Genomic DNA, 54,512 nt, shown 5'->3' with positions numbered 1-54,512 from the left:
CAGCTCGGGCGATGGCTGCCGTTCCTATAGCGTTCCGGTCAGCCCGAAGTCCAGCGGAACCGCCCGGCGCAGCGGGATGGACGGAGGGCAGGCGAGAGCAGGTTCCGTGGGCCGAGCCCCACGGAGACACCCTAGCCGCGGTCGTCGAAGCCCTTGGGATGGGCGGAGTGCCAGGCCCAGGCGGTGCGGACGATGTCGTCCAGCGCGCCGAATTGCGGGTTCCAGCCGGTTTCCTCACGCAGCCGGGCGGAGGAGGCGACGAGCACCGCCGGGTCGCCCGCACGGCGCGGGCCGAAGCTGTGGGGCACCGGCTTGCCGCTGATGCGCTCGACCGAGTCCATCACCTGCTTCACCGAGTAGCCGGTGCCGTTGCCCACATTGAAGCGGCAGCTTCCCTGGTCCAGCCGCGTGAGCACGCGGAGATGGGCATCGGCCAGGTCCATGACATGGACATAGTCGCGGATGCAGGTGCCGTCGGGCGTCGGGTAGTCGGTGCCGAAGACCGTCAGCGGCGGGCGGGTGCCCATGGCGGCGCCGATGGCGAGCGGGATGAGGTGGCTCTCCGGCTCATGATCCTCGCCGATCCGCCCGGAGGGGTCGGCGCCGGCGGCATTGAAGTAGCGGAGCGAGGCCGAGCGGAGGCCATGGACCTTGTCGGCCCAGTCGAGGCCGCGCTCGACCATCAGCTTGCTCTCGCCATAGGCGGAGACGGGGGCGACCTCGGCCTGCTCGTCGATCGGAATCCGCTTGGGGAAGCCGAAGAGGGCCGCGGTGGAGGAGAGGACGAAGCGCAGGCAGCCGGCCTTCACCGCCGCATCCGCCACGATCAGGCTGTTGGAGAGGTTGTCGATGCAGTAGCGCAGCGGGTCCCGCATCGACTCGCCGACCAGGGAGAGGGCGGCGAAGTGGAGGACCGCGTCGAATTTCCAGGCGGCGAAGACCTCTGCCACCCGGCGCCGGTCGGCGATGTCGGCCACGACCAGCTCCGCCGTGGCGGGGACCGCGGCACGGTGGCCCTGGCGGAGGTCGTCGAGCACGACGACCTCGTCACCACGGTCCACCAGGGCCTTCACGATGTGGCTGCCGACATAGCCGGCGCCACCCGTGACCAGATACCGACCACCCATGCAGGGGCTACTCCCGGAAATATCCGCCGTAACGGGGGTGGTAGACCTCGGCATCCGCATAGCCGGAGCGGCCATGCACCTTGGCATCCACCTGCGTCAGTGCGGCGCCGATGACCCGGGCATGCGCTTCCTCGAGCAGGCCGAGGGAGTTGCGCACGACCGAGCGCGGTGTATCGCGCCACCTGACGCAGAGCAACGTGGCATCGGCGAGGCGGGCGACGACCCGGGCATCCGCCATCGCCAGCGCCGGCGGCGCGTCGAGGATGATGAGGTCGTAGTCCCGCCGCACCCGGTCGAGCAGCCCCGCCATCGCCTCCGACATGAACAGGCCGAGGGAGTGGATCTCGGCCGCGCCGGCCGGGATGTAGTCGAGCGAGGAGAGGTGGTCGCGGCGGATGATCCGCTCCAGCAGGGCCTGGCCGAGCAGGAGGTCGGTGACACCCGGCGCGCCCTCGCAGCGGAAGACCCGGCCGAGCGCCGGCTGGCGCACGTCGCAGTCGATCAGCAGCACGCGCTCGCCGTTCATGGCCGCCGAGCGGGCCAGGGCCACCGAGGTGGTGGTCTTGCCCTCGCCGGGGCGGGCGGCGGTGATGACCACCACCCGCGGCGGCTCGGAGCCCAGCCAGAGGGCGGCGCGCAGGGTGCGCATGCTCTCCGAGAAGGGGCTGAGCGGCTTGCGGACGACGTAGTCCTCCACCTTGTGGCGGCCGAGCAGGCCGCGCTTCAGCATCGGCACCAGGGCCAGGCAGGGGAGGCCGAGCGCCGCGCGCACCTCCTCGCCGGAGCGGATGGTGCTGTCCGCCTGTTCGAGGAACCAGATCACCAGCAGGCCGAAGAGCACGCCGAGGATGGTGGCGGCCGCGACGAAGAGCGGGATCTTCGGGAAGCTCGGCCGGCCGGGGATGGTGGCGGGCGAGAGGACCCGCGCATCCGGCTTCTCGATCGCGGTCTGGGATACGGTCTGCTGCGAGCGCTCGAGCACGGCGCGCAGCAGGCTGCGGGCGGCATCCGCGTCGCGCTCGAGGGCGCCGACCTGGATCTCGGCGCCGGAGCTCTGGTTCAGCAGGCTTTCCTGCGTCTTGAGCGCCTCCTCGAGGCTGGAGACGCGGGCGCGGGCGGCCCGGGCCTCGGCATCGAGGGCCTGGACCACGCGGCCGGTCTCGCCGCTGACGCTGCGCTCGGCCTCGGCCAGGCGGGAGCGGGCGGCGCGCACATCCGGGTGGTTGGAGCCGAGGGTCGCCTGCAGCCGCTCCACCTCGCGGCGCGCATCGTCGCGGGCGGCGCGGGCGCCGGTCAGGTTGGAGGCGCCGAGGGCGGTGAGGTCGGCGCCGCCGCCGCCGCGCCGGGCCGCGGCGAGCCGTGCCTCCGCCGTGGCGAGCAGGTTGCGGGACTCGATCAGGTCGGAGTTGAGCTTGCTGACCTGCTCGGTGCCGAGGCCGGCGCTCACGCCACGGGTCAGGCCCGAGCGGCTGCGCAGGTCGGCGATCCGGCTCTCGGTCGTCTGCAGCTCCTGCCGGAGCTGGGCGACGCGGCCGTCGAGCCACTCATTCGCGCGGCGCACCGCGTTGAACTTCGCCTCCAGCTGGTCCGAGATGTAGAGGTCGGCCGCCATGTTGGCGATGTCGGTCGAGAGCTGCGCGTCCTCGGTTGTGACCTGCACGGTCAGTACACGCGAGTTGCGCACGACGCTGACGAGGATCTTGTCGCGCAGCGCCTCGGCGGCGGAGATCTCGGCGCGCTCCCGGCCCGGCCGCGGCACCGGGGCTTCCGGCGCGATCAGGTCGGCGAGGTCGGTCGACAGCGTCGCGACGCGGCGCGCGATGCCGTCCTGCCAGCGGTAGAGCCATTGCTCCGGCCGCTTCGCCTCGCGCACCCACCAGGAGAATTCCTCGCGGTCCGTCAGGTCGTACTGACGCACGATGCGGCGGGCGATGGAGAGGCTGCGGATCACGTCCACCTGGCTGGCGAGCACGGCATCCGTCGTCGTCTCGTCGCGCAGGATGCTCTGCAGCTCGCGGGCCGAGTAGTCGGTCGGCTCGAACATCACCGTCGCGGTGGCGGTGTAGCGTGGCGTCAGCTGCTTCGCCGCGATGAAGGCGGCGATGGGAAACAGCAGGGCGCAGAGCACAAGGACGAGCCGGCGGCGCCGCAGCGCTGCGAGCAGCGCCGTGACGGTGAGGCCCTCCGGCTCGATCGGCGTGGCGACGGGCGCCGGCGTGCGGAGCTGCGGCTTCCGCTCGTTGGAGGGTGGCCGCGATTCAACCGGTCTGTCGAGCATGAGGGGGTCGTCTTCCCTTCGCGGCAATGGCTGCGGAGGCTTGGGCAATACGCGGTGGCACCAAACCGGGTCAATCAACGGGCGAGCGAACAACGCTACGTAGCGCAAACATCAGCGTGATGAACCATTAACGCAAGGAAACGCGAATGTGCCGCGGGCGCGCGGTCTGGCAGAGACAGGGACGACGATCGCGGATCGTTGCCGCATGCCGGCCATGATCGCATGCGTCCCTGACCCGGTCCACGAAAGGAAAGCCAGACGATGCCATTTCGCCGCCTGTTCTGCCTGCTGGCGCTCGGCGCCCTCGCCGCCTGCTCCTCACCCGGCGCCAACCTGCCGCCTCTGCCAGAGACCTCCATGTCCTCCTACCGCATCGGGCCGGAGGACCAGCTGCGCGTCACCGTCTTCAACGACCCGCGGCTGACCGGCGATTTCCGGGTGGGCGACACCGGGACGATCGCGCTGCCGCTGATCGGCACCGTGCGCGCCTCGGGCCTCACCACGGCCGAGGTCGAGCGCGCGGTGGAGAGGGAGATGCGCGAGAAGAACCTGTTCCGCGACCCATCGGCCGCCGTGCAGGTGCTGACCTACCGGCCGGTCTTCGTGCTCGGCATGGTGGAGCGTGGCGGGCAGTTCCCGTACCAGCCGGGGATGACCGCGCTCACCGCCGTCGCGGTCGCCGGCGGCTTCAACTACCGCGCCATCCAGGATTACGTCTCCGTCACCCGCATCGGGCCGGATGGCAAGGCGATGGAGTACCGGGCGAAGCGGGACAGCCTGGTGCAGCCGGGCGACACCATCACCGTCTTCGAGCGCCGCTTCTGATCGGCGCCTGATGCGGCGCCCCGCGGCCTGGCTGCGGGGCGCCGTCGCCCGTCCCCAAGCGCCACCGCTTCGGGCATGATGCCCCGGAGCGGGGGTTATCGGGGATGCGGTGGGTTCTCGTGATGTGTGCCTTCGGGCTGCTGGCCGGCCTCGCGCCGGCGGCGGCCCAGCGGGTCGAGCAGCCTGCCGCCTGGGCTGCGGTGAAGGCGCCGCTGGCGGGGCCGCCCCGCATCATCGGCGGAACCGGCCTTGGCTGCATCGCCGGCGCCGTGCCGCTGGCGGCCGACGGGCCCGGCTGGCAGGCGGTGCGGGTCTCGCGCAACCGCCACTGGGGGCACCCGGCCCTGACCCGCTTCGTCGAGCGCCTCACCGCCGAGGCGGGCGCGCAGGGTTTCCCGGCGCTCTGGATCGGCGATATGGGCCAGCCGCGGGGCGGCCCCCTGCCCTATGGCCATGCCAGCCACCAATCCGGGCTTGATGTCGACATCTGGCTGGAATTGTCGCCGAAGCCGCCGCTGCCGCCGGCGGCGCGGGAGGATATCCAGGTGCCCTCCCTCGTCCTGCCGGATGAGAGCGGCATCGACCCACGGGTCTGGCGGCCGCGCCATGCGGCGCTGATCCGGCTGGCGGCCGGGCAGCCCGGGGTCGACCGGGTGCTGGTGAACCATGCCATCAAGCGGGAGCTCTGCCGGACCGAGGCCGGGGCGCCCTGGCTGCAGCGGGTGCGGCCCTGGCGCGGGCATGACAGCCACATGCATGTGCGGCTGCGCTGCCCCGCGGGCCAGCCGGACTGTCGCGAGCAGGCGCCGCCGCCACCGGGCGATGGCTGCGATGCCTCGCTCGCCTGGTGGCTCACCCCCGAGGCACGGCGCCCGGCACCGCGCCCGCCAGGGCCGGCGCCGCAGATGCCGGCGGCCTGCGCGACGGTACTGGAGGGACGCTGAGGCGCCCTACCAGCGGCGGGAGGGGCCGCAATCGAGGTGGACGAAGCCGTCGCGCCGGTAGAGGCCGACACCGCCCATCTGCATCTCGGCGGCGAGGCGGGCCATGCCCATGCTCTCCCGCCCGACCAGCCGGACATCGGCCGCCATGCCCGACATATGCAGGCTGGCACGGGAGACGCGGCGGGATTCGCGGGCGCGGGCGGCATTGGTCTCCGGCGCGCGGTAGCCGCTGACGACCTGGTAGCCCTCGGTCGCGTCCATCTGCCGGGCGACCGCGGCCAGCAGGTCGAAGAGGCGCGGGTCCATCGGCGTCACCTCCTCGAGGGAGGGGTCGCGGAACACCCAGTCGAGCTGCTGCAAGGCCTCGCGGTCGTAGCGGCCGTCGCGCCAATAGGCGCCCTCGAAGCTCTCGCCGGTCTGGATGCGCTGGATGGCGAGGCTGCGCGGCCCGCCGCCGAGGACCTGCGCCGGGGCGGGGGCGATGCCGGTGCAGGCGAGGCCGAGGCCGAGGGCGCCACGCAGCAGGTTGCGGCGGCCGAAGCCGTCGCAGCAGGGGCAGCCCTGCATCACCGTGCCCCGGCGGCGCTGGCGAGGCGGGTACGGCTGCTGTCCATGGCGCGGGCATAGGCCTCGTCGAGCCCGTAGATGTCGGGCCGGAGGCGTACCTGGTTCCCCTCCACCCGGGCCGTCGTGTAGTGCAGCCGCACCGGGATGCCATGCGGCAGGGCGACGCTGGTGGTCACCCGGCTGGCCAGCACGCGGTCGGCCCGCGCCCGGTCCCAGCCCGGCACGCCCTGCAGCACCACGTCCAGCAGCTCCATCGGCTTCTCGAGCCGGATGCAGCCGGAGGAGAAGGCGCGGTCCGGTCGGCGGAACAGGTGCCGGTCGGGCGTGTCGTGCATGTAGATGTCCTCGGTATTCGGCATGATGAATTTGATGCGGCCGAGGGCGTTGGTGTCGCCCGCATCCTGCCGGACAACGTAAGGAAAGCGTTGCGGGTTCACGCTGGACCAGTCGATGGTGGTGGGGTCGACCTCGACCCGTTGCCCGTCGACAGTGCTGTAGACGCGGAAGCCCTTCTCCATCATGGCGCGCGGGTCGCGGCGGAAGCGCGGCAGCAGGTCCTCCCGCGCGTTGCGCTCGGGCACGCCCCATGGCGGGTTGAACTGCACGGCGTTGAGGCGGACGCGCAGCATGGGCGTGGCGCGGGCCGGCTTGCCGACGATGACGGCCATCTCCAGCAGGGTGCGGCCGGACGTGGCCAGGGTGAGCTGCTGGAAGGGGATGTTCACCTCGATATGCCGCTCGGCCGGGGGTGGCGCGGCGGCGCGGCGCATGTCGAGGGCGACGCGGAGCTGGCGGACCATGGTCTCGGCGGGCCGGTTCAGCGCGGCGATGGTGAGGCGGCCGATGCGGCCATCAGGCTCCAGCCCCTCGGCCGCCTGGAAGCGGCGCACCGCGGCCACCAGCGGCTCGTCATAGGCCTCGCCGCTGCCGGGCGTGGCGGCCAGCACCGGATCGGTGAGGATGAGGCGGGCGCGGAGCGGCGGGACGCGGAGCGGATCCTCGGCACCGGGCTCCAGCGTGTCGGGCCCCGTGGCCGGGACCGGGGGGAAGCCGCCGGCGGCGACGCGGGCGCGGGCGGCGGCGAGCGCCCGCTTCAGCACCGCCGCCCCGGATGGCAGCAGCGCGGCCCGGTCGATGACCGTGGCCGGCTCCGGCGCCGCCTGCAGCTCGGTGAGCCAGGGGCCGAGCGGCACCGCGGCGGTGTCGCGGCGGAGATCGGCGCGGTTCGGCAACTCGGCGACGCGGCCATGCAGCAGGTCGGTCAGCACCGCGAGCGAGGCGCGCAGCAGGGCGGCCTGGAAGGCGGCGGGGTCCGTGGCGGCGAGGGCATCGGCCGGGATGGCGTAGGCGCGCGGGTCGAGCCCGTCCTCCTCCAGCCGCCGCAGCCGGTCGGCCAGGCGGAGCAGGGCCGGGTTGACCGAAAGCTGGGCCAGGCGGGCGGGAGCCTCGGCCGATGGGGCGATCGGTGGGGCCGCCTGGGACGTCCCTTGGGCCGTCGCCATGGCGGGGGCCACCAGCGGCAGGGCGCCGAGGCAGGCCAGGAGGATGTTTGAGCGCACGCTGGATGAATACACGCCGGCCCGGCGCGGCGCCAAGGCTTCCCGCGCCACCCGCGGTTGACGCTGGCGGCGCCCGGCGCGAGTCTCCCTCCCCAGCCCTGCCGGGAGAGGCCGCGATGAGCCCGCTTGACCAAGTCCCCCTGCGCAACAGTGACCTCGAGGCCGCGCTGGCCGAGGCGCATGCCGCCTATGCCGCCGGGCGGCCGCGGAGCGCCGAGATCCATGCCCGCGCCCGCCGGCTGATGCCGGGCGGCAACACGCGGAGCGTGCTGTTCTACACCCCCTTCCCCACCGCCATGGTCCGCGGCGAGGGCTGCCGCCTCTGGGACGCCGACGGGCGGGAGTATCTCGACCTGCTCGGCGAGTATACCGCCGGGCTCTTCGGCCATTCGGAGCGGCGCATCATCGATGCGGTGAAGGACGCGCTCGACCGCGGCATCAACCTCGCCTCGGTGGGCGAGGCGGAGCAGGAACTCGCCGGGCTGATCGTCGGGCGCTTCCCCTCGATCGAGATGGTGCGCTTCACCAATAGCGGGACCGAGGCGAACCTGATGGCGCTGGCCGCGGCGCGGGGCTTCACCGGGCGGGTGAAGACCATGGTCATGCGCGGCGGCTACCATGGCGGGGTGCTGACCTTTGCCAGCGAGCGGAACGCGGTGAACGTGCCGATCCCGCTCGCCTTCACCGACTACAACGACCCCGAGGCGGCGATGCGCGACATCCTGGCCGAGGGCGACCAGCTCGCCGCGGTGCTGGTGGAGCCGATGCTGGGCTCGGGCGGCTGCATCCCGGCCAGCGCGGCCTTCCTCGGCGCGCTGCGCGAGGCGACGCAGCGCACGGGCGCGGTGCTGATCTTCGACGAGGTGATGACCAGCCGGCACGGGCGCGGCGGGCTGCAGGAGCGGATGGGGGTGACGCCCGACATGACGACCCTCGGCAAGTACATGGCCGGCGGGATGAGCTTCGGCGCCTTCGGCGGGCGGGCCGGGATCATGGAGGTGTTCGACGGCCACCGGCCGGGCACGCTGCCCCATGCCGGCACCTTCAACAACAATGTCTGGTCCATGGCCGCGGGCTGCGTCGCCATGGGGGAGATCTTCGACGGGGAGACGGCCGAGGCGCTCTATGCCCGGGGCGAGGCGTTGCGCGAGGCGCTGAACGCCGTCTGCGCCCGGGCGGGGGTGCCGATGCAGTTCACCGGGCGTGGCTCCATGCTGACCGTGCATTTCCGCGCCGGCGCAATCGAGCGGCCCTATGCCGCCCGCCCGGCCGAGGACCGGCTGCGGGAGCTGTTCTTCTTCGACATGCTGGCGGCCGGGATCTACCTGGCGCGGCGCGGCATGGCGGCGCTCAGCCTGCCGGTGACGGAGGCGGACTGCGCCCGTTACGTCGCGGTGGTCGAGGAGTTCGTCGCGGCGCGGCAACCCCTGCTGGCCGAAGCCGCTGGCCCGGCGTAGCCTGCGACGCCCGAGCCAAGGAGCGAGTACCCCCCCATGCCGATGCCAGCCCCCGTGTCCCGCCGCCAGGCCAACCAGGCCCGGCGCGTGATGCTGCTGACCGGCGCCTCGCGCGGGATCGGCCATGCGACGGTGAAGGTCTTCTCCGCCGCCGGCTGGCGGGTCATCACCGTCTCGCGCCAGCCCTTCCCCGAGGAATGCCCCTGGGAGATGGGGCCGGAGGATCATATCCAGGCCGATCTCTCGGATGCGGCCGACACGGTGCGAGCCATCGAGGAGATCCGCGAGCGGCTGATCCCCGATGAGGGGCGGCTGGATGCGCTGGTGAACAATGCCGGCATCTCGCCGAAGGGGCCGGACGGGGCGCGGCTCGGCACCATGGATACGATGATCGATGACTGGAAATGGGTGTTCCAGGTGAATTTCTTCGCCTCGATCATGCTCGCCCGCGGGCTGGTGGAGGAGCTGAAGCGGACCAAGGGGGCGGTGGTGAACGTCACCTCCATCGCCGGCAGCAAGGTGCATCCCTTCGCGGGCGCCGCCTATGCGACGTCGAAGGCGGCGCTGATGTCGCTGACGCGGGAGATGGCGCATGATTTCGGGCCGCTCGGCATCCGGGTGAATGCGATCTCGCCGGGGGAGATCGACACCTCGATCCTCTCGCCGGGGACCGAGAAGATCGTCGAGGAGCAGATCCCGATGCGGCGCCTCGGCAAGCCGGCGGAGGTGGCGAAGGCGATCTACTTCCTCTGCTCCGATGCCTCCTCCTATGTGAACGGCGCCGAGATCCACATCAATGGCGGCCAGCACGTGTGATGTTCCCCACGACGCCGCTGTGCGGCGCCGCGGGGGCCCCGATGGCCGCTCAATGCCCAAAGCCTTGCACCGCCTTCCACGGCAAAGCCGCGGAAGGACGCCGGGCAGAGGCCGGTTCGGGTAGTCAGGCGTGCTTGATGACCTGCCCGCCCTTGAGGATGAGGGGCATGTGGCGGCCCTGGCCGGTCAGCAGCGAGAGGTCGCGCAGCGGGTCGCCCTCGACGGCGATGAGGTCGGCATGGGCGCCGGGGGCGATGCAGCCGATCTGGCCCTCCATCCGCAGCAGCCGCGCCGCGATGTGGGTGGCAGAGGCGATGACCGCCTGGGCCGGCAGCACGCGGCCGCGGATGACGAATTCGTCCGACTGGTGCCGGTGCATGGGGCCGAGCAGGTCCGTGCCATAGGCCATGGGCAGGCCAGCCTCATGCATGATGGCGATCGACTCCATGCCGGAGAGGCGGACGTCGTCGATCTTGCCGATGGATTCTGCGCCGATGCCGAGCGCCTCGCCCTCCTCGGCGAGCTTGTCGTAGGTGACGAGGGTCGGCACGGCGACGGCGCCGCGGGAGGCGGCGAAGCGGGCGGTCTCGGCGGTGATCAGGTTGCAATGCTCGAGCGAATGGACGCCGCATTCCACGGCGCGGCGGATGCCGGCATCGGTGTAGAGATGCGCCGAGACATAGGTGCCGGCATTCTCCGCCTCCTCGACGGCGGCGCCTATCTCCTCGCGTGAGAAGCCCATGAAGTGGATCGGGTCGGTCGGCGAGGCGACGCCGCCATTGGCCATGATCTTGATGAAGCGCGCGCCGGCCTTGATCTCCTCCCGCGCCGCGCGGCGAACGGCCGGCACGCCGTCGCAGAGCCGGCCGAGCGCGCCGAGCCGCGCCTCGAAGCGTGGGGCGGAGGCGTCGAAGGGGCCGCGGAAGTCGCAATGCCCGCCGCTCTGGCTGAGCGCCTTGCCCGCGATGACGAGGCGCGGGGCGAGGATCGTGCCCTCCTCGATCGCCACCACCTGGCCGTGGTCGGCGCCGCCCACGTCGCGCAGCGTGGTGAAGCCGCGCATCAGCATCTCGCCCATCAGCCGGATCGAGCGGGCCATGACCAGGCTGTCCGGCAGGGTGGCGCAGCGGGCGAGGCTCGCCTCCACCGCGACGACATGGACATGGGCGTCGATCAGGCCCGGCATCAGGACCTTGCCGGCGAGGTCGATGGTGGTGGCGCCCGCCGGGGCGCGGGCGCCGGGCGAGACCTCGCGGATGCGCCCCCCCTCGATGACGACGCCCTGGGGCTCGGTCGGCTCGGGCGCCGTGCCATCGACGATGCGGGCCTGGGCGAGGAAGAGGCTGGACATGGCTGATCCCTGTGGTGGCCGGCGCCAGACAAGGGCGGACGGGCGGAACACTCAAGCGGGATTTTTGCGCTAGGCTGGCGCCACGACGGAGAAGCCTTGCCCATGCCGACCATGGCCCTCGCCACCCTGGTCCACCCGACCGGATCGCACCCCGCCTCCTGGCTGCACCCTTCGACGGCGGCCGGGGGCTCGACCGACATCGCGCATTACCGGGCGCTGGCGCAGCTCGCCGAGCGGGGGATGTTCGACTTGTTCTTCATCGCCGACACGCCGGCGGCGCGCACGACGAATCTCGAGGCCTATGCGCGCTTCCCGCTGTTCATGAACGTGTTCGAGCCGCTGACGCTGCTCTCGGCGCTGGCGGGGGCGACGACGCATATCGGGCTCGGCGGCACGGCGAGCACCAGCTTCTCCGAGCCCTACAACATCGCCCGGCAATTCGCTTCGCTCGACCATATCAGCGGCGGGCGCGCGGCCTGGAACGTCGTCACCTCGGCCAATGACTTCGCCGCGCGGAATTTCGGCCTGGACCGGCTGCCGCCGCATGGCGACCGCTACGAGCGGGCCCGTGAGTTCGTCGATGTGGTGAGGAAGCTCTGGGATACGTGGGAGGACGGCGCCTTCCTGCGCGACCGCGAAAGCGGGTTGTTCTTCGACCCCGCGAAGCAGCACCCGGTGGCGCATGAGGGGGCGCATTTCCGCGTCCATGGCGCGCTCAACATCGAGCGCGCGCCGCAGGGGCAGCCGGTCATCATCCAGGCCGGCGCCTCCGATACGGGGCGGGAATTCGCCGCCGAGACGGCGGAGCTGGTCTTCTCCTCCGACAGCACGGTGGAATCCGGGCGGCGCTTCTATGCCGACCTCAAGGGTCGCATGGCGCGCCACGGCCGCCCGCCCGAGGCGCTGAAGGTGCTGGCCGGGCTGCCGGCCATCGTCGCCGACAGCGAGCAGGAGGCGGAGGACATGTACCAGACGCTGCAGGCGCTGATTCACCCCGATGTCGGGCGCATGCGGCTGGGGATGGATCTCGAGGCCGACCTCTCCGGCCTGCCGCTCGACGAGCCGATCCCGCCCGAGCGGATCCCGGCCTCCGCCAACCTGCACCGGGCCTATTTCGAGCACATCCTCGGCCTGATCCGCGAGGGGCTGACGCTGCGGCAGCTCTACATGCGCTACGAACGGGGCAACAGGACGATCCGCGGCACGCCGCGGCAGGTGGCGGACCATATGGAGGAGTGGTTCACCACCGGCGCGGCGGATGGCTTCATGCTGACCTTCAGCGTGCTGCCGGCGGGGATGGAGGCCTTCATCGCCAAGGTGGTGCCGGAGCTGCAGCGGCGCGGGCTGGTCAAGCGCGAATGGGCCGGGCGGACGCTGCGCGAGAATGTCGGGCTGCGGCGGCCGCCGAACCGGCATGTGGCGGGGGGCTAGAGCGCGTTCCGTTCGACCTGGCTCACGGAACGCGCTCTAGCCTCTTGTTCAGGCGAGCAAATTACCCCGATCGGATGATCCCGTCCCATCGGGGTATGCTCTAGCGCTGCTGGAAGCCCAGGTCCTCCGGCATGTCGGCGAAGCCCTCCTCGATATGGTCCACCCTGGCGGCGATGGGGCCGCGCCGGCAGGCGGTCAGCAGGGCCTGCACGGCGGGTTCCGGCCCGGCGACGACGGCCTCGACGCTGCCATCGGCGCGGTTGCGGACCCAGCCCGAGAGGCCGAGGCGGCGCGCCTCCCGCACCATCCAGGCGCGGTAGCCGACATTCTGGACGCGGCCCTCGATGCGGAGGTGCCGGGCATTCATGCCGGCCTCGCCAGGGCGAGCAGCCGGGCGACCACGGCGATGTCCTCGGCGATGCGGGCGCGGCGCTCGGCCGCCTCGGCATCGAGCCCCCAGAATTCCTCCTGGTAGGTCTCGTCGAGGATGGCGAGGCGATGCGCCTCCGCCGCCTCCAGCCGTCCCTCGACCACGGCCAGGCCGAGCACCAGGCTGCCGAGCGCTGGCACCAGCACGCCGAGCGCGGCGAGTTCCAGCGCGTTGCGGGTGGCGATGGCGGCGCGGAGGGCGGCCACCGCCGTGCCCTCCTGCGGGATCGGCATGATGCCCTCCGTCACCCGCAGCGGCGCGTCATGCTGCAGCGCGGCCCAGTCGAGCAGCGGCTGCCACTCCAGCGCCTGGCGGGCGGCGAGCTGCGGGTCCTCGGCGCGGTAGCAGAGCAGGTCGCTCTCGGCATAACGGGCGAGGCCCTCGACCATGGCGGAGGGGTCGGGGGCGATGCGCTCCTGCGCGGTGCCGACGAGGCGGGTGAGCGGCATGTCGTTCATGCTCATCTCGCCGCCCTTGGCGCCGCCGCCGGCCGCCGACCATTCGCCGGCGATGGCCTCGGCGAGCGGCGCACGGTCCACCACCAGCGGCGCCCCGCCGGGCAGGCGCACCGGCCTGCCATCCAGCACCACGCCGAAGCCGCCAGGCTGCTCGCTGGTGGCGGCGCTGTTCCAGAAACGCTTCATCCTGTTACCACCCTATCTCCCGAAGAGGCCACGCAACAGCTCCTGCGCTGCCCCTGGCAACGCCGGGGCCGGGGCCCGGGTTGGGGCGGGCGGCGGACTCGCCGCCTGGGCTGCGGCGGGGGCCGGTCCGGGCCGGCCGCCCCGGGCGATGGCGAGCTGGGATTCGCAATCGGGCAACTCACCGCCCCCGCCGCCGAAGGCCCCGGCCAGCGCCTGCAGGCTGCGGTCCGGGCTGTTCTGCAGGGAGAGGAAGGCGCCGAGCCCGCCCGCGATGGCCGCCTCGGGCGAGACGCCGATGCGCGGCGCGTGCAGCGTGCCGGCGACATTCACCGGCGCCCGCAACTCGATGCCGGCCAGGCGGAGATCGGGCATCAGGCGGAAGGCCAGCGCCTCCGTCTTCAGGTTCAGCCCGCCCTCCCCGCCCATGCGGCCGAGCGCGGTGTCGAGCAGCAGGGCGCGGGACTGGGCCATGCCGTCCTCGACCTGGAAGCGGAGGGCGGCGCAGCGCAGCGGGATCTCCCGCCCCCCGGCGCCCGCGGGCAGCATGCGGCGCAGCTCGGCGGGCAACCTCTCCACGACGCTGCCGGCGAGGCTGCCACGTACCAGGGCCAGGCCGAGATGGCCATGCGCGCTGCCGGCCACGGCACGGAGGTCACTGCCCTGGCCGCGCAGATCGGCATCGAGGCCGAGATGGCCGGTGACCTGGGGCGGGTTCTGGCCGAAGGCGGTGAGCAGCGGCGCGAGGTCGAGGCCCGGCGACTGCGCCGCGACCTGCACGGTGGGCGGCGTGGTGGTGAGGTCGGCGGCGGCGCGGAGCGCAACCGGCCCGCCCGGCAGGGTGGCGGAGAGCGGGTCGAGCCGTGCCCTGCCGTCCTGCATGACGAGATGCAGCTGCATGCCCTGCAGGGTCAGGCCATGGGCGACGAGGCTGGCAACCTGCCAGCGCAGGTCGGTATCGATGATGCGCAGCGCCTCGAGCGGCAGCGGCAGGTTGGGGATCACCCGGCGGTCCGGCGCCGGTGGCGGGGCGGCCGGGGCAGCCGCAGCGGCGGGGGGCGCGGCGGGCGGGCGCAGCGCGTCGAGGTCGATCCGGTTGGAGGCGAGGCTGCCGGTGAAGCCCTGGCGCTGGCCGATGACGTAGACGAGGTCGCCCGCCGCATCGCCCGCCGAGGAGGCGATGCGGACCCCGCGCAGGATGGCGCCGCCGGCGAAGCCGGGGGTGCGCTCGGCGAGATGCGTGTCGATGGCGAGGTCCCGGACCGGCGGCAGCGGCGCCCCCGCCAGCGGCGCGAGCGCGGCGAGGTCGGGCGCGCGGAGGCCAAGGGCGAGATCGACCCCGGCGAGGCGGCGCGGATCGGCGATGCTGCCCCGGGCGGTGCCGGTGGCGCCGGCGAGGGTCACGGTGAGGTCGAGCGGCCAGGGCTGCGGCGCGGCGCCGGGCATGAGCAGGGTGGGGGAGCCGAGCGTGCCGGCGAGGCGCAGGGGCAGGTCGTTCAGCCTGGCCTCGGCGGCCAGGGCCAGCGGCGCATCCTGCCGGGGCAGCGTGGCGGTGAGGCTGGCGAGGTGCAGGCCGGGCAGCACCGCATCCAGCACCGCGGCGCCGAGGCTGAGGCGGAGGTCGCTGACCGTGGCCTCGGTGAGGTTGGCGGTCAGCGCCAGGTCGCGCAGCGGCGGCAGCGGCGCATCGGGCAGCAGCGGGGCGAGCTTCTGCAGTTCCGGCACCTGGGCCTCGACCGCCAGCTGCACGCCGCGGAATTGCCGGGGCTGGGCGATGCCGCCGCTGGCGGCGAGGCGGGCGCCGGCAGCCTCCAGGCCGAGCCGGATGGGCCAGGGGGTGGTGGCGGCCGGGTCGAGCAGCCGGTCGAGCGGGCCGGTCTCGCCGGTGAGGGCGATGGGGACGCCGTTGAGGGCAACCCCGCCAGTGAGGCGCAGGGCGCCGCTCGCCGGGTCGGCGCGGGTCTCGATCCGGGCGATGTCGAGGCTGCGGGTGGCGCCGGTGCGGCCATCGCGCCAGGCCAGCCTGCCCTCGGTGAGGTCCACCCGGTCGACGGCGATGCCGAGGCGGCGCCCGGCCTCCTGCGCGGCGGTCGCTGGGGCCTCTGTCGCCGGGGCAGTCGCTGGCCCCTCGGGCGCCGTGGCGGGCTCGGCCGGACGGGCGGCGGGGGTGAAGGCCCAATTCGGCCGGCCCTCGGCATCGGTCTCGAGCAGGATGTCGGGCCCGACCAGCACCAGCCGCCGCACCTCCACCCGGCGGGAGAGCAGGGGCAGCAGGGCGAGCTCCACCTCCACCCGGCGGATGCTGGCCATCTGCGGCCGGCTGCCGCCGGGGGCATTGGCCAGGCTGACATCCTGCAGGGTGAGGGTCGGGGCCAGGGCCAGCTTCAGCCCGATGGGGCCGAGCTCCAGCTGGCGGCCGGTCGCGGCCTGCACCGCGGCCTGGATGCGGGGCTTCTGGCTGTTCGGGTCGAAGGCGAGCAGCAGGGCGAGGATGGCGGTCGCCGGCAGCAGCACCAGCACCGCCAGCGCGATCAAGGCCGGGCGGCGCCAGCGGCGGGGGGCGGGGTCTGGCATGGGGCTCTCCCGGCGGGGTTGGGCGTCAGCGCCGGGCGGCCGGCGCCAGTCGCCGCGGCTTGGGTGTTCTCGGGGCCTCGAAGCCGAAATAGGCGAAGGTTTCCTTCATATGGGGCGGCAGGGCCGCCGCCGCCTCCAGCATGCCGCCATCGGGATGCGGCAGCAGGAGGGCCCGGGCATGGAGATGGAGCTCGCCCGGCAACCCGTCCAGATGCGCGGCGCCGCCGCCATACTTGCCGTCGCCGAGGATCGGGGTGCCGAGCCCCTCGGCGCAATGGACGCGGAGCTGGTGGGTGCGGCCGGTGAGCGGCTTCAGCTCCAGCCAGGCGGCGCGGCCGCGGACGGCATCGAGGGTGCGGAAATCGGTGACGGCGCGGGCGCCCTCATCCGGATCCTCCACCGCCTGCATGCGCTCGCCGCGCGGGCCGTCGAGCTTGGCCAGCGGGATGTCGATGCGGCCATCCTCGAGCTGCGGCGGCGGGGTGACGATGGCCCAATAGGTCTTCTCGACGCCGCGGCCGCGGAACTCCTTGGCGAGGAAGGCGGCCGAGGCCGGGGTACGGGCCAGCAGCAGCAGGCCCGACGTGTCGCGGTCGAGGCGGTGGACGAGGCGGGGGCGTTCCTGCGAGCCGAAGCGCAGCGCATCGAGCATGCCATCGAGGTGCCGGGTGATGCCGGGGCCACCCTGGACCGGCAGGCCGTGCGGCTTGTCGAGGACGATGACGCTCTCGTCCCTGTGAAGGACGAGGCGTTGCAGCATCTCGGCATCCTCGGGTGAAACCGGGGGTTGATCGCGCTCCGGCGGCGGCCCGTCGGGCAGCGGCGGGATGCGGACCTCCTGGCCCGCGGCAAGGCGCGTATTGGCCTCGGCGCGGCGGCCATCGACGCGAATCTGGCCGGTGCGCAGCATTTTCTGCAGGGCGCCCTGGGTGAGCTGGGGGAAGTGGCGGCGAAACCAACGGTCGAGGCGGGTATCCGCCTCGGCCTCGGCCACGATCCGGGTCTGGATGGTCATGCGTTCCGTGTAGCCCAGCGTCGCTCGCGATGCGAACAGGGGTGGGTTGAACTTTCGGGCCGCCCAGGCGTAACGGAGGGCATGACACGGATAGCAGCGATGGTCGCAGGCGCGGCCCTCATGGTCCTGGGTGTCGGCACCCCGGATCATGTCCTCTCCGCTCAGGCCGCCGAAAAGGCACGAGCCCCTCATCACAACGCCCCGGCCCAGACACGGCAACAACGGGGTACGGCCAGCTACTACGCGCAGAAATTCAATGGCCGGCGGATGGCGAATGGCCGGCGCTTCGATACCCGTTCGAATTCGGCGGCGCACCGCACGCTGCCGCTCGGCACGACGGCACGCGTGACCAACCTGGAGAATGGCCGGACGGCCGAGGTGAAGGTCGAGGATCGCGGCCCCTATGCACGGAACCGGGTGATCGATGTGAGCCCGAAGACTGCCCAGGATCTCGGCATGCGCGAGCAGGGCACGGCGCCGGTCGTGGTGACGCCGGTGCAGGTGCCGGACCGCGACGAGCGCTTCGCGCAGCGGTAGTGTCCGAAGGCGGCGATCAGCCGCCCTTTTTCCTGGCCCGCAGCGCGGCCCAGCGCTCCAGCCTCTCACCGATCGCGGCCTCGGCTCCACGGTCGGTCGGGCGATAGAAGGCGCGGCGGGCCATCCCCTCCGGGAAGTAGTCCTGGCCGGAGAAGCCCTCCGCCTCGTCATGGTCATAGGCATAGCCGCGGCCATAGCCGAGGCTCTTCATCAGCTTCGTGGGCGCGTTGAGGATGTGCTGCGGCGGCATCAGGCTGCCGGTCTCACGTGCGGCGCGCTGCGCCTCGCCCCAGGCGACATAGGCGGCATTCGATTTCGGCGCGGTGCCGAGATGCAGCACGAGCTGGACAAGCGCCAGCTCGCCCTCGGGCGAGCCGAGGCGTTCATAGGTTTCCCAGGCGGCGATGGCGAGCGGCAGGGCACGCGGGTCGGCGAGGCCCACATCCTCGGCGGCGAAGCGGGTCAACCGGCGGGCGATGTAGCGCGGGTCCTCGCCGCCCTGGATCATGCGCGCGAACCAGTAGAGCGCCGCGTCCGGGTCCGAGCCGCGCAGCGACTTATGCAGCGCCGAGATGAGGTTGTAGTGCTCCTCCCGGTCCTTGTCGTAGAGGGCGGCGCGGCGGGCGAGCAGCTCGCCGAGGGCGGCGGCGTCGAGCGGCGGCTGGCCGGGCGGCAGGGCGAGAAGCTGCTCGGCGAGGTTCAGCAGGTAGCGCCCGTCGCCATCGGCCATGGCCTTGAGGCTGGCCCGCGCCGCCGGGTCGAGCGGCAGGGGGTGGCCGGCCTCGGCCTCGGCGCGGGTCAGCAGCAGGTCGAGCGCGGCCTCGTCGAGGCGCCTCAGAACCAGCACCTGGCAGCGCGAGAGCAGCGCGCCGTTGAGGGCGAAGCTTGGGTTCTCCGTCGTGGCGCCGACCAGCGTGACGGTGCCGTCCTCCACCACGGGCAGGAAGCCGTCCTGCTGGGCGCGGTTGAAGCGGTGGATCTCGTCGACGAAGAGCAGCGTCCCCTGCGACATCCTCCCGCGCGCCTCCGGCGCGACCCGCCGCCTCTGCCGCGCTTCGTCGAAGGCGCGCTTGAGGTCGGCGACGCCGGAGAATACGGCCGAGAGCTGGACGAAGACGAGGCCCGCGCGCTCGGCCAGCAGCCGGGCGATGGTCGTCTTGCCGACGCCGGGCGGGCCCCAGAGGATCAGCGAGGCGAGCGCGCCGCGGGCGAGCATGCCGGTCAGCGCGCCGGAGGGGCCGACGAGATGGTCCTGGCCGACCACCTCCTCCAGCTCGGCCGGACGCAGGCGGTCGGCCAGCGGGCGGGGGCCGGTGGGGGCCTCGGCGCGGGGCGGCGGCGGGGCGGCCTCGCCGAAGAGGTCGGCGGGCGGGGTGTCGGGGGATCGGCGGGGGGCCATGCGGGGAGTATAGGCCCGACGCGCGCGGGATGCGCGAGGGGCCGGCTGCTCCCCTCTATCGGTCCATGCCCTCGCGCCAGGTGCTCGGCACCAGCTCCTTCACCTGTCGGGCGCGCTTCTCCAGCCAGTAGGACTGCGCGGGCGGCACCAGGGCGAAGCGGGGGTCGACGCCGAGCTTCTGCGCGGCATCCATCGGCCAGTGCGGGTTGTAGAGCAGCTCCCGCGCGAGGGCGATGAGGTCGGCCTCGCCACGCTGGAGGATGCCCTCCGCCTGGTCGGCATGGACGATGAGGCCGACGGCCATGGTGGCGATCTCCGCCTCGCGCCGCAGCCGGGCGGCATAGGGCACCTGGTAACCATAGGTGATCGGGCCGGTGCCGACGACGGGCGCGCCGCGCATGCCGCCCGAGGAGCAATCCACCACATCGACGCCGAGCGGCCCGGCGAGCGCCGCGAGGCGGGCGGATTGCGCCACGTCCCAGCCCGCATCGTCCTCGACCGAGAGGCGGAGGAAGAGCGGCTTCTCCGCCGGCCAGACGGCGCGGACCGCCTCCACCACCTCGAGGCAGAAGCGCATGCGGCCCCCCTCGCTGCCGCCGTAGTCGTCGTTGCGGAGGTTGCTGAAGGGGGAGAGGAATTGGTGGATCAGGTAGCCATGCGCGCCATGGATCTCGAGCACCTCGACGCCGGCGGCATCGGCGCGGCGGGCGGCATCGGCCCAGCGCCCGACGAGGTCCTGCACCTCGGCGCGGGTCAGGGCGCGGGGCAGCGGGTCGCTCTCGGGGCTGGCCAGGGCGCTGGGGGCGACGAGCTCCCAGTCATCCTCGGCCGCCTCGAGCGGCAGGGGGCCGCCGCCCTCCCAGGGGCGGAAGCGCCGGGCCTTGCGGCCGGAATGGCCGAGCTGCAGGCCGGGCACGGCATCCTGCGCCTTGATGAAGGCGGTGCAGCGGGCGAGGCCGGGGATCTGCCCATCCTCCCAGAGGCCGAGATCGCCATGGGTGCCGCAGCCGCGCCGCTCCACCTTGGTGCTTTCCATGATGACGAGGCCGGCGCCGCCGGCGGCGTAGCGGCCGGCATTCATCAGGTGCCAGTCCGTCGCATAGCCCCGGTTGGCGGCATATTGATGCATCGGCGCGACCACGATGCGGTTCTTCAGCGTCACGCCGCGGATGGTCAGCGGGGTGAAGAGCAGCGGTGCGGCCATGGATCGGTCCTCCTTCGTCGTCTTGGCGACAGGATAGGGGCCGAAGCGGGAGGATGGCGATGGAGCAGGATCGGCGCGTGGCGCTGGTGACGGGTGGCGCCCGGGGCATCGGCCGGGCGGTCGCGGCCAGGCTGGAGCGGGATGGCTGGCAGGTGGTGGTCGCCGACCGGGAGCCGACCGAGGGCGTGCCGGGGCGCTTCGTGCGCGTGGATGTGGCGGATGAGGCAGCGGTCCAGGCGCTGGTCGAGGGCATCGCCGGGGCGGAGGGGCGGCTCGACGCGCTCATCTGCAATGCCGGCTTCATGATCCGCAAGCCGATCCGGGCACTGAGCCTCGCCGAATGGCATGCGGTGCTGGGGACGAACCTGACCAGCGCCTTCCTGCTGACCCGGGCGGCCGAGGGGATGCTGCGGACGGCGCGCGGCGCCATCGTCACCATCGCCTCGACCCGGGCGCACCAGTCGGAGGCGGATACGGAGAGCTACAGCGCCTCCAAGGGTGGCCTGCTCGCGCTGACCCATGCGCTGGCGGTCAGCCTCGGCCCCGATGTGCGGGTCAATTGCATCAGCCCCGGCTGGATCGACACCAAGGGGGAGGCACTCAGGCCGGAGGACCATGCCCAGCATCCGGCGGGGCGCGTCGGGCGGCCGGAGGATGTGGCGGCGATGGCTGCCTGGCTGGTGGGGCCGGAGAGCGGCTTCGTCACCGGGGCGGAATTCCTCACCGATGGCGGCATGACGCGGAAGATGATCTATGCGGAGTAGCGTGGCGGGGTGAAGCTGGCGGGGTGATCCGAGGAGGGACCCCATGCTCGACAACCCGCCACTGCTGACCATTCATCGCGGGCATCGGCGCGTCCCGGCCGATCTGCTGGAGCGGTTCCGCGGGGCGCAGACGTCGCATCTGGTGGATGCCATGGCGGGGCGCGGGGCGATGAGCTGGGCGATCAAGCCGCTCGACCCGGCCAATGCCACCTTCGTCGGCCCGGCGCTGACTGCCTTCGCCTATCCGGCCGATATCATCGGTGTCTATGGCGCGCTGTCCGAGGCGCAGCCGGGCGACGTGATCGTGGTGGCGAACGACGCCTATCTCGGCGCCGCGGCGATCGGCGACCTGGTCGCCGGCATGATGAAGAACAAGGGCGTCGCCGCCTTCGTCACCGAGGGCGCGGCGCGGGACAGGGCCGGCATCCTGGCGACAGGCCTGCCGGTCTTCGCCGCAGGCGTGGTGCCGACCTCGCCAGCGGCCAACGGGCCGGGCGTGGTGGGGGCGCCCGTCACCTGCGGCGGGCTCACGGTGCGCAGCGGCGACATCGTCGTCGGCGATGCGGACGGGGTGGTGGTGGTGCCCATCGAGCAGGCCGAGGCGGTGCTCGCAGGGCTCGAGGCGGTGCGGGCGGTGGAGGCGCGGGCCATCGCCGCGGTCGAGGGCGGGGCCACCGACAACGAGCGGATCCGCCGCGTCGTCGCCGAGGCGCGGATCATCGAGGCCGGCTGAGCAGGAACAGGGCGCCCCCGACCGGGGCGCCGCGCTCCTGCCGCAGCACGGCGGCGCGCTGCGCGACGGGGGCGAGCCCGGCCGCCGCGGCGAGCATGGCGACATGCGCCGGGTCGTGGCGGTAGCGCATGGCCTCGGCCAGGGCGAAGGGCGCCCCCTCCCCCGCCTCGACCGAGAAGGCGGCGAGGCCGCCCGGCGCGAGGGCGGCGGCGATGGCGGCCAGCGCCGGGGCGAGGTCGCCGAGATAGTTCAGCACATCGGCGGCGGCGATGAGGCCGAAAGTGGCGGGGCGGCCCGGCAGCCAGTCCAGCAGGTCGGCCTCGTGCAGCGCGTCGTAGAGGCCGCGCCGCCGGGCCTCGGCCAGCATGCGGGGCGAGAGGTCGAGCCCTTCGAGCCGGCGGGCGAAGGGGGCGAGGGCCGCGCCGGACAGGCCGGTGCCGCAGCCAAGATCGAGCACGCGGAGCGCGCGGCGCGGCGCCACCCCCTGCTCCTCCAGCAAGGCGGCGAGCAGGGCCGGGGTGCGGTAGGCGAGGCGGCCGGTGAGCTCGGCCTCGAAGCGGGGCGCGAACTGGTCGAAGAGGTCGCGCACATAGGCGGCCGGCGCCCGTGGCGGGGGCGCGGCGCGGCCGAGTGCGGCGAGGAGGAAGCGCGCCTGCTCGGCCAGTGCGGGCGGCGCGGCGGGGGCGGCGAGCGCGGCCTCGGCAGCCGTGGCAGCACCCTCCGCATCGCCCGCCTCCCGCCGGGCATGGGCCAGGGCGAGCAGCGGCTCCGGCGCATCCGGCTGCAGACGGGCCGCGGCCTCGAGCGGCGGGAGGGCCGCATGCGGGTCTCCCATGGCGCAGAGGGCCTGGCCGAGATTCCGCAGCGTCACCGCATCCTCCGGCCGGCGGGCGAGCGCGGCGCGCAGCGTGGCAACGGCCTCCGGCAGGCGCCCGGCCTCGGCCAGGGCGGCGCCGCGATTGGCGAGGAAGGCCGGCACCTCCGGCTGGGCTGCCAGGGCGCGCTCGGTGTGGCGGAGGGCGCCCGCCACATCCCCCCGTTGCCGGGCCAGCACGCCGAGCAGGTTGTGCGCATTGGGGTCCTGTGGCTGGCGCCTCAGCACCTGGCGGTAGAATTGCTCGGCACCGGAAAGGTCGCCAGCGGCGTGGCGGGCGGCGCCGGCCTGGAGCAGGGAGGCGGGGTCATGGGGCATCCCCGCATCCTGCGAGGCAGCGTCCAGGGGGGCAATGTCGCAGCAATGCCACGCCCCGGAGCGGAAGTTCGCTCTTCACGTTTGAGTGCTTGCGAACACGCAACCTCGCCCATAGGTTGCGAAAGACGGGGGCGATCGGCCTCTGACCCAACCGCGGTTCCCCCATGCCGAGCAAGCTGCCCCCCGCCGACGGCCGCAAGACGGAACCTACCGCGGCTCCCGATCTTCCATTATCGATGCAGAGCGGTACGATCGCCACACGTCGCCACCCGGTCCCGGCAGCGCGGCTCGAGGATGCTGCCCTGGATGCGTTGCTGCGCCGGGAACTGAGCAGGGCGCATGACTGGATCCTGACGGCCCCGGTGCCGGCCCGTCTGCTGCGTGCGCTGCGCGGCGATACCGAAAGCTGAGCCTGACGCCCCGGGGGTACGTCAGCCTTCCTCCTCAGCCTGGGGGGGACCAGAATTGGGACTGCCGATCTCCTCCCGCAGCGCTTCCCGCGCCCGGGACAGGCGGGAGCGCAACGTGCCCGGCGGGACATTCAGGATGCGTGCCGCCTCGGCATAGTCGAGCCCCTCCACCACGACGAGCCAGAGCGCCTCGCGGTGGATGCGGGCCAGCTTGCGGAAGGCGGTGGCGACGTCGCGCATCGCCTGGCGTTCCTCCTGCCCACCGGAGACCGGCGCGTCGGGCAGGATCTCCGCCTCCATGATCGGGCTGCGCGAGGCGCGGCGCAGCGCGGCCGCGCGGGCATGCCGCAGGATGGTGAAAAGCCAGGCCCGCAGGTTGGTCCCGGGTTCGAACTGGGCGCGGGCCGAGATGGCGCGCAGCAGCGTCTCCTGCACCAGGTCGTCGGCAATGTCGCTGCTCCGCGCAAGCACGCGGGCGAAGCGGCGCAGGCGAGGAATCTCGGCGGCAATCGCTACTGCGAACGCCTCCGCCTCGGATGCACTATCCTCCTCCTGCATGCGGTCCCCGCCGTTCCCTTCGCAGTGTCTGCCTGTCGAATGGCGCGGACACTAACCGAAGCCTGGACCGGGGTGGGAACGGGCTGAGACACCCTTGCGTGTATCCCCGCCACCTTCGCCGCACGCTTGCGTCAGGCGGGCTCAGAAGAGCCCGTCGATCGCGCCCGTGGCATCGAGACCGATGGATTCCGCGGCGGGACGACGCGGCAGACCAGGCATCGTCATGATCTCGCCGCAGATCGCGACGACGAATCCCGCGCCGGCCGAGAGGCGCACGTCGCGCACGGGCAGCACATGGCCGACCGGAGCGCCGAGCGCGGTGGGATCCGCGCTGAAGCTGTACTGCGTCTTGGCGACGCAGACAGGAACATGCGCGAATCCCATCTCCTCGAAGCGGCGCAGCTTGGCGGCGACGGCGCCGGGGATCTGCACATCGGCAGCACGGTAGATCTCGGTGGCGATGCGGCGAAGCTTGGCCTCGAGTTGCAACCCTGCCGTGTAGAGTGGCGCGAAACGCGTCGTGCCCGTCTCCATTCGCCGCAGCACGGCCTGCGCCAGCTCGGCCGCACCCGCAGCGCCATCGGCCCAATGCGTGCAGAGAACCGCCTCGGTGCCGAGGGCGGACATCGCCTCCTGCACGGCGGCGATCTCGGCGCCCGTGTCGGTTGTAAAAGCGTTCAAGGCCACAACCACGCCAAGCCCGAATTTCTGCATGTTCTCGACGTGACGGGCCAGGTTCACGACACCGCGCTTCAATGCCGCGACATCCTCGCGGCCCAGATCGGCCTTGGCGACGCCGCCATGCATCTTGAGCGCACGCACCGTCGCGACCACCACGCAGGCCTCGGGCGCTAGGCCGGCCGAGGGGCATTTGATGTCGAGGAATTTCTCGGCGCCGAGATCGGCGCCGAACCCCGCTTCCGTCACCACCACATCGGCCAGCGACAGGCCGAGCCGCGTCGCCGCCACGCTGTTGCAGCCATGCGCGATATTGGCGAAGGGGCCGCCATGCACGAGGGCCGGCGAGCCTTCCAGCGTCTGCACGAGATTGGGCGCGAAGGCATCGCGCAGCAGCGCGGCCATGGCGCCGTCCGCCTTGAGGTCGCGCGCCGTCACCGGCTGGCCCTCGCGCGTGCTGCCGACGATGATGCGGCCGAGCCGCGCCTGCAGGTCCTCGAGATCGGTGGCGAGGCAGAAGATCGCCATGACCTCGGACGCAACGGTGATGTCGAAGGCATCCTCGCGCGGGAAGCCGTTGGCGACGCCGCCGAGCGAGCCGACGATGCCGCGCAGCGCGCGGTCGTTCATGTCCACCGCGCGGCGCCAGGTGATGCGGCGCGCATCGAGGCCGAGCGCGTTGCCCCAGTAGATGTGGTTGTCGATCATCGCGGCCAGCAGGTTGTTGGCCGAGGTGATGGCGTGGAAGTCGCCGGTGAAGTGGAGGTTGATCTCCTCCATCGGCGCGACCTGAGCATGGCCACCGCCCGTGGCGCCGCCCTTCACCCCGAAGCAGGGGCCGAGCGAGGGCTCGCGCAGGCAGATCATCGTGCGGGTGCCGAGGGCGTTCAGCGCGTCGCCGAGGCCGATGGTGGTGGTGGTCTTGCCCTCGCCGGCCGGGGTCGGGCTGATGCCGGTGACGAGGACGAGGCGCCCCTTGGGCCGGGCCGACTGGGTGCGGAGGAAGGCGAGGTCGATCTTCGCCTTGTGCCGGCCATAGGGGATCAGGGCCTCCTCCGGGATGCCGGCACGGGCGGCGATGGCCCCGATCGGCTGCAGCGTCGCGGCACGCGCGATCTCGAGGTCACTGGCCATGCGCGTTCATTCTCCCGGTTGCAGGATCGCGATTATCGCTCCGCTGCCGCTCCTGCAAGCCGGAGCGTGACGGCCCATATGGCGGGGATGGCGAGCCCCTGCATCGATATCTGCAAATATGACGAGGAGACCGGCTGGTGCCTCGGCTGCGGCATGACCCGCAAGGACAAGAAGCACTGGAAGAAGGAGAAGGAGCGGCGGCCGGATATCAGGTCCGCCCTGCCCGACCGGATGGTGGCGCTGGCCGCTGCGGGGCACCGCATCGGAAAGGATGCGAAGCGCAAGAAAGCTTGATCGCGCGCAAAGCGCGTTCGTTTCGGCGCGCTTAGGGTCCGGCCAGCGGCATGGGCCGCCTGGAACGGATGCGAGTGCGATGACGAGGATCGGGCGTGGGCTGGCGGCTGTGATGGCGCTGGCGGCAATGGCGGGTGTGGCGCAGGCCGAGGATGGCGTGCGCGGCAAGCAGGCGGGCGACATCGTGGTGGGGCTCGGCGCCATCGGCGTGCTGCCGGGCAATGGCGGCCATGTCGATGGCATCGGCGGCAAGCCGCGGGCGAGCGACAGTGCGAGCCCGCAGCTCGACCTCACCTATTTCATGGTGCCGCATGTCTCGCTGAACCTGATCGCGGCCAGCACGCAGCATGATGTGAGCGTGCGCGGCTCGGCGCTCGGCAACCTCAATCTCGGCCATGTCTGGGTGCTGCCGCCGACCCTGACCCTGCAGATCCATCCCTTCCCGCAGTCGCGGATCAGCCCCTATGTCGGCGCGGGCATCAATGTAAGCTTCTTCTATGGCGAGGGTGGCAGCCGCACGGCGCCGGTGCGGCGCGTCGTGGTCGACACCGCGCCGGGCTTCGCCTTCAATGCCGGCATCGACTACGAGATCTCGCCGCACTGGCTGGCGAATGTCGATGTGAAGAAGCTGATCCTGCGGCCGGAGGCGAGCGTGAATTCCGGGCTCGTGCATGCCCGCGTCAACCTCGACCCCTGGATCGTCGGCGCCTCGGTCCGCTATCGGTTCTAGGCCGCGCAGGCACTGCCGGGGAAGTCCCGGCAGCGCCCAGGCCGGTGCGTCAGGCGGCCTCGCGCCGGCTGACGCCGAGATCGTCGAGCGCGCCGCCGATCGCGGCGACCGCGCCGCGCATCTGCTCCGGCGTGATGGCGCCGACGCAGCCGATGCGGAAGGTCGGCACCTTCGTGTTGTAGAAGTTGCTGATCAGCACGCCGCGCGCCTTCAGCGCATCGACGAAGGGCTGCAGCGCGAAGCGCGGGTCGGCCGGCTGGTGCACGGTGACGATCACCGGGCCCTGGTGCCGCGGCTCGAGATAGGGCGTGAGGCCGAGGCCGCGGACGCCGTCATACAGGATGCGCGCATTCTCGCGGTAGCGGGCGAGACGGGCCGGCTGGCCGCCTTCCGCCGCATAGAGGTCGAGCGCGACGCCGAAGGCGGCGAGCGCCTGCACCGGGGGCGTGAAGCGGAAGCTGCCCCAGCCGGCGCGCACCGCATGCTCGTAGACATCCAGCAGGTCGAAGGACCAGGAGCCGGCATTGCCCGCCGCCGCCGTCACGCTGTCGATTCGCGCCACGGCGAAGCCGATGCCGGGCAGGCCCTCGAGGCATTTGCCGGAGGTGAAGAGAACGACATCGATCTCCGGATGGGCCGAGAGGTCGACCGGCAGGGCGCCGAAGGCGGAGACGCTGTCGAGGATCAGCCGGCGGCCGCGGGCGCGGACCACGGGGCCGATCACCTCCGGGTCGTTCACCATGCCGCTGCCCGTCTCATGATGGACGACCGCGACATGGGTGATGGCCGGGTCGGCCGCCAGCGCCGCGTCGATCTCCTCGCCCGTCACCGGGCGGGTGTCGGGGCCGGGCAGCGCAACGACCTGACGGCCGCATTCGGTGGCCAGCCGCACGGCGCGGTCGGCATAGGCGCCGTTCTGCGGGATCAGCAGCTTGCCGCCGGCCGGGATGAAGGTGCGGATCGCGGCTTCCATGATGAAATGGCCGCAGCCCTGGAGCGGCAGGGTGGCATGCACCCCCTCCTGCCCGCCGGCGATGGCGCGGACCCGATCGCGGATCGAGGCATAGGTGGGGCGGAAGTCATTGTCCCAGGGGGCGATGTCCTGGGCCAAGGCGGCGCGGGTCTCGGGACGGGTCTGCACCGGGCCGGGGATGAGCAACAACATGAACTGGCACTTTCAAACCATGGGGCAACCCACGGTGAGGAATAGCCTATCCTCACCCGCGAGGAGAAGGCCGCCGATCTCGCGCCGCAGCTTTTCCCGCATCGCCGCGGCGAAGGCAGGGTAGTCCGGGCAGGCCATGGCGAAGCTGCCGGGGCCGCCGATGACCTCGGCTGCATAATGCTCCAGCAGGTCCGGCTCCTCGTTCAGCACGGCGAGGCCGTTGATGGTGATGCCGGCGGCCATGGCGATGTCGCGCACCGGCCCCGGCTCCCGCCCCCGGTTGCTGCGGCCGTCGCCCGAGACGTCGAGGGCGAGGCGGGTGGCCTCGGCCGGACAGCGGGCGAGCAGGGCGAGGCCGGCGGCCATCCCCTCCCCCAGCGCCGTGGCGCCGGGCATGGGCAGGCGCGGCGCGAGTTCCAGCGTCTCGGCCAGGAGGGCGGCGGCGGCGGGGCCGTCGATGCGTATCCAGGGCACCGCCAGCTCCGCCCCGACCGACCAGAAGAGGGCGGCGACGGCGACAGCGCCACGCGGGCCGGCCGCGCAGGCGGCGGCGATGTCGGGCGTGCGGAAGGCCTCGGCGAGGCCGCCGGCCATCAGGCCGAATTCGTCGTAGTCGACGCTCGCCGAGACATCGATGGCGAGGCAGAGGGCGAGGTCCACGGGCTCCATCGGTGTGGACATAGCGCGGGGTGGAACGGCAAGGGAGTGCCGCGTCGCGAACCCGGCGGCATGGCGGCCGTTGAGGCGGGATGGCCCGTTCCCTCCTGCCCGATCCCGCCAAATCCGCCCTGGCGCTCGAGGCGCATCGGCTGCTTTGCGCGGAGTATGGCTGCCCCATCGGCTATTTCCATGCGCTCGACCCGCTCTCGGAACTGGTCTCCTCCCTGCTCTCGCACCGGACCAAGAACCGCGACAGCCACCGCGCCTTCGAATCGCTGCGGCGGACCTTCCCGGACTGGGAGGCGGTGCGGGATGCGCCGGTGGCCGAGGTGGAGGCGGCGATCGCCGGGGTGACCTGGCCGGAGGCGAAGGCGCCGGCGCTGCAACGGACGCTCCGGGCCATCACGGAGCAGCGGGGCGGGCTCGACCTCTCGCATCTGCACGGCATGACGGAGGCCGGGGCGGCGGCCTGGCTCTCCGCCCTGCCCGGCGTCGGGCCGAAGACGGCGGCGGCGGTGCTCTCCTTCAGCACCCTGCGGGGGCGGGCGCTGCCGGTGGACAGCCATCATCACCGCGTCGCGGCGCGGCTCGGGCTGATCCCGGCCTCGCTGGCGGTCGGGCCGGCGCATGCGGTGCTGGCGGCGCAGCTGCCGGCCGAATGGGATGCGCAGCAGCTCTACGACAACCATCAGGTCATGATGCGGCACGGGCAGCGCTGCTGTTTCTTCCGCAACCCGGCCTGCGGGCGCTGCGTGATGCGCGACCATTGCCCGGAGGGTCAGGCGCGGCTGGCGCGGGGTGCTTCCGCCTCCACGGACCCTTTCGGCCCCTCCCTGGCCCTGCCGCCCAACCCGGCCTAGTCTCCCCCGCATCGCGGGGAGGATACCGATGCCGGAAAGCCCGACTGATCCACAAGGGAATGCCGAGACCCGGCTGCCGCTGGCCGGCATCCGCGTGCTCGACCTGACCCTGGCGCGCGCCGGGCCGACCTGCGTGCGGCACCTGGCGGATTGGGGGGCGGATGTCATCCGCATCGAGCCGCCGGGCCCTGCCGATGCGCTGGCCGGGGCACGGGATGGCTTCGACAGCGTGAACCTGCACCGGAACAAGCGGGGCGTCGCGCTCGACCTGAAGAACCCGGCCGGGCATGCCGCCTTCCTGAAGCTGGCCGCGACCGCCGATGTGGTGGTCGAGAATATGCGGATGCAGGTGAAGCACCGCCTCAAGATCGCCTTTGAGGACCTGGCGCCGCTGAACCCGCGCCTCGTCTATGCCTCGATCTCCGGCTTCGGGCAGACGGGCCCCTATTCGAAGCGCGGCGGCGTCGACCAGATCGCCCAGGGCATGGGCGGGCTGATGAGCATCACCGGCGAGAAGGGGCGCGGCCCGATGCGGGTCGGCATCCCGATCAACGACCTGACGGCGGGCAACCTGCTGGCCTTCGGCATCATGCTGAAGCTGTTCGACCGGGAGCGGACCGGGCGTGGCGGGTATGTGCATACCTCGCTGCTCGAGGCGCAGGTCTTCATGCTGGACTTCCAGGCCAGCCGCTACCTGATGGATGGCGAGGTGGCGGGCCAGGCGGGCAACGACCATCCCGTCAACATCCCGATGGGCGTCTTCCCGACCAGCGACAAGCCGATCAACATCGCCGCCTCCACGCCCAAGCTCTGGACCAATTTCTGCAAGGCGGCGGGGCATGAGGAATGGCTCGCCGTGCCGGAATGGCTCACCGCGGGGGGCCGCAGCAAGGACCGGGCGCGGGTGAACGCCACCATCGCCGCGGTGACGCAGACCCAGTCGAGCGAGTGGTGGATCGAGCGGCTGGAGGAGGCCGGCATCCCCTGCGGCCCGGTGAACGACATCGCCGAGGTCTTCGCCGACCCGCAGGTGCGGCACCTCGAGATGGCGATGCCGATGCATCACCGGACGCGCGGCGACATCCATGTCGTCGCCAACCCGCTGAACATCGAGGGGATGGAGACCGGCGTCACCCGCGACGTACCGGGGCTCGGCGAGCATGGGGCGGAGGTGCTGGCCGAGGCCGGGCTCTCCGCCGAGGAGATCGCGGAATTGCGGGCCAAAGGGGCACTTGGATGAGCAGCATGGAATTCGCCGACGGCAAGATCCTGGCCAGCAGCGAGGGCGGCGTGGGCCGGGTGGTGTTCAACCAGCCGGAGAAGCGCAACGCCATGTCGGTCAACATGTGGACCGGCATGGCGGAGGCGCTGGAGCGCTTCGCCGAGGACGATGCGGTACGCTGCGTGATCCTGCAGGGGGCGGGTGACAAGGCCTTCGTCTCGGGCGCCGACATCTCCCAGTTCGAGAAGAACCGGGCCAATGCGGATGCGCAGCGGGAATACGAGAAGCTGACCAGCGCCGGCCGCGCCAAGCTGGCGGCCTATCGCAAGCCGGTGATCGCGCAGATCCGCGGCTTCTGCATGGGCGGTGGGCTCGGCATCGCCATGTCGACCGATATCCGCATCGCCTCGGAGGACAGCCAATTCGGCATCCCGGCGGCGAAGCTCGGCATCGCCTATGGCTTCGACATGGTGCGCGCCCTGGTGGACCTGGTGGGGCCGGCCCATGCCCATATGATCCTGATGACCGGCGAGCGCTTCGAGGCCCGCGAGGCGGAGCGGATGGGCCTCGTCAACAAGGTCGTCCCGGTGGACCAGCTCGAGGCGACGGTGGCGAAGCTGGCCGCGACCATGGCGGCCAATGCCCCCCTCTCGCTCGGCACCAACAAGCAGACGGTGAAGGCGGTGCTGATGGACCGGGCGGACCGGGACATGGCGGCGCTGCAGGCGGCCATGGCCGCCTGCTTCGACAGCGAGGATTACCGTGAGGGGCGGCGGGCCTTCATGGAGAAGCGCAAGCCGGCCTTTACCGGACGCTGAGCTGGCCGGGATTGCGTCCTGCGGCGCAATCCCGGAACGGGCCCGATATGGAAGCCCCCTCGAAAATGCGGGAGCGTCCAGCTTTGCGCGAAAATCCCGATGCATGACGCGGCCGCATTCCCTAGGATGCGGCAGCCGTGACACATCCGAAAGAAAATGGGTGGCACGATTGGCTTCGCTACGCGTCTGGGATCGAAGGAGCCGTTAGCCGCGCATGGATGGAAACCTCGAGGCCGCGCCGGTCGGCGTGCCTACCAGTGAAAGTTGTGCCCATGGGGCCGGTGCCCCCATCTCCCGCATCGTGGCGGAAGTGGCGGCGCGCTTCCCGGGCGAGCGCATCACCCTCGGCGAGATGGCCGAGGCCTTCGGGGACCGGGCCTTCGGCCTGCTGATCCTGCTGCTGCTGCTGCCTTCGCTGCTGCCGGGCATGGCCTCGGTCTTCGGCTTGCCGGTGTTGCTGCTCGGCATCCAGATGGGGCTCGGGCGGCGGACGCCGAAGCTGCCGGCCTTCCTCGCCCGGCAGAGCGTGAAGCGGACGGACCTGTTGCGGCTGGCCGGCGGCGGCTCCAGCTGGATGACGCGGATCGAGACCTATGTCCGGCCGCGCCCCGGCTTCTTCACCTCGCCGATCGGGGACCGGATCTTTGGCTGGCTCACCGCCTATGTGGCGCTGATGCTCATCCTGCCGGGGCCGGGGACGAATGGGCCGCCGGCTTTCGGCAACATCGTCATGGCGCTCGGCCTGGTCGAGCACGACAACCGGGTGATGGCCTGGGGCGTAGGGCTCACCGTCGCCGGCTGCGTCTTCGCCACGGTGGTGCTCGTCCTCATCTGCTGGCTCGGGGTGCAGGCCTTCAGCTGGCTGTTCTGAACGGCGGAAAGGTTGCGCCGGCGCCCCTCGCCCTGCGCACACGATCCTGCTAGCTAGCCGCCATGCGCCGGTGGCCCGCAAGGGCTGAAACGGGAATGCGGCAGGCGGGGCGACCCGCACGTCCGCGGCTGCCCCCGCAACTGTAGGCGGTGAGGCCTTTCCAGACGCCATTGCATCCAGCCGGATGTGAGAAGGCGGGAAGGCCGCGGGTCCCCCGTTCCGGGCGATCCCCACCGCGAGCCAGGAGACCGGCCGGCGCAGAGTTGTCTCGCGCGTGCCGGGCGGGGTGCACCGGCGCACAGGAAGTACGGGCCGCCGCGACCTGCGGTGGCCTCTCCGATTGCGGGAACGACGCCCGTCGTTCCGGTCCGGCTCGCCGGGCCGGGGCTCTGTCGTCATGCGCAATCGGAGGATCCGATGCGACGCCTGTTCCTGTTCCTGGCGAGCGGCCTGGCCGCCCTCGCCACCCCTGCCCGTGCCCAGCAGGCCATTCCCGACACCATCGTCACCGGCACCCGCATCCCGACCCCGGCCGAGCGGGTGCCGGCCGCCATCACCGTCATCACCCGCCAGGAGATCGAGGAGCGCGGCTACCAGTCGCTGGCCGAGGCGCTGGTCTCCGTCCCCGGCATCCGGCTGGCGCCGCTCGGCGGGCTCGGGGCGCAGACCACGGGCTTCGTTCGCGGCAATTCCGGCCGGGCGGTGCTGGTGCTGCTGGACGGCGTGCCGCTGAACGACCCGGCCGAGGCGAACGGCGCCTTCAATTTCGGCAATGACCTGCTCTTCGACGTGGAGCGGATCGAGGTGCTGCGCGGGCCCACCTCGGCGCTCTACGGCTCGGCGGCGATCGGCGGCGTGATCAACCTCGTCACCCGGCGGGCGCCGGCGGACCGGGCGGCGCAGCCCTATGGCGAGCTCGCCGGCGGCACGCAGCGGACGCTGCGCGGCGGGCTCGGGGTGGCGGGGACGGTCGGCACGGTCGATTACCTGTTCTCGGGCCAGTCGATCTCGACCGAGGGCTCGAACGCCACGGCGCCGCGCTTCGAGCGCTCGCTCGGCGAGCGGGACGGGTTCCGCGGCGGCTACGGCACCGCGCGGCTCGGCTGGACACCCACCGAGGGCAGCCGGGTGGAGGCGCTGCTGCGCTGGCGGCAGACCAATTTCGGCCTCGACAGCGTGCCGCAGGACGACCCGAACTACTCGGGCGAGGACCGTCGCTATTACGGCCAGCTGCGCGGCGAGACCCGGCTGTTCGACGGCATCTGGACCACCGGGCTGCGGATCGCGGCGACCGAGGACCGGCGGACCTATTCCAACCTGCCGGACCAGCTGAGCTTTTCCAGCACGAGGGACTATTATCGCGGCCGGCGCACGGTGCTCGACTGGGGCAATACGGTGCGGCTGCCCTCGGCCGGCATCCTCAGCGACGGGGCGCTCGGCTTCGGCATCACCCATACCGGCGAGGAATCGCTGAGCCGCAGCGGCGGCGCGGGCTTCCAGACCCTGGTGGATGCCAGCCAGCACAGCACCGGCGGCTACGCGACGCTGCAGTACCGCGCCTTCGAGCGGCTCGACCTGACGGCCGGGCTGCGCCACGACGCGACCACGGGCTTCACCGACGCCACGACCTGGCGCGTCGGCGCGGTGCTGGCGCTGCCGGAGATCGCCTCGCGGGTGCGGGTCTCGGCCGGCAGCGGCTATGCGGCGCCCTCGCTCTACCAGCGCTTCGGCGTCATCAGCGGCTTCTTCCAGGGCAACCCGGAGCTGAAGCCGGAGCGGTCGCTCGGCTGGGAGGTCGGGGCGGAGACGGATATCCCGGCCTTCGGGCGGCGCGCCTTCCTCACCCCGAGCTTCACCTATTTCCAGAGCCGGGTGCGGGACCTGATCAACTTCAACGGCGGCTTCAACACGCTGGTGAATGTCGACCGCGCCCGCATCCATGGCGCGGAGCTGGGGCTGACCCTGCGGCCAGCGAGCTGGTTCGAGACGACGGCGGCCTGGACCATCACCGAGGCCTTCGACGACACCACGGACCGGCGGCTGCCGCGGCGGCCGGAGCATGTCGTCAGCATCACCGCCCGGCTGGCGCCGCTGCCGAAGCTGGTGATCGCGCCGACGGTGCTCTTCACCGGCCGCAGCCCGGAGGGGGCCTTCGCCTCCTACGACAACGGGGGCAGCAGCTATGCCTATGCGCGCAGTAACCCGGCGGGGACGGTGGTAAACCTCACCGCCACCTGGCAGGCCTTCGAGCAGGCCACGGTCTTCCTCGAGGCGCGCAACCTCGGCAACAGCCGCTACGAGCCGGCGAACGGCTTCGTCACGCCGGGGCGCAGCCTGCTGGTGGGCACCCGCTTCGCGCTGTGAGAGAGAGGGGGGCATGATCGCCCCCCTTGCCTACCCCGCCGCGGCGCTGGCCGAGATCGCCGGCTGCTTCGCATTCTGGTCCGTGCTGCGGCTCGGCGCCTCGCCCTGGTGGCTGGGGGCGGGGATGGCCTCCCTCGCCCTCTTTGCCTGGCTGCTGACGCTGGTGGAGACCGGCGCGGCGGGGCGGGCCTTCGCGGCCTATGGCGGGGTCTATATCGCCGCCTCGCTGGGCTGGATGTGGCTGGTCGAGGGCGAGGCGCCGGATGGGCGCGACCTCGCTGGGGCGGCGCTGTGCCTGGCGGGCGCGGGGGTGATCCTGCTGCGGCCGGCCTAGCAGGCCGGGCGGCGCCCTTTCGGCCGCCCTAGCGTGCCCGGGCGATGCAGAAGGCGACGATGCCGGCGAGCGCGCGGCGGACCGGGCCGTCCGGGAAGGCCTCGAGCGCGGCCAGCGCCGCGTCGCCATAGGCCTGGGCGCGGGCGACGGTGTCGCGCAGCGCGCCATGACGCTGGATCAGCGCCTGGGCCTGGGCCAGATCCTCCGGCCCCTGTTCCCGCTCCTCGAGGGTGCGGCGCCAGAAGCCGCGCTCCGCCTCGTCGCCCCGCTCGAAGGCGAGCAGCACGGGCAGGGTGATCTTGCCCTCGCGGAAATCGTCGCCGACCGTCTTGCCGAGGCGTTCCTGCTCCGCGGCGTAGTCGAGCGCGTCGTCGACGAGCTGGAAGGCGATGCCGAGGTTGCGGCCATAGGATTCGAGCGCGGCTTCCTCGGCCTCCGGCCGGTCGGCGACGACGGCACCGATGCGGGTCGCGGCGGCGAAGAGGGCGGCGGTCTTGCCCTCGACCACTTCGAGATACTGCGCCTGGGTGGTGGTGGTGTCGTTCTGGGTGGCGAGCTGCAGCACCTCGCCCTCGGCGATGGTGGCGGCGGCTTCCGACAGGATGGCGAGCACCTTCAGGCTGCCATCCGCGACCATGACCTGGAAGGCGCGGGCGAAGAGGAAGTCGCCCACCAGCACGCTCGGCTTGTTGCCGAAGAGCGCATTGGCGCTGGCCTGGCCGCGGCGCAGGGCGCTTTCGTCCACCACATCGTCATGCAGCAGCGTCGCGGTGTGGATGAACTCGACGCAGGCGGCGAGCGCCACATGCCGGTCGCCACGATAGCCGCACAGCTGGGCGGCGGCGAGGGTCAGCAGCGGGCGCAGCCGCTTGCCGCCGGCCGCGACGATATGCGCGGCGAGTTGCGGGATGAGCGCGACCGGGCTGTGCATGCGTTGCACGATCAACCGGTTGCAGGCCTCGAGATCGGCCTGGACGAGGTCGGTCAGCGCGGTCAGCGCATCCTCGGCACCATGCGTTGCCGCATCGCTGACCGGCATCGTCACCCGGGAATCATCCGGTACAGCACGCGCAACCGCTGCCACTTCGCTTGAACCCTGGCTCCATGCGGTCGGAGGTGCCTCGGCGGAATCGCCTGGACGGCCCATTTCGCCCGCCAATACAAAGGCCGTGGCGGGGCCGCCACGGCGGCCGGCACCATAGCCACGCCGGCACATGGCGGCAAGCGCAGGGAAAACAAGGATTTGGTCGAAGCATGCGGCTGATCGCCCGGAGCGTGGACCCCGTCCGGCTCAGTTTCCTGATGGCACTGTTGCGGGATGCGGGCATCGACTGCGTGATGCTCGACCAGCACATCAGTGCCGTCGAAGGTGGAATCGGCGTCTTCCCCCGCCGCATCGCGGTCGCCGCCGAGGATTGGGAGCGGGCGCGGCAGGTGCTGCAGGAGGCGGGCGAGGAGACGGCGTGATCGCCCCCGAGGATTGCACGGAGGATCTGCTGCTCGGTGGGCGGGTGCGGCTGCGCCAGCCCAGGCGCGGGCTGCGCGCAGGGCTGGATGCGGTGCTGCTTGCGGCCGGCATCCCGGCCCGGCCCGGCCAGTCGGTGCTGGAGGCGGGTTGCGGCAGCGGCGCGGGTTTCCTCTGCCTCGCCGCGCGGGTGCCGGGGCTGCGGATCACCGCGGTGGAGCGGGATGCGGGGCTGGCGGCGCTGGCGCGGGAGAATGCGGCGGCGGCGGGCCTCGCCGTCGAGGTGATCGAGGGTGATGTCCGGGACCAAGCCCTGGCCCGGCGCCTGCCGCCCTTCGACCATGCCTTCGCCAACCCTCCCTTCTGGCCCGGCGGCACCGCGCCGCCCGAGAAGGGACGCGAGGCGATGACCCATGCGACGGGGGCTGAGGCGGCGCGGCTGGCGGATTGGGCGCGCTTCCTCGCGGCGCCGCTGGCACGGCGGGGGACGCTGAGCCTGATCCTGCCGGCGGCGCGGCTCGATGCCGGGATGGCGGCCCTGGCCGGGGCGGGCTGCGCCGGGACGCTGCTGCTGCCCTTCTGGCCGCGCGAGGGGCGGCCGGCCAAGCGGATGCTGCTTCAGGCCCGTCGCGGAGGGCGCGGGCCGGCACGGATCTCCCCGGGCCTCGTGCTGCATGGGCCGGGCGAGGGTTTCAGCCCTGCGGCGGAGGGGGTGCTGCGCGGGGCGGCACCGCTGGTGCTCGAAGCCTGACCGGCATGCCGGTCAGGCTGCAGCGATCACGCCCTGGTGTTCCGATGCCGGGCGCCTGGTCGTCAACGGCCTGACTGTCCTGTCGCCCGAGGCGGAGCCCATGACCTTCAGGGGCAGGACCTAGCTGATATTCGTATCCGGGTGGCGGAGATGCCACAGCCGCTCATGCGCCGCGACGAGGCTTTCCATGTTGCGGCGGCGATTGGTGTCGGGCGAGACCGGGCGGCGTGTCAGCATCATCTCGAGGATGCGGAGCAGCTGTTCGGCCACCTCGTAATCGCCCTGGTCGCAGGCATGGTGGAAGGCGATCAGGATCTTGTCCGAAAGCCTTCGGCTGTGCCGCGGCGCCGCCGCGCTCCGGCCTGCCTCCCTTCCGCCGTCCTGATCCTGGTCCTCATCCGCCATACTGCCGTCTCCGCTCGCGGCCGGCCTGTTCGGCGATCGGGCCACTGGGTTGAGGTTAACAAGTTTTCCGCCCCAACGAAATCGTAGCCTCCGAAGTCGTGGCGTGGCTATCCCGCTGGCCGGCCGAGTTGGGACTGGACCGCGGCGGCGATCGCCTCCGGGCTCTGCTCCGGCCGGAACAGGGTGCGGACCTTGGCATCCGGGCCGACCAGGTAGATGAAGCTCGAATGGTCCATCAGGTAGTCGGTCATCTCCGGCCGCTGCACCTTGGTATAATAGACGCGATAGCGCCGCGCCGCCTCCGCTACCTGCTCCGGCGTGCCGGTCAGGCCCTGCATCCGGGGGTGGAAGCGGCCCACATAGTCGGCCAGGTGCTGCGGCGTGTCCCGTTGCGGGTCGACGGTGATGAAGACCGGCACGACCTTGGTCCCGGCCGGGCCGAGCGCGTCGAGCGCGGCGGCCATGGTGCCGAGTTCGGTCGGGCAGACATCGGGGCAGAAGCTGTAGCCGAAATAGATCAGCATCCACTGGCCGGCATAGTCGCGCTCGGTGACCGGCTTGCCGGCCTGGTCGGTCAGGCTGAAGGGGCCACCGAGGGAGAGGCCCTGGGGCAGTTGCACCCCACCGGAGGAGACCGGCCCCGCCTCGCCCCCGCCCGAGGCGCCGCTGAGCAGGGCAATGAAGGCCTCGCCCACGCCCTGGCCGGGCGCGCGGCTTACCCAGGCATAGGCCCAGGCGCCGCCCAGCAGCAGGATGAGGCCCAGGACGATGAAGCGGATGGCACGGAGCATGGCGCCTGCATAGACCTCGCCTTGCCGCGCCGCCAGTAGGTCCCTTGTCCCGTCCTGACGGTGCCGGCCGGAGCCGCCTAGTGCGTGGCGATCTCGCCCGTAGGTTGCGGCGAGTTGAAGGTGCTGTCGGAGAAGGCCTCCTCCCAGCTGCCGGAGGTGCTGGCGCGGGAGTATTCGGTGGCGCGGTTCTCGAAGAAGTTGGTGTGCTCGACCGCGTTCAGCATCTCATCGAGCCAGGGCAGCGGGTTCTTCTCGATGTGGTAGAGCGGCTGCAGGCCGAGCTGCTGCAGGCGGCGGTCGGCGATGAAGCGGATATAGGTCTTGGTATCCGCCGCATCGAGGCCCTGCACGCCGCCAAGCTCGAAGGCGAGGTCGATGAAGGCATCCTCATGGTCCACGATGGTGGCGCAGATGAGGTAGAGGTCGCGCCGCAGCTCCTCCGTCCAGATCTCCGGGTTCTCCTGCACGAAGGTGCGGAAGAGGCGGATGACGGAGAGGCAGTGCAGCGTCTCGTCGCGCACCGACCAGGAGACGATCTGGCCCATGCCCTTCATCTTCCCGAAGCGCGGAAAATTCATCAGGATGGCGAAGGAGGCGAAGAGTTGCAGCCCCTCGGTGAAGGCGCCGAAGGCGGCGAGGGTTTTGGCGATCTCGGTCTTGTTCTCGACCGTGAAGCCCTGCATGTAGTCGAATTTGTCCTTCATCTCCTTGTATTTGAGGAAGGCGCTGTATTCGAGCTCGGGCATGCCCACCGTGTCGAGCAGGTGGGAATAGGCGGCGATGTGGATCGTCTCGATATTCGAGAAGGCGGACAGCATCATCAGCACTTCGGTCGGTTTGAAGACCTGGCTGTAGTGCTTCATGTAGCAATTGTTCACCTCGACATCCGCCTGGGTGAAGAAGCGGAAGATCTGGGTGAGAAGGTTGCGCTCGCCGGTGGTGAGGTTCTTCTGCCAGTCCTTCACGTCATCGGCCAGAGGCACCTCCTCCGGCAGCCAGTGGACGCGCTGCTGGGTCAGCCAGGCGTCATAGGCCCAGGGGTAGCGGAAGGGCTTGTAGACCGGGTTGGCGGTCAGCAGGTCGAAGCGCACGGGGTGCTCGTCGGGGGAGAAATTGCCGTCGGCCATGGTCACCGCCATTCAGGACTGTGGTGTGGTGGATGTGGTGCCGGCCTGCTCTATTGGCAGGCCAGGCACTCCTCGTAATCGGTCGTCGCGGTCTGCGGGCCGCGTGCCATGAGCGGCAGCGCCGCATCGGCCGCGGTCGCTACATGCGCCGCCATGATGTCGCCCTGGCCGACGATCTTCTCGCTGATCGTGTCGGCCCGCTGGATCGAGAGGCTGCGGCAGTAATAGAGCGACTTCACCCCGCGCTTCCAGGCCATCATGTGGATCTGGTGCAGGTCCCGCTTGTGGATGTTGGCGGGGAGGAAGAGGTTCACCGACTGGCTCTGGCAGATGAAGGGCGAGCGGTCGGCGGCATGCTCCACCACCCAGCGCTGGTCGAGCTCGAAGGCGGTCTTGAAGGTGGCGCGCTCCTGCTCGGTCAGGAAATCCAGGTGCTGCACGCTGCCCTTGCGGACGGTGATGCTCGTCCAGGTCTCCTCGTCGTCGCGCCCGTGCTTCGCCAGCACCTTCTTCAGGTAGGGGTTGCGGACGATGTAGCTGCCGGACAGCGTCTTGTGGTTGTAGACATTGGCCGCCACCGGCTCGATCCCCGGCGAGGCGCCGCCGCAGATGATGCTGATCGAGGCCGTCGGCGCGATCGCCATCTTGTTCGAGAAGCGCTCCATGAAGCCGTATTCGGCGGCATCCGGGCAGGGCCCGCGCTCCTCGGCGAGGTGGCGGCTGGCGACATCGGCCTGCTCGCGGATGTGCTTGAACATCCTCTTGTTCCAGACCTTCGCCACCACGCTCTCGAAGGGCACGTTCTGCGCCTGGAGGAAGCTGTGGAAGCCCATCACGCCGAGGCCGACGGAGCGCTCGCGCATCGCGCTGTACTTCGCCTTCGCCATGCTGTCGGGCGCGGTGTCGATGAAATTCTGCAGGACGTTGTCGAGGAAGCGCATCACGTCCGGGATGAACTGCTTGTCGTCCTTCCACTCGAACCAGGTCTCGAGGTTGAGGGAGGAGAGGCAGCAGACGGCGGTGCGATCCTTGCCATGCTGGTCGCGGCCGGTCGGCAGGGTGATCTCGGAGCAGAGGTTCGAGGTCTTCACCTCGAGCCCAGCCAGCTTGTGGTGGGACGGCATCGCCTTGTTCACATGGTCGGAGAAGACCAGGTAGGGCTCGCCGGTCTCGATCCGGGCGGTGAGGATGCGGATCCAGAGGCCGCGCGCCGAGATCTTGCGCATGATCGCGCCGTCCTTCGGGCTGGTCAGCGGCCATTCCTCGTCATTCTCGACGGCACGCATGAAGGCGTCCGAGATCAGCAGCCCGTGATGCAGGTTCAGCGCCTTGCGGTTCGGGTCGCCGCCAGTCGGGCGGCGGATCTCGACGAATTCCTCGACCTCGGGGTGGCTGACGGGGAGGTAGACGGCGGCCGAGCCGCGGCGCAGCGACCCCTGGGAGATGGCCAGCGTCAGGCTGTCCATGACCCGGATGAAGGGGACGACGCCGGAGGTCTTGCCGTTGCGGCCGACCTTCTCGCCGATGCCGCGGAGATTGCCCCAGTAGCTGCCGATGCCGCCGCCCTTGGCGGCCAGCCAGACATTCTCGTTCCAGAGGCCGACGATGCCATCCAGGCTGTCATCCGCCTCGTTCAGGAAGCAGGAGATGGGCAGGCCACGGGTGGTGCCGCCATTGGACAGCACCGGGGTCGCCGGCATGAACCAGAGCTTCGAGATGTAGTCATAGATGCGCTGGGAATGCGCCGCATCGTCGCCGAAGGCTGAGGCAACACGGGCGAACAGGTCCTGGTAGGTCTCGCCCGGCAGCAGGTAGCGGTCGTCGAGCGTCGCCTTGCCGAAATCCGTCAGCAGCGCGTCGCGCGTCCGGTCGACCTGTACCTGATGATGACCTTCGAGCTGAACCGTATCGAACACCGCGCTATCCCCTATCCAGTCCCCCGGTGGGGGAGAATGCATCTCGCAGAGACCTAACACAAGATATTGGCGCTGGCCTGCCCTGATAACACCAGATCGGGTGTCCGGTTCCAAGGGGCCTCCTCAGGCCCGCCGGTGTTCGTTCGCATTCCGTTCACGGATAAGCAGTTATCCTGCGCCAATCCGTCAAGCATCATCGCAATCCATCCCCGGTATCCCCGTTATCCACAGGGTGCTCGGCCTGGCCGTGGGATGGGTTGCCGGGCCGGCACGCTCGCGCATGCCGGGCCAGACTTTGGGATCCGGGGTCATGGCAAGCGGTATCCTCGCCATCCGGCTGGAGTCGCCGTCCTTGGACTCGGCCTTCCGCGCTGCGGCCGGGCCTGGCCATGGCGCAGGCCGGCGTCAGCCAGTTCCGCATCCTCAGACCGGCGGTCGGGCGAATCGCCAGGGCGGTGATGGCTCGACGCGTTTTGCCGCCCGGGGCCGAATCGCCATCCTGCGAAGCACGGGTGCCGGATCGGGCCCTAGGCCGCCACCATCCCGGTGGCGCAGCCATTGGCGGGATAGCGGGTCAGCGGCCTTCGGCCGGCGCCGGGCGGCGCGGGCGTGCGGGGCGGGTCTGGCTGCGCGGAGCAGCAGTGCCGGCGCCGGGGTTGGGGGCCGCGATGGCGCCACCCGGCCTTGGCATGGCCGGGGCGGCGTTGCGGCCGAGCCGGCGGCGCGCCTGCTCATCCCAAGCGCGGACATCGGACCAGAAATCGCCCGGCTCCACCGTCAGCGGCGGCTGGCCACCGGGTGCCTGGCTGTTGGGCGTCTGGCTGTTGGGCGTCTGGCTGTTGGGCGTCTGGCCTGGCCGCGGCTGGGGTTGCGCCAGGGCCGGCGCCGCCAGGAGCAGCGGCAGCACCAGCCCGAGTCCTGTCCATCCTCGCAGCATCGCCCTCCCCTCGTCCTGCCGACGGCCATGTTGTCGGCCGAAGGGGGTGGCGGCCGCAAGGGGGCCTTGGTGGCTCAGCCACGTGGCCGGGCGCCGCACCAGTCGGCGATGAAGGCGGCGATGGACAGCGTCGTCTGCTTGAGGTGGTCGAGGTCGGTGCGCTCGTCGAAGGCATGCGCCCCCTCCCCCTTCGGCCCGTAGCAGAGGCCGGGGATGCCGAAATAGAGGCCATAGAAGCGGGTGTCGTTCACCGCCGTGGTGATGCGGGCCGGCATCTCCTCGCCGAAGACCTGCCCATGGGCGGCGGCCAGCACCGCCTCCGCCTCGCTGCCCGGCTCCAGCACATAACCGTCGGCGAGGAAGCCGTGCCATTCGACCGAGGGCGGGTTGTTGGCGAGGAAATTATCGCCCTTGGCCGCCTCGGCGACGCAGCGCTCGACGCCGCGCTGGATCTCGGCGACATCGGCGCCAGGAAGCAGGCCGATGCGGCAATCGACCTCGCACCAGGCGGGGGTGCTGCTGGCCCAGTCGCCGCCGCGGATGATGCCGGGGTTGAATTTCAGCGGGCTCTCGATGCCATGGTACCATTCGTGGTGGCGTGCCGCCTCGTTCAGCGTGGCGGTATGGGCCTGCAGGGCCTGGATGAGGTGGTAGGCGGAGAGGATGGCGTTGGTGCCGCTCTGCGCCACCGCGACATGGACGGGGATGCCGCGGACCTTGATGCGGAACCAGAGGGTGCCGGTATGGGCGCGGGTGATGGTGCCGCCCGTCGGCTCCGGCACCAGGGCCGCCTCGGCGCGGTAGCCGCGCAGCAGCGTCGCCAGCGCGCCGTTGCCGGTGCTCTCCTCCTCGGTGACGGTCTGGACATGGACATCGGCGGCGGGCTCGAGCCCGGCGGTCCGCAGCGCATCCATGGCGAAGACCATGGCGGCGACGCCCGACTTCATGTCATGCGCGCCGCGGCCATACATCCAGCCATCCTTGATGGTGGCGCTGTAGGGCGGGTAGGTCCACATCTCGTCGGGGCCTTCGGGCACCACGTCGATATGGCCCTGCAGGATCAGGCTGCGGCCCGTCGGCTTCTCGGCCCGGTGGGTGGCGACGACCTGGACGGAGCGGGCGGGGTCCGCCTCGACCATCGGGCTCGCCTTCGGGTGGCTGGCGAGCGGGACATCGGCCAGGGTGAAGCGGTCCACCGCATAGCCGCGGGCGGCGAGCTGGCGCGCCATCCAGTCCTGCAGCGGCGCCTCGTTGCCGCGGGTGCTCGGGAAGCGGACGAGATCGGCGAGGAAGCCGGTCTCAGCCTCGAAATTCGCATCCACCGCGGCGGCGAGGCGGGCGAGCAGGGCGGCATCGGGCATGCAGGGCAACTCCGGCTGGGGTTGCGTTGCAGCATGCGCCGGCCCGCGCGGGTGCGCTACTGCACCGGCTTCGCGTATTGCGCCGCGGTGTGGTTCACCGGGCTCGGCTCGTAGGTGACCTTGTCGCGCCGCCCGGCCCAGACATTGCGGAGGAAGATGATCGGCAGCACGCCCTTGTCGTCGAGCAGCGCCTGGGCGGCCTGCTGGGTGAGGATCTCGCGCCGCTCCGGGTCCATGGTGGTCAGCGCCTCGGCCAGCGGCGCGTCCATGGCGGGGTTGGAGTAGCGCTGGCGGTTGAAGGGGCCATGGCCGAGTTCCGCATTCCGCGTCATCGCCACCTGGCGCATCGGGTTGATGGTCAGGTAGCTGCTGAAATAGGTCATGAAGAGCGAGAATTCGCGGTTGGTGGCGCGGGTGAAGAGCGTCGCCGGCGGCAGCGTCTCGACCGAGGTCTCGATGCCGATGCGGGTGAAGGACTGGGCAAGGGCCTGCAGCAGCCCGTCATCGCCGGGGAAGAAGCCGTTCGGCCCGTGGATGGTGAGGCGGAAGCCCCCCGGGTAGCCGGCCTCGGCCAGCAGGGCGCGGGCGCGGGCCGGCTCATGCGGCAGGGGCGGCAGGTTGGGCAGGCGGTGGGCGGCGACCGGCGCGGCGAACTGGTCCGCGGCGCGGGCCTGGCCGTGGTAGAGCCGCTCCGCGATCGCCTCGCGCGGGATGGCGAGCGAGAGGGCCTCGCGCACCCGCCGGTCGGCCAGCGGGTTGCGCGGCAGGGGCCGGCCCTGGCGGTCGGTGGCGAAGGGCGTCGTCTCCCGCATCGCATCGGGGGCGAGGTAGACGAAGGTCACACTGTCCACGCCGAACAGAGCGAAGCGCGGGTCCCGCTCCAGCCGCGGCATGTCCTGCATGGGGACATAGTCGATCAGGTCCACCTCCCCGGTCAGCAGCGCCGCCATGCGGGAGCCGCCCTGCGGGATGTAGCGGAAGGTGACGCGGTCCCAGGGCTCGGCCGGGCCCCAGTAGTCGGCGTTGCGCGTCACCTCCAGCCGCTCGTTCGGGAGGTAAGCGGCGTAGCGGTAGGGGCCGGTGCCAATGGCCAGGCGGCCGGTGTTGAAGTCGGAGGTAGCGGGGTTCGGCCCGTGCACCCGGCGCGAGAGGATGGCCGGCGCCGCCAGGTCGATCGGCATCAGCGGGTTCGGCTCCCGCGTGCGGAGGATGACGGTCTGCGGGTCCTTGATCTCGACCGCGCTGATGGTCCGCACGGCGGGGGTGAAGAGGGCCGGGCTGTTCGGCACGGTGGGGACGCGGGCGAAGGTATAGGCGATGTCCTCCGCCTCGAAGGGCGTTCCGTCATGGAAGCGGACACCGGCGCGGAGCTTCACCTCCCAGGTCAGCGGGTCGATCAGGCGGAGGCTTTCGGCGAGGCGCGGCTGCGGGCGGGCCTGGGTGTCGAGCTCGAAGAGCGGCTCGAAAATCTGCCGCAGCACCATGTTGTTGTTCGTGGTGTTGTGGAAATGCGGGTCGAGCGCGCTGGGCGGCGTCTGCGCCGCGATCACCAGGTTGCGCTGCGCTGCCGCGGGCGTGGCGAGGCAGAGCACGAGCGCCGCCGCCATGAAGCCATGGTGCATGGAAGCCTCCCATCGGGCCGGTCTGATGCCGGCTGCGGCGGGAAGCCTCCGATGCGGGGTGCGCCCGCGTCAAGCCAACTCCCGCTGCACTAACGGATGGGCGGCGCGTATTGCAGCCCGCCCTGCGTCCAGAGGGCGTTGATGCCGCGCGGGATGCCGATCGGGGTGATGTTCCGCTCCCAGGCCTCGGCGAGATTGCCGACCTGGCGGATGATCTTCACCGCCCAGTCGTTCTCGATGCCCATGGCGCGGCCGAAATCCCCGCTGCGGCCGAGCAGGCGCTGCACATCGGGATTCGGGTTGTTGGCGAAGCTGTCGATGTTCTGGCTGGTGATGCCGAGCTCCTCCGCCGTCACCATGGCGAAGTGGGACCAGCGGACGATGTCGAAGAAGCGCCAGTCGCCCTTGCGCACCACGGCGCCCAGCGGCTCCTTCGAGATGATCTCCGGCAGCATCAGGAAGTCGTCGCCATTGCCCTGGCCGGCGCGGAAGGAGGCGAGCGAGGAGGCGTCGTTGGTATAGGCGTCGCAGCGGCCGCTGACGAAGGCGGCGCGGATCTCCTCCACCTGCTCGATGATGACGGGGGTGAAGCGCATGCCGTGGCTGCGGAAGTAGTCGGCCAGGTTCAGCTCCGTCGTCGTGCCGGGCTGGACGCAGATGGTCGCGCCGTCGAGCTGCCGGGCGGAGGTGACGTTGGACGATTTCCGCACCATGAAGCCCTGGCCGTCGTAGAAATTGATGCTGGCGAAGGCGAGGCCGAGCTGCGCCTCCCGCCCCAGCGACCAGGTGGTGTTGCGGACCAGGAGGTCGACCTCGCCCGATTGCAGGGCGGTGAAGCGCACCTGGGTGGTGGTGGGGACGAAGCGGACCTTGCCCGCATCGCCCAGGATGGCGGCGGCGACGGCGCGGCAGGCATCGACATCGAGGCCGCGGAAGGTGCCACGCGCATCCGGCACGGCGAAGCCGATGGCATTGACCGAGACGCCGCAGATGAGCTGGCCGCGCGCCTTGATGGTGGCCAGCGTATCGGCCGAGGGCTGGGCCTCTGCCTGGCCGAGGGCGGCGAGGCCCAGGCAAAACCCGAGAAGCAGCCTGCGCATCATCCCACCTCCCCATTGCGGCGGGGAAAGCATCGCCGGGTGACGGGCCGGCGCGCAAGGCGTTTCAGGGGTGGGGCGCTACTCCCACTCGATCGTCCCCGGCGGCTTCGAGGTGATGTCGTAGGTCACCCGGTTGATGCCGCGCACCTCGTTGACGATGCGGCTGGCGACGCGGGTGAGGAAGCCCATGTCGAAGGGATAGACATCGGCCGTCATGCCGTCGGTGCTGGTGACGGCGCGCAGCGCGCAGACGCTCTCGTAGGTGCGGCCGTCGCCCATCACGCCGACGCTCTTCACCGGCAGCAGCACCGTGAAGGCCTGCCAGATGGCGTCGTAGAGGCCGGCGAGCCGGATCTCCTCGAGGAAGATGGTGTCGGCCTGGCGGAGGATGTCGGCGCGCTCCCGCGTCACCTCGCCGGGGATGCGGATGGCCAGCCCCGGCCCCGGGAAGGGGTGGCGGCCGATGATCGCCTCCGGCATGCCGAGTTCGCGGCCGAGGGCGCGCACCTCGTCCTTGAACAGCTCGCGCAGCGGCTCCACCAGCTTCATCCGCATGTGGGCGGGCAGGCCGCCGACATTGTGGTGGCTCTTGATGGTGACGGAGGGGCCGCCGGTCGCCGAGACGCTCTCGATCACGTCCGGGTAGAGCGTCCCCTGCGCGAGGAAGTCGGCGCCGCCGATTTTCTGCTGCTCCTCCTCGAAGACCTCGATGAAGAGGCGGCCGATGATCTTCCGCTTCCCCTCCGGGTCCGTCACACCGGCGAGCTGGGCGAGGAAGAGGTCTGAGGCGTCGCGGTGGACCAGCTTGATGTTGAAGCGGTCGCGGAAGGTGCTGACCACCTGCTCCGACTCGCCGGCGCGCATCAGGCCATGGTCGACATAGATGCAGGTGAGCTGGTCGCCGATCGCCTCATGCAGCAGCACCGCCGCCACGCTGGAATCGACGCCGCCGGAGAGGCCGCAGATCACCCGCCCCTCGCCCACCTGGGCCCGGATGCGGGCGATGGCCTCGGCGCGGAAGGCGCCCATGGTCCAGTCGCCATGGCAGCCGCAGACGAGGTTGGTGAAGTTCTTCAGCAGGGCGGCGCCATGGGGGGTATGGACCACCTCCGGGTGGAACATGGTGCCGTAGAAATGGCGGCGGTCATCGGCGATCAGCGCGAAAGGCGCGCCCTCGCTGGCGGCGACGACGCGGAAGCCCTCCGGCAGGCGGGTGATGCGGTCGCCATGGCTCATCCAGACCTGCTCGCGCGAGCCCTTGGCCCAGAGCCCCTGGGTGATGGCGCATTCGGCCGTGACCTCGATGAAGGCGCGGCCGAATTCGCGGTGATGGCCGCTCTCGACCTGCCCGCCGAGCTGGTGCGCCATGGCCTGCTGGCCGTAGCAGATACCCATCACGGGCAGGCCCATCTCGAACACCGCCTGCGGGGCGCGGGGGCTCTCGCCCTCGGTCACGCTGGCCGGACCGCCGGAGAGGATGATGCCGCGCGGGTTGAAGTCCCGGATGCGGGCCTCATCCGCGGTGAAGGGCCAGATCTCGCAATAGACCCCGGCCTCCCGCAGGCGGCGCGCGATGAGCTGCGTCACCTGGCTGCCGAAATCGAGGATGAGGATGCGGTCGTGCCGGGCGGCGGCGGCGAGAGGCTCGTTCATGGCGTCTCACAGCACAAGGCGGCGAGCAGGGCAAGCGGCGGTTGAGGCGTGGCAGGCATGCCGGCGGTGCGGCATCCTGCCCCGCCCTCAGGCTTCCGGCGCGGGCGCCGTCGCCAGCAGCAGGGCCTCGATCGGGTCCCAGATGAAGGCGAGCTGTTCCTGCCCCTGGCCTGCGACGCGGACGACATCCCGTGCCACCAGCCGTCCGCCGAGGCGCTGGTAGAACCAGCGGGTCGGGTTGTCCTTCAGCACCCAGAGCATGACGGAGCGGCAGCTGATGGCGGCCAGATGGGCCGCCATGGCGCGCATCAGCCGCCGGCCGACACCGCGGTCTCGGTAGTCATCCAGCAGGTAGAGCGTCTCGATCTCGCCATCCGCGACATGCGGGCGCCGGGACCGGCCGCCGGAGACGAAGCCGATGACGGTGCCGCCCTTGACCCCCTCCTGCCCGGCGGGCGCATCCGCCCCCTTGGCGACGGCGACGAAGACCGCATGGCCGTTGCGGCGCTCGCCGATGGCGGCCTCATAGCCTGCGGCATGGCGTAGCGCGGAAAGGCTGGTGAGATAGGCTTCCGGCAGCAGGCCCGCATAGGCACTGCGCCAGGTGGCGACATGGACGGCCCCGATGGCTGTGGCATCGTCAGGCCGGGCGCGGCGAATGCAGATCATGGGGCGCGCATCCCTCCCCCTTTGGGAAAGGCCCGGAGCCGACCCCCTGCCGGCTAACCCACGGGCTTGCGTTGCAAAATTGCGGCAAAAAAGCCGTCGGTACCGTGCCGGGCGGGGGATGTGACCAGATAGGGACCCTCGGCCGGCGGCGCCCCGGCTCCTCCCGCCTCGGTCCAGGCCTCGGCCAGGGGGAGCGGTGCGAAATCAGGGTGCCGGTCGAGGAAAGCCTCTATCTGCGCCTCATCCTCTTCGGGCAGCAGCGAACATGTAGCGTAGACCAGACGCCCGCCCTGCCGCACCAGATCTGCGGCGCTGTGCAGAATTTCGCCCTGTTTCGTACACAATTCTGCGAGGTCCGTCGGATCGGTCCGCAACCTTGCGTCCGGATTGCGGCGCCAGGTGCCCGTGCCGGTGCAGGGCGCATCGACCAGTACGCGGTCGAACTGCCCGGCACGGCGCCGGGCCCAGCGGTCGCCGGGCACCAACAGATGGCGCTCCACATTGTCGACCCCGGCGCGGCGGAGGCGCTTCACCGCGCCCTCCAGCCGCGGGGCGGAGACGTCGCAGGCGGTGATGCGGCCGCGGTTCCGCATGGCACCGGCCAGGGCCAGCGTCTTCCCGGCGGCACCGGCGCAGAAATCGGCCACGCGCATGCCGGGCCGCGCATCGGTCAGCAGGGCGATGAGCTGGCTGCCCTCGTCCTGCACCTCCACCAGCCCTTCCAGGAAGGCCTTGGTCTGGGTGACCGGCCGCCGGTGCGGCAAGCGGAGGCCCCAGGGGGAGTAGGGGGTCGGGCGGGTCTCGATGCCCTCGGCGGCGAGGGCGGCGGCGGCCTCCTCCCGTGTCGTCTTCAGCAGGTTGGCACGAAGGTCGAGCGGCGCCTCCGCCTCCATGGCGGCGGCTTCCTCGGCCAGCCGGTCGCCGAAGCGGGCCCGGAAGCCCGGCAGCACCCAGTCCGGCAGGTCGAGGCGGATGCCCTCCGGCATGTCGGGATGGACCAGCCCCTCGATGCCGGCACGGCTGGCATCGAGCTGTCGCAGCAGCCGCTCCTCCAGCACCGAAAGCGGCTCGGCGGCGTATTGGCCGCCGGGGAAGGCGGCGAGGACCATCTCCACATCCATCGACTGGTCCAGCAACAGCTCGGCCGCCACCAGCATGCGGGCGGTGGTGCGGCACTTGATGCGGGCCAGCCACCAATCGAGGCGGAGGCGCTGGCGGACGACGCTCCAGGCCAGATCGTTGATCGCCCGGCGGTCGCCGCCGCCGATATAGCGGCGGGCGCGGAAGAAATCATTCGCCGTGGCATCGGCCGGGCGGCGGGGCTGGGACTCCAGCGCGATCAGCAGGTCGATGGCAGCGGCCAGTCGGGCGGCGGGGGTCATGCGAGGGCGGCCGGCAGGTCGGAGAGGGAGGGGATGATGGTGGCAGCCCCATCCAGCCCGTATTCAACGGGCGCGCCGCCACGATTCACCCAGAAGACCTGGAAGCCGAAGCGCATGGCGCCATAGGCGTCCCAGGCATTGGAGGAGACGAAGGCGATCTCGCCCGGCTCGCAGCCGAAGCGCGCGGTGGCCAGGGCATAGACCCGCGGATCGGGCTTGAAGCAGCGCAGCGGATGGACCGAGATCACGTCGTCCAGCAGCGGGCCGAGGCGGCCGGCGGCGACGGCGGCCGCCAGCATCTCCGGCGAGCCGTTGGACAGGATGGCGGTGCCGAGCCCCCTGCCCCGCAGCGCCGTCAGCATGGGTGCCGCATCGGGATAGGCGTCGAGCGCGCCATAGGCGGCGAGGAGGTCGGCGCGAAGGGCCGGATCGCTTACGGCATGGGCGGCGAGGGCATGGTCCAGCGCCTTGCCGGTCAGCGACCAGAAGGACTCGTAGGTGCCCGTGGCGGAGAGGATCCAGCTCCATTCCAGCTGCTTGGCCCGCCAGAGGGTGGAGATGGGCGCGGCCTTCCCGCCCAGCCGCGCGGCATGCCGGCTGGTGGCGGCGTGGATGTCGAGCAAGGTGCCATAGGCATCGAAGACGGCGGCCCGGAACTGGGGGCTGGCATGGATCTGGGGCATGAAGCGGCGCAGCCTAGAGCAGATCGGCAGGCGGCGCGAACGCCCGCCGCGTGACCCTGCCCTGCAAGGCCACGCATTGAAGCCGGGCGCTCCACCCTCTGGTCCGCTCCCCTGCCCCCCTCTGGCCCCTAACCCCCAGGCCGCGCAGACTGACCGGGCCAGAAGGGCCAAACGACAAGGGAAGGAAGCGACCATGCGCAATCCGATGGATCTCACCGGTCGGACCATCATCGTCACCGGTGCCGGCCAGGGGATCGGCCGGGCGATCACCGATCTGGTGCTCGATCTCGGCGGCAACGCGGTGATGGTGGAACGGAATGCCGAGACCCTGGCGGCGACGGCGGCCGAGCTGGCTTCGGACCGCGTGCTGGCGGTGCAGGGCAATGTGGCCGAGGAGGGGTTCGGCGAGGACTGCGTCGCCCAGGCCGTGGCCCGCTTCGGCGCGGTGCATGGGCTGGTGAACAATGCCGGCATCACCCGGCCGGCGATGATCGAGAAGATGACCTTCCAGCAGTGGCAGGCCGTCATCGATGTGAACCTGACCGGCTGCTACCTGATGCTGCAGGCGGTCGGCCGCCATATGTGCGCCCGGGCGCGGGAGGCGATGCCGGAGCCGAGCGGGCGGACCGGGGCGATCGTCAACATCTCCTCGACGGCGGGCAAGCGCGGCAGCATCGGCCAGATCAACTATTCCGCCGCCAAGGCCGGGCTCTTCGGCATGACGATGACGGCGGCGCGGGAATGGGCGCGCTACGGGGTGCGCTGCAATTCGGTCGGCTTCGGCACGGTGGAGACGCCGATGACCGAGGTGATCCGCAGCGACCGCTTCCGCGAGCAGACGCTGTCCCGGATCCCGCTCGGGCGGGTGGCGCAGCCATCGGAGGTGGCGCCGCTGATCTGCTTCCTGCTCTCCGACGGCGCCATCTACATCAGCGGCGAGAACATGACGGTCTCGGGCGGCAGCCACATGCAGCCCTGAGCGAGGGGAACCTCCCGCGGCCTGGCCGCGGGAGGATGCCGAACTGCTGGGCGCGAGCGACAACCGGGGCCCCGCGGCACCGCGCAGCGGTGTCGTGGGGGTAGATCAGCCCTCCTGCCGGTAGTTCGGTGCTTCGCGGGTGATCGCCACGTCATGCACATGGCTCTCCCGCAGCCCGGCGCCGGTGATGCGGCGGAAGCGGGCGTTGGTCTGCATCTCGCCGACGGTGGCATTGCCCGTATAGCCCATGGCCGCGCGCAGGCCGCCGACGAGCTGGTGGATCACCGTGCCGACCGGGCCCTTGTAGCCGACGCGGCCCTCGACGCCCTCGGGGACGAGCTTCAGGCTGTCCTGCACGTCCTGCTGGAAGTAGCGGTCGGCCGAGCCGCGCGCCATGGCGCCGAGCGAACCCATGCCGCGATAGGATTTGTAGGACCGGCCCTGGTAGAGGAAGACCTCGCCCGGCGCCTCGTCGGTGCCGGCGAAGAGGCTGCCCATCATCACGCAATCGGCGCCGGCGGCGACCGCCTTGGCGATGTCGCCCGAGGTGCGGATGCCGCCATCGGCGATGGTCGGGACGCCATGCTCCTTCGCCGCCGCGGCGCATTCCATCACCGCGGTCAGCTGCGGCACGCCGACGCCGGCGACGACGCGCGTCGTGCAGATGGAGCCGGGGCCGATGCCGATCTTGACCGCATCGGCGCCCGCGCGGATCAGCGCCTCAACGCCCTCGGGCGTTGCCACGTTGCCGGCGACCACCTGGACGGTGTTCGACATGCGCTTGATGCGCTCGATCGCCGCCAGCACGCCGCCGGAATGGCCATGCGCGGTGTCGACCACGATGACATCGACCTCGGCGGCGATCAGCGCCTCCACGCGGCGGAAGCCGTCCTCGCCGACGCCGGTCGCCGCCGCGGTGCGGAGGCGGCCGAGGGCGTCCTTCACCGCATTCGGGTTGGCCTGGGCCTTGTCCATGTCCTTGACGGTGATGAGGCCGACGCAGCGGCCGGCCTCGTCCACCACCAGCAGCTTCTCGATGCGGTGGCGGTGCAGCAGGGCGCGCGCCTGCTCGGGCGAGATGTCGCCGTTGGCGATCACCAGGTTGTCCCGCGTCATCAGCTCATAGACCCGGGTGTTCGGGTCGGTGGCGAAGCGGACATCGCGGTTGGTGATGATGCCGACGAGGCGGCCGCTGCCCTCGCCGCCCTTGCCGCGCTCGACCACCGGGATGCCGCTGATGCGGTACTGCTCCTGCAGGGCGCGGACATCGGCCAGCGTCTGGTCGGGATGGATGGTGACCGGGTTCACCACCATGCCGCTCTCGAACTTCTTCACCCGGCGGACCTGCGCGGCCTGCTCCTCGGCGGTCATGTTCTTGTGGATGACGCCGATGCCGCCCGCCTGGGCCATGGCGATGGCCATCGGCGCCTCGGTCACGGTGTCCATCGCCGCGGCGACGAGGGGGATGTTGAGGGCGATCTCCCGCGTCAGCCGGGTGCGGGTATCGGTCTGGTGCGGCAGCACGGCCGAATAGGCCGGGACCAGCAGCACGTCATCGAAGGCATAGGCCTCCGCGATGGTGATCGGGGAGCGCAGCTGGCTGCGGGCAGGGCCGCCGCCGGGCAGGGATGCGTCGGACGGGGATGAATCGGGAAAGGATTCGGGGGCCATGGGGGACCTTTCGCGCGATAAGCGTCGCGGGGGCGGGCGATCCGCTACCTTGGCGGCCCCCTTTAGACCGAGGCGGACCGCCCCGTCCAGCGCCGGAGCGGCCCCGAGCCTTGCAGGGCGGTGATACCCGCCCCGCGTTTCAGGGGGCGCCCTCCTCCAGCGGCAGGGCGTGGTTCATGGCCAGGGCCGGCACGGCCTCGGCGCACCAGCCGACGATCCGGGCGGGCACGCCGGCCACTGTGGCGCAGGGCGGCACGTCGCGCAGCACCACGCTGCCGGCGCCGACCTTGGCGCCACGGCCGATGACGACGTTGCCGAGCACCTTGGCGCCGGCACCGAGCAGCACCCCGTCCCGCACCTTGGGGTGGCGGTCGCCCGCCTCCTTGCCGGTGCCGCCGAGCGTCACGCCCTGGAGGATGGAGACATCGTTGCCGACCACGGCCGTCTCGCCCACGACGACGCCGGTGCCGTGATCGATGAAGACGCCATGGCCGAAGCGGGCGGCCGGGTGGATGTCGATCGCGAGCACCCGGGCGACGCGGGCCTGGAGGAAGCTGGCCAGCGCCACCCTCCCCTCGGCCCAGAGCCAATGGGCGATGCGATGCGCCTCGAGCGCGTGGAAGCCCTTGTAGTAGAGGAAGGGGCCGAGCAGGCCGGAAGCCGCCGCCGGGTCCCGCGTGCCGATGGCACGGAGGTCGGCCCGGGCCGCGGCGGCGATGCCCGGCTCCGCTGCCAGCGCCTCGGCGACGAGGCCGGCCAGCCGGTCGGCGCCCAGGAAGGGATCGGCCAGGCGTTCCGCCAGCACGGCGGCCAGCGCCTCGGCGAATCCGCCGCGGCTGAGAAGCGTGGCATGCAGCAGGGCACCGAGCAGCGGCTCCGCCGCCGCCGTTCGCCGCGCCTCCTCCTGCAAATCGGGCCAGGGATCGGCCTCCGCCTCGGCGGCGGGCAGGAGTGGCGGCATGGGCGGGTCTCCTCGCGCAGGGACCCGGCGAATATCGGTACGCTGGCAGGCCGGGGGAAGCCCCCTGCCCGTCCTCAGCGGCCGCGGAAGCCGGTGG

The 54,512-nt window shown here is 71.6% G+C and carries 52 protein-coding genes and 1 riboswitch (1 of these 53 cut by a window edge); of the genes, 20 read left to right on the top strand and 32 right to left on the bottom strand.

Translation table 11 applies throughout. The annotated features are described in order from the left end of the window. Nucleotides 1-131: 131 nt before the first annotated feature. Entirely contained in the window at nt 132-1,127 is a 996-nt protein-coding gene (gene galE, locus BLR02_RS08230) for a UDP-glucose 4-epimerase GalE (protein ID WP_090662287.1), read from the bottom strand. A 7-nt stretch (nt 1,128-1,134) separates the two neighbouring features. Beyond that, entirely contained in the window at nt 1,135-3,405 is a 2,271-nt protein-coding gene (locus BLR02_RS08225; protein WP_090662285.1) for a GumC family protein, read from the bottom strand. Between the two features lie 261 nt (nt 3,406-3,666). On the opposite strand from BLR02_RS08225, the gene BLR02_RS08220 reads away from it, so the two are divergent. After that, nucleotides 3,667-4,230, top strand: coding sequence for a polysaccharide biosynthesis/export family protein (locus BLR02_RS08220; protein ID WP_090563372.1), 564 nt, complete (start codon nt 3,667-3,669; stop codon nt 4,228-4,230). 104 nt (nt 4,231-4,334) lie between these two features. Beyond that, nucleotides 4,335-5,174, top strand: a complete 840-nt coding sequence (gene mepA, locus BLR02_RS08215; protein WP_090662283.1) for a penicillin-insensitive murein endopeptidase — start codon at nt 4,335-4,337, stop codon at nt 5,172-5,174. Between the two features lie 6 nt (nt 5,175-5,180). Here the strand turns inward: mepA and BLR02_RS08210 are convergent, their stop codons facing one another. Beyond that, on the bottom strand, nt 5,181-5,741 hold the full coding sequence (locus BLR02_RS08210) for a DUF882 domain-containing protein (RefSeq protein ID WP_090662281.1): 561 nt from the start codon (nt 5,739-5,741) through the stop codon (nt 5,181-5,183). Further along, entirely contained in the window at nt 5,741-7,300 is a 1,560-nt protein-coding gene (locus BLR02_RS08205; RefSeq protein ID WP_245704681.1) for a L,D-transpeptidase family protein, read from the bottom strand. Before BLR02_RS08205 ends, BLR02_RS08210 begins: the two co-directional genes overlap by 1 nt. A gap of 116 nt (nt 7,301-7,416) precedes the next feature. On the opposite strand from BLR02_RS08205, the gene BLR02_RS08200 reads away from it, so the two are divergent. After that, complete coding sequence (locus BLR02_RS08200; protein WP_090662280.1) at nt 7,417-8,757, top strand: aspartate aminotransferase family protein; 1,341 nt, start codon at nt 7,417-7,419, stop codon at nt 8,755-8,757. A gap of 54 nt (nt 8,758-8,811) precedes the next feature. Beyond that, on the top strand, nt 8,812-9,573 hold the full coding sequence (locus tag BLR02_RS08195) for an SDR family NAD(P)-dependent oxidoreductase (protein WP_245704680.1): 762 nt from the start codon (nt 8,812-8,814) through the stop codon (nt 9,571-9,573). Between the two features lie 124 nt (nt 9,574-9,697). On the opposite strand, the gene BLR02_RS08190 is transcribed toward BLR02_RS08195, so the two are convergent. Then, on the bottom strand, nt 9,698-10,924 hold the full coding sequence (locus BLR02_RS08190; RefSeq protein WP_090662278.1) for a metal-dependent hydrolase family protein: 1,227 nt from the start codon (nt 10,922-10,924) through the stop codon (nt 9,698-9,700). A 102-nt stretch (nt 10,925-11,026) separates the two neighbouring features. On the opposite strand from BLR02_RS08190, the gene BLR02_RS08185 reads away from it, so the two are divergent. Beyond that, a complete protein-coding gene (locus BLR02_RS08185; RefSeq protein WP_090662276.1) occupies nt 11,027-12,355 on the top strand; it encodes an LLM class flavin-dependent oxidoreductase in 1,329 nt (442 codons plus the stop codon). A gap of 100 nt (nt 12,356-12,455) precedes the next feature. On the opposite strand, the gene BLR02_RS08180 is transcribed toward BLR02_RS08185, so the two are convergent. Genes BLR02_RS08180 through BLR02_RS08165 form a run of 4 tightly spaced genes read right to left on the bottom strand, consistent with a single transcriptional unit; the run spans nt 12,456 to nt 17,015 of the window. Next, nucleotides 12,456-12,722: an acylphosphatase gene (locus tag BLR02_RS08180; protein WP_090563362.1), complete on the bottom strand. Its 267-nt coding sequence runs from the start codon at nt 12,720-12,722 to the stop codon at nt 12,456-12,458. Beyond that, nucleotides 12,719-13,429, bottom strand: coding sequence for an ATP12 family chaperone protein (locus tag BLR02_RS08175; protein WP_090662274.1), 711 nt, complete (start codon nt 13,427-13,429; stop codon nt 12,719-12,721). Before BLR02_RS08175 ends, BLR02_RS08180 begins: the two co-directional genes overlap by 4 nt. 12 nt (nt 13,430-13,441) lie before the next feature. After that, nucleotides 13,442-16,000, bottom strand: a complete 2,559-nt coding sequence (locus BLR02_RS08170; RefSeq protein WP_090662272.1) for an AsmA family protein — start codon at nt 15,998-16,000, stop codon at nt 13,442-13,444. A gap of 25 nt (nt 16,001-16,025) precedes the next feature. Continuing rightward, complete coding sequence (locus BLR02_RS08165; RefSeq protein WP_090662269.1) at nt 16,026-17,015, bottom strand: RluA family pseudouridine synthase; 990 nt, start codon at nt 17,013-17,015, stop codon at nt 16,026-16,028. An 81-nt stretch (nt 17,016-17,096) separates the two neighbouring features. Between BLR02_RS08165 and BLR02_RS08160 the strand changes: the two genes are divergently transcribed. After that, the gene (locus BLR02_RS08160; RefSeq protein WP_090563354.1) at nt 17,097-17,552 is read left to right on the top strand and encodes a septal ring lytic transglycosylase RlpA family protein; all 456 of its coding nucleotides are present in this window, start codon (nt 17,097-17,099) and stop codon (nt 17,550-17,552) included. A 16-nt stretch (nt 17,553-17,568) separates the two neighbouring features. On the opposite strand, the gene BLR02_RS08155 is transcribed toward BLR02_RS08160, so the two are convergent. Together BLR02_RS08155 and BLR02_RS08150 are read right to left on the bottom strand one after the other, a co-directional pair. Continuing rightward, on the bottom strand, nt 17,569-18,951 hold the full coding sequence (locus tag BLR02_RS08155; RefSeq protein ID WP_090662266.1) for a replication-associated recombination protein A: 1,383 nt from the start codon (nt 18,949-18,951) through the stop codon (nt 17,569-17,571). Nucleotides 18,952-19,006: 55 nt separating this feature from the next. Next, a complete protein-coding gene (locus BLR02_RS08150; protein WP_090662263.1) occupies nt 19,007-20,155 on the bottom strand; it encodes an NADH:flavin oxidoreductase/NADH oxidase in 1,149 nt (382 codons plus the stop codon). A 59-nt stretch (nt 20,156-20,214) separates the two neighbouring features. On the opposite strand from BLR02_RS08150, the gene BLR02_RS08145 reads away from it, so the two are divergent. Next, a complete protein-coding gene (locus BLR02_RS08145; RefSeq protein ID WP_090662470.1) occupies nt 20,215-20,919 on the top strand; it encodes an SDR family oxidoreductase in 705 nt (234 codons plus the stop codon). Between the two features lie 43 nt (nt 20,920-20,962). Continuing rightward, on the top strand, nt 20,963-21,652 hold the full coding sequence (locus BLR02_RS08140) for an RraA family protein (RefSeq protein ID WP_090662261.1): 690 nt from the start codon (nt 20,963-20,965) through the stop codon (nt 21,650-21,652). On the opposite strand, the gene BLR02_RS08135 is transcribed toward BLR02_RS08140, so the two are convergent. After that, nucleotides 21,636-22,844 carry a methyltransferase domain-containing protein gene (locus BLR02_RS08135; protein ID WP_090662257.1) on the bottom strand — a complete coding sequence of 403 codons (1,209 nt, stop codon included), beginning with the start codon at nt 22,842-22,844 and terminating at the stop codon, nt 21,636-21,638. The genes BLR02_RS08140 and BLR02_RS08135 overlap by 17 nt on opposite strands. A gap of 164 nt (nt 22,845-23,008) precedes the next feature. Between BLR02_RS08135 and BLR02_RS28525 the strand changes: the two genes are divergently transcribed. Then, nucleotides 23,009-23,254, top strand: coding sequence for a hypothetical protein (locus BLR02_RS28525; RefSeq protein ID WP_143018072.1), 246 nt, complete (start codon nt 23,009-23,011; stop codon nt 23,252-23,254). A gap of 21 nt (nt 23,255-23,275) precedes the next feature. Here BLR02_RS28525 and BLR02_RS08130 read toward each other — a convergent pair whose 3' ends face one another. Together BLR02_RS08130 and BLR02_RS08125 are read right to left on the bottom strand one after the other, a co-directional pair. After that, nucleotides 23,276-23,812 carry an RNA polymerase sigma factor gene (locus BLR02_RS08130; RefSeq protein ID WP_176849439.1) on the bottom strand — a complete coding sequence of 179 codons (537 nt, stop codon included), beginning with the start codon at nt 23,810-23,812 and terminating at the stop codon, nt 23,276-23,278. Nucleotides 23,813-23,953: 141 nt separating this feature from the next. Beyond that, entirely contained in the window at nt 23,954-25,624 is a 1,671-nt protein-coding gene (locus BLR02_RS08125) for a formate--tetrahydrofolate ligase (RefSeq protein WP_090563331.1), read from the bottom strand. Nucleotides 25,625-25,711: 87 nt separating this feature from the next. On the opposite strand from BLR02_RS08125, the gene BLR02_RS08120 reads away from it, so the two are divergent. Both BLR02_RS08120 and BLR02_RS08115 read left to right on the top strand, forming a co-directional pair. Continuing rightward, nucleotides 25,712-25,918 (top strand): DUF1289 domain-containing protein, encoded by a 207-nt coding sequence (locus BLR02_RS08120; protein ID WP_090563637.1) that lies wholly within the window; start codon nt 25,712-25,714, stop codon nt 25,916-25,918. A gap of 79 nt (nt 25,919-25,997) precedes the next feature. Continuing rightward, nucleotides 25,998-26,648: an OmpW/AlkL family protein gene (locus tag BLR02_RS08115; protein ID WP_090563329.1), complete on the top strand. Its 651-nt coding sequence runs from the start codon at nt 25,998-26,000 to the stop codon at nt 26,646-26,648. 49 nt (nt 26,649-26,697) lie between these two features. On the opposite strand, the gene BLR02_RS08110 is transcribed toward BLR02_RS08115, so the two are convergent. Beyond that, complete coding sequence (locus BLR02_RS08110; protein WP_090563327.1) at nt 26,698-27,813, bottom strand: 2-aminoethylphosphonate--pyruvate transaminase; 1,116 nt, start codon at nt 27,811-27,813, stop codon at nt 26,698-26,700. A gap of 12 nt (nt 27,814-27,825) precedes the next feature. Continuing rightward, complete coding sequence (locus BLR02_RS08105; protein ID WP_090662468.1) at nt 27,826-28,482, bottom strand: DUF1194 domain-containing protein; 657 nt, start codon at nt 28,480-28,482, stop codon at nt 27,826-27,828. Between the two features lie 80 nt (nt 28,483-28,562). Between BLR02_RS08105 and BLR02_RS08100 the strand changes: the two genes are divergently transcribed. The 6 genes from BLR02_RS08100 to BLR02_RS08075 all read left to right on the top strand — a co-directional run bounded on the left by BLR02_RS08100 (nt 28,563) and on the right by BLR02_RS08075 (nt 34,942). Continuing rightward, on the top strand, nt 28,563-29,333 hold the full coding sequence (locus BLR02_RS08100) for an endonuclease III domain-containing protein (protein WP_090662254.1): 771 nt from the start codon (nt 28,563-28,565) through the stop codon (nt 29,331-29,333). Between the two features lie 28 nt (nt 29,334-29,361). Further along, nucleotides 29,362-30,573 carry a CaiB/BaiF CoA transferase family protein gene (locus BLR02_RS08095; RefSeq protein ID WP_090563321.1) on the top strand — a complete coding sequence of 404 codons (1,212 nt, stop codon included), beginning with the start codon at nt 29,362-29,364 and terminating at the stop codon, nt 30,571-30,573. Further along, a complete protein-coding gene (locus tag BLR02_RS08090; RefSeq protein ID WP_090563319.1) occupies nt 30,570-31,373 on the top strand; it encodes an enoyl-CoA hydratase in 804 nt (267 codons plus the stop codon). The genes BLR02_RS08095 and BLR02_RS08090 overlap by 4 nt, the downstream gene beginning before the upstream one ends. 214 nt (nt 31,374-31,587) lie before the next feature. Then, on the top strand, nt 31,588-32,244 hold the full coding sequence (locus tag BLR02_RS08085; protein WP_090563317.1) for an exopolysaccharide biosynthesis protein: 657 nt from the start codon (nt 31,588-31,590) through the stop codon (nt 32,242-32,244). 51 nt (nt 32,245-32,295) lie between these two features. Continuing rightward, a riboswitch (cobalamin riboswitch) is annotated at nt 32,296-32,515 on the top strand. A 146-nt stretch (nt 32,516-32,661) separates the two neighbouring features. After that, on the top strand, nt 32,662-34,608 hold the full coding sequence (locus BLR02_RS08080; protein WP_090662251.1) for a TonB-dependent receptor plug domain-containing protein: 1,947 nt from the start codon (nt 32,662-32,664) through the stop codon (nt 34,606-34,608). A 13-nt stretch (nt 34,609-34,621) separates the two neighbouring features. Next, nucleotides 34,622-34,942: a YnfA family protein gene (locus tag BLR02_RS08075; protein ID WP_090662248.1), complete on the top strand. Its 321-nt coding sequence runs from the start codon at nt 34,622-34,624 to the stop codon at nt 34,940-34,942. A 28-nt stretch (nt 34,943-34,970) separates the two neighbouring features. On the opposite strand, the gene BLR02_RS08070 is transcribed toward BLR02_RS08075, so the two are convergent. Beyond that, the gene (locus BLR02_RS08070; protein WP_090563632.1) at nt 34,971-35,981 is read right to left on the bottom strand and encodes a polyprenyl synthetase family protein; all 1,011 of its coding nucleotides are present in this window, start codon (nt 35,979-35,981) and stop codon (nt 34,971-34,973) included. A gap of 215 nt (nt 35,982-36,196) precedes the next feature. On the opposite strand from BLR02_RS08070, the gene BLR02_RS08065 reads away from it, so the two are divergent. Continuing rightward, nucleotides 36,197-36,409, top strand: a complete 213-nt coding sequence (locus BLR02_RS08065; RefSeq protein ID WP_090563312.1) for a putative signal transducing protein — start codon at nt 36,197-36,199, stop codon at nt 36,407-36,409. Then, entirely contained in the window at nt 36,406-37,158 is a 753-nt protein-coding gene (locus BLR02_RS08060) for a tRNA1(Val) (adenine(37)-N6)-methyltransferase (RefSeq protein ID WP_342670563.1), read from the top strand. Before BLR02_RS08065 ends, BLR02_RS08060 begins: the two co-directional genes overlap by 4 nt. 120 nt (nt 37,159-37,278) lie before the next feature. Here the strand turns inward: BLR02_RS08060 and BLR02_RS08055 are convergent, their stop codons facing one another. From BLR02_RS08055 to BLR02_RS08000, 12 genes are all read right to left on the bottom strand, one after another. Next, the gene (locus BLR02_RS08055; protein WP_090563310.1) at nt 37,279-37,563 is read right to left on the bottom strand and encodes a hypothetical protein; all 285 of its coding nucleotides are present in this window, start codon (nt 37,561-37,563) and stop codon (nt 37,279-37,281) included. A gap of 107 nt (nt 37,564-37,670) precedes the next feature. Continuing rightward, nucleotides 37,671-38,354 carry an SCO family protein gene (locus BLR02_RS08050; protein ID WP_090563309.1) on the bottom strand — a complete coding sequence of 228 codons (684 nt, stop codon included), beginning with the start codon at nt 38,352-38,354 and terminating at the stop codon, nt 37,671-37,673. Nucleotides 38,355-38,431: 77 nt separating this feature from the next. Then, nucleotides 38,432-39,493, bottom strand: coding sequence for a ribonucleotide-diphosphate reductase subunit beta (locus BLR02_RS08045; RefSeq protein WP_408735470.1), 1,062 nt, complete (start codon nt 39,491-39,493; stop codon nt 38,432-38,434). Nucleotides 39,494-39,531: 38 nt separating this feature from the next. Next, nucleotides 39,532-41,439 carry a ribonucleoside-diphosphate reductase subunit alpha gene (locus BLR02_RS08040; protein WP_090563307.1) on the bottom strand — a complete coding sequence of 636 codons (1,908 nt, stop codon included), beginning with the start codon at nt 41,437-41,439 and terminating at the stop codon, nt 39,532-39,534. Between the two features lie 532 nt (nt 41,440-41,971). Beyond that, nucleotides 41,972-42,304 (bottom strand): hypothetical protein, encoded by a 333-nt coding sequence (locus tag BLR02_RS08035; protein ID WP_090662245.1) that lies wholly within the window; start codon nt 42,302-42,304, stop codon nt 41,972-41,974. A 104-nt stretch (nt 42,305-42,408) separates the two neighbouring features. Next, nucleotides 42,409-43,695 carry an ArgE/DapE family deacylase gene (locus tag BLR02_RS08030; protein ID WP_090662242.1) on the bottom strand — a complete coding sequence of 429 codons (1,287 nt, stop codon included), beginning with the start codon at nt 43,693-43,695 and terminating at the stop codon, nt 42,409-42,411. Between the two features lie 56 nt (nt 43,696-43,751). Further along, nucleotides 43,752-45,317 carry an ABC transporter substrate-binding protein gene (locus BLR02_RS08025; protein ID WP_090662238.1) on the bottom strand — a complete coding sequence of 522 codons (1,566 nt, stop codon included), beginning with the start codon at nt 45,315-45,317 and terminating at the stop codon, nt 43,752-43,754. A gap of 89 nt (nt 45,318-45,406) precedes the next feature. After that, complete coding sequence (locus BLR02_RS08020; protein ID WP_090563300.1) at nt 45,407-46,420, bottom strand: amino acid ABC transporter substrate-binding protein; 1,014 nt, start codon at nt 46,418-46,420, stop codon at nt 45,407-45,409. 75 nt (nt 46,421-46,495) lie between these two features. Further along, nucleotides 46,496-48,070, bottom strand: coding sequence for a glutamine-hydrolyzing GMP synthase (gene guaA, locus BLR02_RS08015; protein WP_090662234.1), 1,575 nt, complete (start codon nt 48,068-48,070; stop codon nt 46,496-46,498). Nucleotides 48,071-48,157: 87 nt separating this feature from the next. Continuing rightward, a complete protein-coding gene (locus tag BLR02_RS08010) occupies nt 48,158-48,739 on the bottom strand; it encodes a GNAT family N-acetyltransferase (RefSeq protein WP_090563297.1) in 582 nt (193 codons plus the stop codon). Nucleotides 48,740-48,792: 53 nt separating this feature from the next. Continuing rightward, the gene (locus tag BLR02_RS08005; protein ID WP_090662231.1) at nt 48,793-50,121 is read right to left on the bottom strand and encodes an RsmB/NOP family class I SAM-dependent RNA methyltransferase; all 1,329 of its coding nucleotides are present in this window, start codon (nt 50,119-50,121) and stop codon (nt 48,793-48,795) included. Continuing rightward, the gene (locus BLR02_RS08000) at nt 50,118-50,804 is read right to left on the bottom strand and encodes a haloacid dehalogenase type II (RefSeq protein WP_090662228.1); all 687 of its coding nucleotides are present in this window, start codon (nt 50,802-50,804) and stop codon (nt 50,118-50,120) included. Before BLR02_RS08000 ends, BLR02_RS08005 begins: the two co-directional genes overlap by 4 nt. 193 nt (nt 50,805-50,997) lie before the next feature. Here BLR02_RS08000 and BLR02_RS07995 point away from each other — a divergent pair, with 193 nt between their 5' ends. Then, entirely contained in the window at nt 50,998-51,783 is a 786-nt protein-coding gene (locus BLR02_RS07995; RefSeq protein WP_090662225.1) for an SDR family oxidoreductase, read from the top strand. 105 nt (nt 51,784-51,888) lie between these two features. On the opposite strand, the gene guaB is transcribed toward BLR02_RS07995, so the two are convergent. The 3 genes from guaB to BLR02_RS07980 form a co-directional block, all read right to left on the bottom strand. Further along, nucleotides 51,889-53,454 (bottom strand): IMP dehydrogenase, encoded by a 1,566-nt coding sequence (gene guaB, locus BLR02_RS07990; protein WP_090662222.1) that lies wholly within the window; start codon nt 53,452-53,454, stop codon nt 51,889-51,891. A gap of 139 nt (nt 53,455-53,593) precedes the next feature. After that, complete coding sequence (gene cysE, locus BLR02_RS07985; protein ID WP_090563289.1) at nt 53,594-54,415, bottom strand: serine O-acetyltransferase; 822 nt, start codon at nt 54,413-54,415, stop codon at nt 53,594-53,596. Between the two features lie 74 nt (nt 54,416-54,489). Further along, nucleotides 54,490-54,512: the final stretch of an RlmE family RNA methyltransferase gene (locus BLR02_RS07980; RefSeq protein ID WP_090563627.1), read on the bottom strand. 646 nt of this gene lie beyond the right edge of the window; the window shows 23 of its 669 coding nt (coding positions 647-669); its start codon lies beyond the right edge, outside the window; its stop codon occupies nt 54,490-54,492.

The sequence above is a fragment of the Belnapia rosea genome (genome assembly GCF_900101615.1).
In the GTDB taxonomy this organism is placed as follows: Bacteria; Pseudomonadota; Alphaproteobacteria; order Acetobacterales; family Acetobacteraceae; genus Belnapia; species Belnapia rosea.
Note: the sequence above shows the minus strand (reverse complement) of the source record. Positions and strands in the feature narration are given on the sequence as shown.

What these genes read in the sequence shown, in the direction of transcription:
- galE (WP_090662287.1), bottom strand. Translation starts at nt 1,127, where the DNA reads ATGGGTGGTCGGTATCTGGTCACGGGTGGCGCCGGCTATGTCGGCAGC.
- BLR02_RS08225 (WP_090662285.1), bottom strand. Translation starts at nt 3,405, where the DNA reads ATGCTCGACAGACCGGTTGAATCGCGGCCACCCTCCAACGAGCGGAAG.
- BLR02_RS08220 (WP_090563372.1), top strand. Translation starts at nt 3,667, where the DNA reads ATGCCATTTCGCCGCCTGTTCTGCCTGCTGGCGCTCGGCGCCCTCGCC.
- mepA (WP_090662283.1), top strand. Translation starts at nt 4,335, where the DNA reads ATGCGGTGGGTTCTCGTGATGTGTGCCTTCGGGCTGCTGGCCGGCCTC.
- BLR02_RS08210 (WP_090662281.1), bottom strand. Translation starts at nt 5,741, where the DNA reads ATGCAGGGCTGCCCCTGCTGCGACGGCTTCGGCCGCCGCAACCTGCTG.
- BLR02_RS08200 (WP_090662280.1), top strand. Translation starts at nt 7,417, where the DNA reads ATGAGCCCGCTTGACCAAGTCCCCCTGCGCAACAGTGACCTCGAGGCC.
- BLR02_RS08190 (WP_090662278.1), bottom strand. Translation starts at nt 10,924, where the DNA reads ATGTCCAGCCTCTTCCTCGCCCAGGCCCGCATCGTCGATGGCACGGCG.
- BLR02_RS08185 (WP_090662276.1), top strand. Translation starts at nt 11,027, where the DNA reads ATGCCGACCATGGCCCTCGCCACCCTGGTCCACCCGACCGGATCGCAC.
- BLR02_RS08180 (WP_090563362.1), bottom strand. Translation starts at nt 12,722, where the DNA reads ATGAATGCCCGGCACCTCCGCATCGAGGGCCGCGTCCAGAATGTCGGC.
- BLR02_RS08175 (WP_090662274.1), bottom strand. Translation starts at nt 13,429, where the DNA reads ATGAAGCGTTTCTGGAACAGCGCCGCCACCAGCGAGCAGCCTGGCGGC.
- BLR02_RS08170 (WP_090662272.1), bottom strand. Translation starts at nt 16,000, where the DNA reads ATGCCAGACCCCGCCCCCCGCCGCTGGCGCCGCCCGGCCTTGATCGCG.
- BLR02_RS08165 (WP_090662269.1), bottom strand. Translation starts at nt 17,015, where the DNA reads ATGACCATCCAGACCCGGATCGTGGCCGAGGCCGAGGCGGATACCCGC.
- BLR02_RS08160 (WP_090563354.1), top strand. Translation starts at nt 17,097, where the DNA reads ATGACACGGATAGCAGCGATGGTCGCAGGCGCGGCCCTCATGGTCCTG.
- BLR02_RS08155 (WP_090662266.1), bottom strand. Translation starts at nt 18,951, where the DNA reads ATGGCCCCCCGCCGATCCCCCGACACCCCGCCCGCCGACCTCTTCGGC.
- BLR02_RS08150 (WP_090662263.1), bottom strand. Translation starts at nt 20,155, where the DNA reads ATGGCCGCACCGCTGCTCTTCACCCCGCTGACCATCCGCGGCGTGACG.
- BLR02_RS08145 (WP_090662470.1), top strand. Translation starts at nt 20,215, where the DNA reads ATGGAGCAGGATCGGCGCGTGGCGCTGGTGACGGGTGGCGCCCGGGGC.
- BLR02_RS08140 (WP_090662261.1), top strand. Translation starts at nt 20,963, where the DNA reads ATGCTCGACAACCCGCCACTGCTGACCATTCATCGCGGGCATCGGCGC.
- BLR02_RS08135 (WP_090662257.1), bottom strand. Translation starts at nt 22,844, where the DNA reads ATGCCCCATGACCCCGCCTCCCTGCTCCAGGCCGGCGCCGCCCGCCAC.
- BLR02_RS28525 (WP_143018072.1), top strand. Translation starts at nt 23,009, where the DNA reads ATGCCGAGCAAGCTGCCCCCCGCCGACGGCCGCAAGACGGAACCTACC.
- BLR02_RS08130 (WP_176849439.1), bottom strand. Translation starts at nt 23,812, where the DNA reads ATGCAGGAGGAGGATAGTGCATCCGAGGCGGAGGCGTTCGCAGTAGCG.
- BLR02_RS08125 (WP_090563331.1), bottom strand. Translation starts at nt 25,624, where the DNA reads ATGGCCAGTGACCTCGAGATCGCGCGTGCCGCGACGCTGCAGCCGATC.
- BLR02_RS08120 (WP_090563637.1), top strand. Translation starts at nt 25,712, where the DNA reads ATGGCGAGCCCCTGCATCGATATCTGCAAATATGACGAGGAGACCGGC.
- BLR02_RS08115 (WP_090563329.1), top strand. Translation starts at nt 25,998, where the DNA reads ATGACGAGGATCGGGCGTGGGCTGGCGGCTGTGATGGCGCTGGCGGCA.
- BLR02_RS08110 (WP_090563327.1), bottom strand. Translation starts at nt 27,813, where the DNA reads ATGTTGTTGCTCATCCCCGGCCCGGTGCAGACCCGTCCCGAGACCCGC.
- BLR02_RS08105 (WP_090662468.1), bottom strand. Translation starts at nt 28,482, where the DNA reads ATGGAGCCCGTGGACCTCGCCCTCTGCCTCGCCATCGATGTCTCGGCG.
- BLR02_RS08100 (WP_090662254.1), top strand. Translation starts at nt 28,563, where the DNA reads ATGGCCCGTTCCCTCCTGCCCGATCCCGCCAAATCCGCCCTGGCGCTC.
- BLR02_RS08095 (WP_090563321.1), top strand. Translation starts at nt 29,362, where the DNA reads ATGCCGGAAAGCCCGACTGATCCACAAGGGAATGCCGAGACCCGGCTG.
- BLR02_RS08090 (WP_090563319.1), top strand. Translation starts at nt 30,570, where the DNA reads ATGAGCAGCATGGAATTCGCCGACGGCAAGATCCTGGCCAGCAGCGAG.
- BLR02_RS08085 (WP_090563317.1), top strand. Translation starts at nt 31,588, where the DNA reads ATGGATGGAAACCTCGAGGCCGCGCCGGTCGGCGTGCCTACCAGTGAA.
- BLR02_RS08080 (WP_090662251.1), top strand. Translation starts at nt 32,662, where the DNA reads ATGCGACGCCTGTTCCTGTTCCTGGCGAGCGGCCTGGCCGCCCTCGCC.
- BLR02_RS08075 (WP_090662248.1), top strand. Translation starts at nt 34,622, where the DNA reads ATGATCGCCCCCCTTGCCTACCCCGCCGCGGCGCTGGCCGAGATCGCC.
- BLR02_RS08070 (WP_090563632.1), bottom strand. Translation starts at nt 35,981, where the DNA reads ATGCCGGTCAGCGATGCGGCAACGCATGGTGCCGAGGATGCGCTGACC.
- BLR02_RS08065 (WP_090563312.1), top strand. Translation starts at nt 36,197, where the DNA reads ATGCGGCTGATCGCCCGGAGCGTGGACCCCGTCCGGCTCAGTTTCCTG.
- BLR02_RS08055 (WP_090563310.1), bottom strand. Translation starts at nt 37,563, where the DNA reads ATGGCGGATGAGGACCAGGATCAGGACGGCGGAAGGGAGGCAGGCCGG.
- BLR02_RS08050 (WP_090563309.1), bottom strand. Translation starts at nt 38,354, where the DNA reads ATGCTCCGTGCCATCCGCTTCATCGTCCTGGGCCTCATCCTGCTGCTG.
- BLR02_RS08045 (WP_408735470.1), bottom strand. Translation starts at nt 39,493, where the DNA reads ATGGCGGTGACCATGGCCGACGGCAATTTCTCCCCCGACGAGCACCCC.
- BLR02_RS08040 (WP_090563307.1), bottom strand. Translation starts at nt 41,439, where the DNA reads ATGCATTCTCCCCCACCGGGGGACTGGATAGGGGATAGCGCGGTGTTC.
- BLR02_RS08030 (WP_090662242.1), bottom strand. Translation starts at nt 43,695, where the DNA reads ATGCCCGATGCCGCCCTGCTCGCCCGCCTCGCCGCCGCGGTGGATGCG.
- BLR02_RS08025 (WP_090662238.1), bottom strand. Translation starts at nt 45,317, where the DNA reads ATGCACCATGGCTTCATGGCGGCGGCGCTCGTGCTCTGCCTCGCCACG.
- BLR02_RS08020 (WP_090563300.1), bottom strand. Translation starts at nt 46,420, where the DNA reads ATGATGCGCAGGCTGCTTCTCGGGTTTTGCCTGGGCCTCGCCGCCCTC.
- guaA (WP_090662234.1), bottom strand. Translation starts at nt 48,070, where the DNA reads ATGAACGAGCCTCTCGCCGCCGCCGCCCGGCACGACCGCATCCTCATC.
- BLR02_RS08010 (WP_090563297.1), bottom strand. Translation starts at nt 48,739, where the DNA reads ATGATCTGCATTCGCCGCGCCCGGCCTGACGATGCCACAGCCATCGGG.
- BLR02_RS08005 (WP_090662231.1), bottom strand. Translation starts at nt 50,121, where the DNA reads ATGACCCCCGCCGCCCGACTGGCCGCTGCCATCGACCTGCTGATCGCG.
- BLR02_RS08000 (WP_090662228.1), bottom strand. Translation starts at nt 50,804, where the DNA reads ATGCCCCAGATCCATGCCAGCCCCCAGTTCCGGGCCGCCGTCTTCGAT.
- BLR02_RS07995 (WP_090662225.1), top strand. Translation starts at nt 50,998, where the DNA reads ATGCGCAATCCGATGGATCTCACCGGTCGGACCATCATCGTCACCGGT.
- guaB (WP_090662222.1), bottom strand. Translation starts at nt 53,454, where the DNA reads ATGGCCCCCGAATCCTTTCCCGATTCATCCCCGTCCGACGCATCCCTG.
- cysE (WP_090563289.1), bottom strand. Translation starts at nt 54,415, where the DNA reads ATGCCGCCACTCCTGCCCGCCGCCGAGGCGGAGGCCGATCCCTGGCCC.